53 protein-coding genes, 1 tRNA gene and 1 other RNA gene (2 of these 55 cut by a window edge) are annotated in these 57671 nt (G+C 57.0%); 46 read left to right on the top strand and 9 right to left on the bottom strand.

The window, feature by feature from the left end; translation table 11 throughout:
* The 10 genes from HMPREF2891_RS06270 to HMPREF2891_RS06225 form a co-directional block, all read left to right on the top strand.
* Positions 1-1186: the 3' portion of a bifunctional folylpolyglutamate synthase/dihydrofolate synthase gene (locus HMPREF2891_RS06270; RefSeq protein WP_070664507.1), read on the top strand. Its footprint begins 374 nt before the window's first position; the window shows 1186 of its 1560 coding nt (coding positions 375-1560); the start codon falls outside the window, past its left edge; it ends in the stop codon at positions 1184-1186.
* A 103-nt stretch (positions 1187-1289) separates the two neighbouring features.
* Complete coding sequence (gene dhaK, locus HMPREF2891_RS06265; RefSeq protein ID WP_070664505.1) at positions 1290-2291, top strand: dihydroxyacetone kinase subunit DhaK; 1002 nt, start codon at positions 1290-1292, stop codon at positions 2289-2291.
* 4 nt (positions 2292-2295) lie between these two features.
* Entirely contained in the window at positions 2296-2931 is a 636-nt protein-coding gene (gene dhaL / locus HMPREF2891_RS06260; protein WP_070664503.1) for a dihydroxyacetone kinase subunit DhaL, read from the top strand.
* On the top strand, positions 2921-3592 hold the full coding sequence (dhaM, locus tag HMPREF2891_RS06255; protein ID WP_070664501.1) for a dihydroxyacetone kinase phosphoryl donor subunit DhaM: 672 nt from the start codon (positions 2921-2923) through the stop codon (positions 3590-3592). Before dhaL ends, dhaM begins: the two co-directional genes overlap by 11 nt.
* Positions 3593-3703: 111 nt before the next feature.
* Entirely contained in the window at positions 3704-4162 is a 459-nt protein-coding gene (gene ndk / locus HMPREF2891_RS06250; RefSeq protein ID WP_034500621.1) for a nucleoside-diphosphate kinase, read from the top strand.
* A gap of 34 nt (positions 4163-4196) precedes the next feature.
* Positions 4197-7685: a chromosome segregation protein SMC gene (smc, locus tag HMPREF2891_RS06245; protein ID WP_070664499.1), complete on the top strand. Its 3489-nt coding sequence runs from the start codon at positions 4197-4199 to the stop codon at positions 7683-7685.
* Between the two features lie 96 nt (positions 7686-7781).
* Entirely contained in the window at positions 7782-8081 is a 300-nt protein-coding gene (locus tag HMPREF2891_RS06240) for a hypothetical protein (protein WP_070664497.1), read from the top strand.
* Positions 8082-8160: 79 nt separating this feature from the next.
* Complete coding sequence (gene ftsY / locus HMPREF2891_RS06235; RefSeq protein ID WP_070664495.1) at positions 8161-9405, top strand: signal recognition particle-docking protein FtsY; 1245 nt, start codon at positions 8161-8163, stop codon at positions 9403-9405.
* A gap of 55 nt (positions 9406-9460) precedes the next feature.
* The gene (ffh, locus tag HMPREF2891_RS06230) at positions 9461-11035 is read left to right on the top strand and encodes a signal recognition particle protein (RefSeq protein WP_070664493.1); all 1575 of its coding nucleotides are present in this window, start codon (positions 9461-9463) and stop codon (positions 11033-11035) included.
* Entirely contained in the window at positions 11035-12219 is a 1185-nt protein-coding gene (locus tag HMPREF2891_RS06225) for an amidohydrolase family protein (protein ID WP_070664491.1), read from the top strand. The genes ffh and HMPREF2891_RS06225 overlap by 1 nt, the downstream gene beginning before the upstream one ends.
* Here the strand turns inward: HMPREF2891_RS06225 and HMPREF2891_RS06220 are convergent.
* The gene (locus tag HMPREF2891_RS06220; RefSeq protein ID WP_070620548.1) at positions 12216-13217 is read right to left on the bottom strand and encodes an inositol monophosphatase family protein; all 1002 of its coding nucleotides are present in this window, start codon (positions 13215-13217) and stop codon (positions 12216-12218) included. The genes HMPREF2891_RS06225 and HMPREF2891_RS06220 overlap by 4 nt on opposite strands.
* Before the next feature lie 294 nt (positions 13218-13511).
* On the opposite strand from HMPREF2891_RS06220, the gene rpsP reads away from it, so the two are divergent.
* The 12 genes from rpsP to HMPREF2891_RS06160 all read left to right on the top strand — a co-directional run bounded on the left by rpsP (position 13512) and on the right by HMPREF2891_RS06160 (position 23668).
* A complete protein-coding gene (gene rpsP / locus HMPREF2891_RS06215) occupies positions 13512-14018 on the top strand; it encodes a 30S ribosomal protein S16 (protein WP_070620546.1) in 507 nt (168 codons plus the stop codon).
* Entirely contained in the window at positions 14018-14257 is a 240-nt protein-coding gene (locus HMPREF2891_RS06210; protein ID WP_034510729.1) for an RNA-binding protein, read from the top strand. The genes rpsP and HMPREF2891_RS06210 overlap by 1 nt, the downstream gene beginning before the upstream one ends.
* 77 nt (positions 14258-14334) lie before the next feature.
* A complete protein-coding gene (gene rimM, locus HMPREF2891_RS06205; protein ID WP_070664489.1) occupies positions 14335-14835 on the top strand; it encodes a ribosome maturation factor RimM in 501 nt (166 codons plus the stop codon).
* Positions 14836-14840: 5 nt separating this feature from the next.
* Complete coding sequence (gene trmD / locus HMPREF2891_RS06200) at positions 14841-16229, top strand: tRNA (guanosine(37)-N1)-methyltransferase TrmD (RefSeq protein WP_070664570.1); 1389 nt, start codon at positions 14841-14843, stop codon at positions 16227-16229.
* 281 nt (positions 16230-16510) lie between these two features.
* On the top strand, positions 16511-16858 hold the full coding sequence (rplS, locus tag HMPREF2891_RS06195; protein ID WP_034510726.1) for a 50S ribosomal protein L19: 348 nt from the start codon (positions 16511-16513) through the stop codon (positions 16856-16858).
* Positions 16859-16999: 141 nt separating this feature from the next.
* On the top strand, positions 17000-17770 hold the full coding sequence (gene lepB, locus HMPREF2891_RS06190) for a signal peptidase I (RefSeq protein WP_070664487.1): 771 nt from the start codon (positions 17000-17002) through the stop codon (positions 17768-17770).
* 6 nt (positions 17771-17776) lie between these two features.
* The gene (locus HMPREF2891_RS06185) at positions 17777-18433 is read left to right on the top strand and encodes a ribonuclease HII (RefSeq protein ID WP_148131732.1); all 657 of its coding nucleotides are present in this window, start codon (positions 17777-17779) and stop codon (positions 18431-18433) included.
* A gap of 24 nt (positions 18434-18457) precedes the next feature.
* Positions 18458-18757 (top strand): DUF2469 domain-containing protein, encoded by a 300-nt coding sequence (locus HMPREF2891_RS06180; RefSeq protein WP_034510720.1) that lies wholly within the window; start codon positions 18458-18460, stop codon positions 18755-18757.
* Between the two features lie 885 nt (positions 18758-19642).
* Entirely contained in the window at positions 19643-19996 is a 354-nt protein-coding gene (locus HMPREF2891_RS06175) for a YraN family protein (protein ID WP_070664485.1), read from the top strand.
* On the top strand, positions 19993-21552 hold the full coding sequence (locus HMPREF2891_RS06170; RefSeq protein WP_070664483.1) for a YifB family Mg chelatase-like AAA ATPase: 1560 nt from the start codon (positions 19993-19995) through the stop codon (positions 21550-21552). Before HMPREF2891_RS06175 ends, HMPREF2891_RS06170 begins: the two co-directional genes overlap by 4 nt.
* Positions 21539-22675: a DNA-processing protein DprA gene (gene dprA / locus HMPREF2891_RS06165; protein WP_070664481.1), complete on the top strand. Its 1137-nt coding sequence runs from the start codon at positions 21539-21541 to the stop codon at positions 22673-22675. The genes HMPREF2891_RS06170 and dprA overlap by 14 nt, the downstream gene beginning before the upstream one ends.
* Positions 22676-22753: 78 nt before the next feature.
* The gene (locus HMPREF2891_RS06160) at positions 22754-23668 is read left to right on the top strand and encodes a tyrosine recombinase XerC (protein WP_070664479.1); all 915 of its coding nucleotides are present in this window, start codon (positions 22754-22756) and stop codon (positions 23666-23668) included.
* A 37-nt stretch (positions 23669-23705) separates the two neighbouring features.
* Here HMPREF2891_RS06160 and HMPREF2891_RS09405 read toward each other — a convergent pair whose 3' ends face one another.
* Positions 23706-24353 (bottom strand): M23 family metallopeptidase, encoded by a 648-nt coding sequence (locus tag HMPREF2891_RS09405; RefSeq protein WP_186822305.1) that lies wholly within the window; start codon positions 24351-24353, stop codon positions 23706-23708.
* A gap of 353 nt (positions 24354-24706) precedes the next feature.
* On the opposite strand from HMPREF2891_RS09405, the gene rpsB reads away from it, so the two are divergent.
* The 19 genes from rpsB to pulA all read left to right on the top strand — a co-directional run bounded on the left by rpsB (position 24707) and on the right by pulA (position 45870).
* Positions 24707-25570 carry a 30S ribosomal protein S2 gene (gene rpsB, locus HMPREF2891_RS06150; protein WP_070620513.1) on the top strand — a complete coding sequence of 288 codons (864 nt, stop codon included), beginning with the start codon at positions 24707-24709 and terminating at the stop codon, positions 25568-25570.
* Positions 25571-25620: 50 nt separating this feature from the next.
* On the top strand, positions 25621-26451 hold the full coding sequence (gene tsf, locus HMPREF2891_RS06145; protein WP_070664477.1) for a translation elongation factor Ts: 831 nt from the start codon (positions 25621-25623) through the stop codon (positions 26449-26451).
* 117 nt (positions 26452-26568) lie between these two features.
* Positions 26569-27312: a UMP kinase gene (gene pyrH, locus HMPREF2891_RS06140; RefSeq protein ID WP_070620507.1), complete on the top strand. Its 744-nt coding sequence runs from the start codon at positions 26569-26571 to the stop codon at positions 27310-27312.
* 3 nt (positions 27313-27315) lie between these two features.
* Positions 27316-27873, top strand: a complete 558-nt coding sequence (gene frr, locus HMPREF2891_RS06135; RefSeq protein ID WP_070664475.1) for a ribosome recycling factor — start codon at positions 27316-27318, stop codon at positions 27871-27873.
* Positions 27874-27892: 19 nt separating this feature from the next.
* Positions 27893-28762, top strand: coding sequence for a phosphatidate cytidylyltransferase (locus HMPREF2891_RS06130; RefSeq protein WP_396334842.1), 870 nt, complete (start codon positions 27893-27895; stop codon positions 28760-28762).
* A 29-nt stretch (positions 28763-28791) separates the two neighbouring features.
* Entirely contained in the window at positions 28792-29958 is a 1167-nt protein-coding gene (gene rlmN / locus HMPREF2891_RS06125) for a dual-specificity RNA methyltransferase RlmN (protein ID WP_070664564.1), read from the top strand.
* Positions 29958-30512 carry a DivIVA domain-containing protein gene (locus HMPREF2891_RS06120; RefSeq protein WP_070664473.1) on the top strand — a complete coding sequence of 185 codons (555 nt, stop codon included), beginning with the start codon at positions 29958-29960 and terminating at the stop codon, positions 30510-30512. Before rlmN ends, HMPREF2891_RS06120 begins: the two co-directional genes overlap by 1 nt.
* A 2-nt stretch (positions 30513-30514) precedes the next feature.
* Positions 30515-31717 carry a 1-deoxy-D-xylulose-5-phosphate reductoisomerase gene (dxr, locus tag HMPREF2891_RS06115; protein ID WP_070664471.1) on the top strand — a complete coding sequence of 401 codons (1203 nt, stop codon included), beginning with the start codon at positions 30515-30517 and terminating at the stop codon, positions 31715-31717.
* Positions 31714-32949 carry a M50 family metallopeptidase gene (locus HMPREF2891_RS06110; protein ID WP_083311280.1) on the top strand — a complete coding sequence of 412 codons (1236 nt, stop codon included), beginning with the start codon at positions 31714-31716 and terminating at the stop codon, positions 32947-32949. The genes dxr and HMPREF2891_RS06110 overlap by 4 nt, the downstream gene beginning before the upstream one ends.
* A 77-nt stretch (positions 32950-33026) precedes the next feature.
* Complete coding sequence (gene ispG / locus HMPREF2891_RS06105) at positions 33027-34154, top strand: flavodoxin-dependent (E)-4-hydroxy-3-methylbut-2-enyl-diphosphate synthase (protein WP_070664560.1); 1128 nt, start codon at positions 33027-33029, stop codon at positions 34152-34154.
* A gap of 83 nt (positions 34155-34237) precedes the next feature.
* Positions 34238-36049, top strand: a complete 1812-nt coding sequence (locus HMPREF2891_RS06100; RefSeq protein ID WP_070664469.1) for a proline--tRNA ligase — start codon at positions 34238-34240, stop codon at positions 36047-36049.
* On the top strand, positions 36046-36534 hold the full coding sequence (gene def / locus HMPREF2891_RS06095; protein WP_034510676.1) for a peptide deformylase: 489 nt from the start codon (positions 36046-36048) through the stop codon (positions 36532-36534). Before HMPREF2891_RS06100 ends, def begins: the two co-directional genes overlap by 4 nt.
* A gap of 219 nt (positions 36535-36753) precedes the next feature.
* Positions 36754-37251, top strand: a complete 498-nt coding sequence (locus HMPREF2891_RS06090) for a DUF3145 domain-containing protein (RefSeq protein WP_070620488.1) — start codon at positions 36754-36756, stop codon at positions 37249-37251.
* Positions 37252-37263: 12 nt separating this feature from the next.
* Positions 37264-37593, top strand: a complete 330-nt coding sequence (locus HMPREF2891_RS06085; protein ID WP_070620484.1) for an acyl carrier protein — start codon at positions 37264-37266, stop codon at positions 37591-37593.
* 108 nt (positions 37594-37701) lie between these two features.
* Complete coding sequence (locus HMPREF2891_RS06080; protein WP_070664467.1) at positions 37702-38409, top strand: succinate dehydrogenase cytochrome b subunit; 708 nt, start codon at positions 37702-37704, stop codon at positions 38407-38409.
* Complete coding sequence (locus HMPREF2891_RS06075; RefSeq protein ID WP_070620477.1) at positions 38409-40349, top strand: fumarate reductase/succinate dehydrogenase flavoprotein subunit; 1941 nt, start codon at positions 38409-38411, stop codon at positions 40347-40349. Before HMPREF2891_RS06080 ends, HMPREF2891_RS06075 begins: the two co-directional genes overlap by 1 nt.
* Entirely contained in the window at positions 40346-41080 is a 735-nt protein-coding gene (locus tag HMPREF2891_RS06070) for a succinate dehydrogenase/fumarate reductase iron-sulfur subunit (protein WP_070664465.1), read from the top strand. The genes HMPREF2891_RS06075 and HMPREF2891_RS06070 overlap by 4 nt, the downstream gene beginning before the upstream one ends.
* A gap of 72 nt (positions 41081-41152) precedes the next feature.
* Positions 41153-42613, top strand: coding sequence for an aspartate ammonia-lyase (aspA, locus tag HMPREF2891_RS06065; RefSeq protein WP_070664463.1), 1461 nt, complete (start codon positions 41153-41155; stop codon positions 42611-42613).
* Positions 42614-42846: 233 nt separating this feature from the next.
* The gene (gene pulA, locus HMPREF2891_RS06060) at positions 42847-45870 is read left to right on the top strand and encodes a type I pullulanase (RefSeq protein ID WP_186822304.1); all 3024 of its coding nucleotides are present in this window, start codon (positions 42847-42849) and stop codon (positions 45868-45870) included.
* Between the two features lie 74 nt (positions 45871-45944).
* On the opposite strand, the gene aceE is transcribed toward pulA, so the two are convergent.
* Positions 45945-48650, bottom strand: coding sequence for a pyruvate dehydrogenase (acetyl-transferring), homodimeric type (gene aceE / locus HMPREF2891_RS06055; RefSeq protein WP_070664557.1), 2706 nt, complete (start codon positions 48648-48650; stop codon positions 45945-45947).
* A gap of 261 nt (positions 48651-48911) precedes the next feature.
* Here aceE and HMPREF2891_RS06050 point away from each other — a divergent pair, with 261 nt between their 5' ends.
* The 4 genes from HMPREF2891_RS06050 (at position 48912) to HMPREF2891_RS06035 (ending at position 51308) form a co-directional block, all read left to right on the top strand.
* Positions 48912-49346 carry a DUF3052 domain-containing protein gene (locus HMPREF2891_RS06050; RefSeq protein ID WP_232219420.1) on the top strand — a complete coding sequence of 145 codons (435 nt, stop codon included), beginning with the start codon at positions 48912-48914 and terminating at the stop codon, positions 49344-49346.
* 99 nt (positions 49347-49445) lie between these two features.
* A tRNA-Val gene (locus HMPREF2891_RS06045) sits at positions 49446-49519 on the top strand.
* A gap of 144 nt (positions 49520-49663) precedes the next feature.
* Positions 49664-50503: a Nif3-like dinuclear metal center hexameric protein gene (locus HMPREF2891_RS06040; protein WP_070664459.1), complete on the top strand. Its 840-nt coding sequence runs from the start codon at positions 49664-49666 to the stop codon at positions 50501-50503.
* A gap of 76 nt (positions 50504-50579) precedes the next feature.
* Positions 50580-51308 (top strand): zinc ribbon domain-containing protein, encoded by a 729-nt coding sequence (locus tag HMPREF2891_RS06035; protein ID WP_070664457.1) that lies wholly within the window; start codon positions 50580-50582, stop codon positions 51306-51308.
* A 3-nt stretch (positions 51309-51311) separates the two neighbouring features.
* Here the strand turns inward: HMPREF2891_RS06035 and HMPREF2891_RS06030 are convergent, their stop codons facing one another.
* Positions 51312-52094 carry a YaaA family protein gene (locus HMPREF2891_RS06030; RefSeq protein WP_070664455.1) on the bottom strand — a complete coding sequence of 261 codons (783 nt, stop codon included), beginning with the start codon at positions 52092-52094 and terminating at the stop codon, positions 51312-51314.
* A gap of 31 nt (positions 52095-52125) precedes the next feature.
* Between HMPREF2891_RS06030 and rnpB the strand changes: the two genes are divergently transcribed.
* Positions 52126-52469, top strand: an RNA gene (rnpB, locus tag HMPREF2891_RS06025) — RNase P RNA component class A.
* A 58-nt stretch (positions 52470-52527) separates the two neighbouring features.
* On the opposite strand, the gene HMPREF2891_RS06020 is transcribed toward rnpB, so the two are convergent.
* The 5 genes from HMPREF2891_RS06020 to HMPREF2891_RS06000 form a co-directional block, all read right to left on the bottom strand.
* Positions 52528-53568: a tyrosine-type recombinase/integrase gene (locus HMPREF2891_RS06020; RefSeq protein WP_070664453.1), complete on the bottom strand. Its 1041-nt coding sequence runs from the start codon at positions 53566-53568 to the stop codon at positions 52528-52530.
* A gap of 132 nt (positions 53569-53700) precedes the next feature.
* A complete protein-coding gene (locus HMPREF2891_RS06015) occupies positions 53701-54024 on the bottom strand; it encodes a hypothetical protein (protein WP_070664451.1) in 324 nt (107 codons plus the stop codon).
* A 172-nt stretch (positions 54025-54196) separates the two neighbouring features.
* Positions 54197-54505 carry a hypothetical protein gene (locus tag HMPREF2891_RS06010; RefSeq protein WP_070664449.1) on the bottom strand — a complete coding sequence of 103 codons (309 nt, stop codon included), beginning with the start codon at positions 54503-54505 and terminating at the stop codon, positions 54197-54199.
* A gap of 29 nt (positions 54506-54534) precedes the next feature.
* Positions 54535-56892 carry a hypothetical protein gene (locus HMPREF2891_RS06005; protein WP_070664447.1) on the bottom strand — a complete coding sequence of 786 codons (2358 nt, stop codon included), beginning with the start codon at positions 56890-56892 and terminating at the stop codon, positions 54535-54537.
* Positions 56889-57671 carry the 3' portion of a hypothetical protein gene (locus tag HMPREF2891_RS06000; RefSeq protein WP_148131731.1) on the bottom strand. The gene runs 240 nt beyond the window's last position, so 783 of the gene's 1023 nt are visible here — the last part of the coding sequence; its start codon lies beyond the right edge, outside the window; the stop codon is at positions 56889-56891. Before HMPREF2891_RS06000 ends, HMPREF2891_RS06005 begins: the two co-directional genes overlap by 4 nt.

Here is a 57671-nt window from a genome sequence, read left to right as displayed (position 1 = left end):
CACAAACGGAAAGACATCCACGGCGCGCATGATCAGTGCGTTGTTGCGCGCGTCGGGCCGAAAGGTGGGGCGGTTCACCAGCCCGCATCTAACCACAATGCGGGAGCGAATCAGTGTAAATGACGAGCCGATTTCACAGGCTCAGTTTGTTGCGGCGTATGAGGACGTCGCTCCTTACCTCGCAATGGTGGATGAGCACTCGAAGCGTAGCGGTGGCCCCGCGATGTCGTTTTTTGAAGTGCTGACCGTCATGATGCTGGCCGCGTTTGCGGATGTGCCGGTTGATGCCGCAGTGATCGAGGTTGGTATGGGCGGCAAGTGGGATGCAACGAACGTGATCAACGCGGACGTTGCCGTCATCACGCCCATTGCCCACGACCACGAAAAGTGGCTCGGCTCTACGCTAGCCGAAATAGCAACCGAAAAGGCGGGCATCATCAAGCCCGGTTCATTCGTCATTTCGGCGAAGCAAACCCCTCAGGTCCTTGAGATTTTGCGCGATCGCGCGAACGAGGTTGGGGCGGTGCTACGCGTTGTCGGTGAGGATCTACATCTGGTTTCTTCCCAGCTCGGAGTGGGCGGGCAGGTGGTGTCCATCCAGACGCCAGCAGCTCTCTACAACGACATTTTCATCCCACTTTTTGGCAAGCATCAGGGTGAGAATGCAGTGCTGGCTCTTGCGGCGTTCGAAGCATTCAACGGTGGCCGCGAAGTGGAGCCGGGCATCGTTGAAGAGGGGTTTAGGATGGCTACGTCCCCCGGGCGCCTCGAGGTTGTGCGATCTTCTCCCTCGATTGTGGTGGATGCGGCGCATAACCCACACGGCGCGCGTGCATTGGCTCAGGCCCTCACTGAGTCGTTTGACTACACGAACATTGCAGCGGTTTACTCCGCGATGGCGGATAAGAACGTCGAGGCCACCCTGGCTGAACTCGAGCCCGTGGTGGGGGATATTGTGATTACCTCGATGGACACACCGCGTGCAATGGATACGGAAGAAATCGCGCAGATCGCGAGGGACGTGTTTGGCGAGGACCGCGTGTTTGTGGAGCCGTCGCTACTTGATGCGGTTGACCTTGCGGTGGAACGCGCTGAGTTGAATCCTGATCCGGCAGGTTCTAACGGTGTGGTTATTACGGGTTCTGTGGTGCTCGCAGGAGCGGCTCGAGACCTGATCAAGCACTAAACGTTAAACGAAAGCGACCTGCACGCCAATTCTGTGGTGCAGGTCGCTTTTCGTATGTAAGAATTGGAGAGACCTGAATCTAACCGACGTGCTTGGAGGAAGTATGAAAAAGCTTGTAAACGACGTGCATGAAGTGGTTCGCGAGTCTCTGGAAGGCTTCCAGCTGGCGCACTCCGATCTGGTTGATGTGCACTTCGACCCAGACTATATTTTGCGTGCACAGCCAAAGGAGGAGGGCAAGGTCGCTCTCGTTTCTGGCGGAGGATCCGGACACGAGCCGTTGCACGGTGGTTTTGTTGGCCACGGAATGTTGGACGCGGCGGTGCCCGGCGCTGTGTTCACCTCGCCAACTCCAGACCCGATCGAGGCGGCTACTCGCGCGGTGGATCGCGGGGCCGGCGTGCTTTACATCGTGAAGAACTACACGGGCGATGTCTTGAATTTTGAAACCGCTGCTGAACTTTGCGAAATGGACGATATCGAGGTTCGCACCGTGATTATCAACGATGACGTTGCGGTGGAAGACTCTTTGTACACGGCGGGTAGGCGCGGCGTGGCGGGCACCATGCTGGTTGAGAAGATCGCAGGAGCCGCGGCAGAACGCGGCGACAACCTGGACGAGGTAACGCGAATCGCCAACGAAGTGAATGACAACATGCGCTCCATGGGCCTGGCTCTTGGGCCCTGCACGGTTCCGCACGCGGGTAAGCCATCCTTTGACCTTGGCGATACCGAGGTGGAAATGGGTATCGGTATTCACGGCGAGCCCGGATACCGTCGTACCGAGATGAAGACCGCGGACGAGCTCACCGCAGAGCTGTACGAGAAGGTACGTGCGGACCTGCCGTTTGCGCAAGGAGATCGCGTAATCGTCCTCGTAAATGGGATGGGCGCCACGCCACTGTCTGAGCTATACATCGTGAACCGCAAGGTCCACGAGCTTCTCAAGGCTGATGGCATTGTTGCTGAGCGTACGCTGGTTGGAGACTACGTGACCAGCCTGGACATGCCCGGCGCTTCACTTACGCTACTGCGCGTAAATGATGAAATGCTAGAGCTGTTTGACGCGCCCGCGCTAACAGCGGGATACCGAGAAGGGATGTAAGCAAGTGAGCTTAGATGTGAACTGGGCTTTGGCCTGGATCCAAAAGAGCGCCGAGGCGATTGCTGGGGCGCGTCTTGAACTGATTGACCTGGATCGCCAGATTGGCGACGGCGACCACGGTGAAAATATGGATCGAGGTTTTAGCGCGGTTGAAAAAGCGCTCGCCGCTACAGATACGGAAGACATTCAGTCGGTGTTGAAACTAGTTGCCAAAACCTTGATGTCTACCGTTGGAGGAGCTGCCGGGCCCCTGTATGGAACCGCGTTCCTTCGTGCGGCCAAGGCGGCAACCGGCGAGCAGGATCTAGACGCGATTGCTGTTGCAAACCTCCTCGAGGCGGCTTTGCTGGGTGTTCAGACCCGAGGTAAGGCGCAAGAGGGCGAAAAGACCATGGTTGATGCCTGGGCGCCGGCGGCTAAGGCGGCGCGCGCGGTTGCTACCGCGGGCGGGGATGGCGTTGAAGCTCTCCGAGCAGCCGCGTTGGCTGCGCGAGAAGGCGCTGAAGCTACGAAGCCATTGAAGGCAACGAAGGGACGCGCCTCATACCTGGGGGAGCGCTCCATTGGGCACCTTGATCCAGGTGCGATATCGTCTGCGATCATCCTTGAACAGGCCGTGGCGGCGATCGATGTCTACTAAGGTCAGCCTTGTAATCGTTTCGCACTCGGACAAACTTGCGCAGGGCGTCGCTGAAGTTGCGGCACAGATGGCTCCGGACATCGTAATCCGTGCGGCAGGGGGGCTTCAAGATGGGAACATCGGAACCTCCTTCGACAAGGTAGATGCCGCGGTTCAAGAACTCGTAGCCGATGGTCCCGTAGTATTACTCACCGACCTCGGCTCGGCAACGCTCACGGTTGAGTCGGTGCTCGACTTTCTTGACGACGAGCCGGCATATTTTGCCGACGGCCCACTGGTTGAAGGTGCGGTAGCGGGGGCGGTTGCAGCCCAGCAGGGCGCCGACGCCGAGGGGGTTGTTAAGGCTGTTCGTGACGCTGCTAAAACGTGGGGTACTTTCACTGAGTCGGAGACAAAACCCTTGGGGGAGGACGTGTGTGAGGCCGAGGTAGCAATAGCAGACCCGGATGGACTGCATGCCCGCCCAGCTGCCCTCGTCGCACGTTTTGTTAGCGACTACGATGCGGAGGTCACCATCGATGGGGCAGACGCAGCTTCAGTCATGTCGCTCATGGCACTGGGCGTTCGACAGGGGCAGACCGTAACCGTGCGCGCTAGCGGCGCTGACGCCCAGAGGGCTGTAAGCGACCTCGTGCAAAAACTTGAGTCAATGCCGGAGTGAAACACCGACAAACAGGCCGAGGAACTGCGGTAACAACCCGGTTTCTCTTTACGTCAAGATAAATTGTCGTAGAATCGATTTTGACACGGAAGTCAATGGAAAGGAAGGCAAATGCCTAGTCCGGAACAGCTCGATGCAAATAAAGAGCACACCCTCGTCCTTGTGAAGCCGGATGGTTTCAGGCGCGGCCTCACCGGCGAGGTGATTCGCCGCATCGAAGCTAAGGGATACCAACTAAAGGGTTTGAAGATCAAGCACGCTTCCGAAGAGCTCTTGCAAGATCACTACTTCGAGCATAAGGAAAAGCACTTCTTCAAGGATCTACTGGAGTACATGCAGTCTGATCTCGTTGTTGCGATGGTCGTTGAAGGCGATCGCGTGATTGAAGGCATGCGTAACCTCATGGGTAACACCAACCCGACGCTCGCAGCGCCCGGCACCATCCGCGGTGATCTCGGTCGAGATTGGGGTACCGGTAACGTGGAGAACATTGTTCACGGCTCTGACTCGCCGGCATCCGCAGACCGTGAAATCGCACTGTGGTTCCCCGAACTTGTTTGGAAAGAATAACGTTTTCGCTCATTTTTCGCCTAAACTTTGAGGCGTGCATCTAAAAACTCTTACCATTCGTGGATTCAAGTCGTTTGCCTCGACAACGACCATGAATCTTGAGCCCGGCATCACCTGTGTGGTCGGGCCTAACGGCTCTGGTAAGTCAAACGTTGTAGATGCCCTCGCCTGGGTTATGGGCGAGCAGGGAGCTAAAAACCTTCGCGGCGGTCAGATGGCAGATGTTATCTTCGCCGGAACTTCTGAGCGCGCCCCACTGGGGCGCGCTCAGGTGTCTCTAACTATCGATAACACCGATGGCGCCCTTCCGATCGACTACTCCGAAGTCACCATTTCGCGAACGCTGTTTAGAGGCGGTGGGTCCGAGTATTCGATCAACGGTACTCAAGTGCGTTTGCTAGACATTCAAGAGCTCCTGTCCGACACCGGCATGGGGCGGCAGATGCACGTGATTGTGGGTCAGGGCCAGCTGGATGCGATTTTAGGAGCCGGGCCCGAGGAGAGGCGCGGTTTCATTGAAGAGGCCGCGGGCGTGCTCAAGCATCGCAAGCGCAAAGAGCGGGCGCTGCGCAAGCTGGAGTCGATGGAGGGCAACCTCGTTCGTGTTCGTGATCTTACTAATGAGATTCACCGTCAGTTGCGTCCCCTAGCCAAACAGGCTGAAACTGCCCGTAAGGCCGGTGTGATCCAGGCCGAGGCGCGCGACGCGCAGGCCCGACTATTGGCCGATGACCTCGCGAGTTTGAAAGAACGGCTCGACGCGGGGCGAGCCAGCGAAGAGGCAACGAACGCCCGCAAGAAGGTGCTTAACGAGCAGTTGGATGCCGCTAAAGCACGTCTAAATGAGGCGGAGCAATTGGCTCGCCTCGGTACCCCTCGCACCCAGGAACTCACGCGGTTGTGGCAAGAGCTATCCACCACGCACGCCTCGCTAATGACACTGTCATCGGTCTCTAACGAACGCATGCGAGGCGTTGCGCAGCCGCTACCCGCACCAAACTTCGACCTCGTGGATCTTGATCAAAAATCAGCAAAGGCAAATGAAGAGGACGCGGACCTGCTCGAACAGGTGCAGGCGTCTGGACAGAAGCTTGCCGATATAATCAAAGCCCGAGAAGAGGCCGAAGCCGCCGCGCGCACCGCGCTCGACGAGGTGCGTCATTTGGAAGCCGAGCAGTCGAACCGACGCGAGCATATTGCAAGGCTGATTGGCGACGTGAATGCGGCAAAACAGGCGCTGGCATCACGCGCTGGCGAAGTTGAACGGATGAAAAATGCGGTTGCGGATGCCGCGGAGCGAACGAAGCTCGCAAGCGCCGAAATGGAAGGCCTTGAAGAGGTTCAGGCTGACGACCAGATGGCAAACGCGCATGAGGACGCAGTGCGGGCCCGAGATGAGGCGCGCGACCTAGTTGATCGTTTGCTCACGCAGGAGCGAGAAGCCCAGTCCGAGCGCGCCACTTGGACGGCTCGGCGCGACACATTGGCACAGTCCCTGCAGCCGGCGGACGAGACCGCGGAGCTACTGGATGCTGAGCATCCGGAGGTCCTCGGATCTTTGGCCAGTTTTATCTCTACCAGTGCGGGTTGGGAAAATGCGATTACCGCACTATTGGATCCATTTACCGATGCCGCGGTGATCACAGACCTGGGTCTTTCTCTACAGTTTGTGGACTCGGGCGGACGCCGCCGAATGGTCGCGGCCTTGGAACAGAGCGTGGAGCCCGTAACCATCGAGGGCTGGACCAGGGCTGTTGACGTGGTTCAGGGTGAGCGCGTGCAAGGTCTCATTAACACGCTGCTAGCCGGAGCGGTGGTGTGCGAGGACGGGAGGGAGGCCATTCGCGCCCTTGAAAATCCGCTGGTGACAAAGGTTGCCACTCGAACGGGAGATGTTTTCACCCCGGTTTCGGTACTTACTTCGGGTTCCGACCACGCGTCGGTTTTGGCCCGCCACGCCGACTACGAGGATGCGAGCCGGCGCGCCGATGCCGCAAGCGAACAGCTGGAGGTTGTCTCGCAAAAACTGAAGGAGGCGCGCGAGCGTTACGACGCTTCGCTCAAGGTTGCAAACGAGCAGTTGCAGGCTCTGCGCAAGGCCGACTCAGAGCGGGCGAAGGCTATGGAGGTGCGGGCGCGTGCCAGTTCTCGTTTGCGGGCTGCGCAGGGGGAACAAGAACGCCTTGCCACCACTTTGAAAAAGATCGAAGAGGGCGTGGAACGAGCCCGTGAGCGCCTCGTTGAAGCCGAAGCTAAGCAGGCGGGGGCGCAGGCGCTCCCACAGGTTGCGGATCCCGCACAGGCTCGGGAAGAAGCAGAACAGCTAGAAGAAGCAGCGCGCGAAGCGCGTGCCAAAGAAACTGCGACCCGCCTCGACATTCGAACACTCGAAGAAACGACGCGCCGAGTGCGTGATCGTGCCCGCTCCCTGCGCCAGCAAGTTGCGAAAGCCCGTTCCGACCTCACTGAATATGAACGACGCGAAGCTGCGCGCAAACGCGAATATCAGCGCCTGAGTGACATTTGTGATCGGATCGCGGCTCCGATCCGCGTTGCCGAAGCCGCACTAGAAGAGGCCAGTCAGCAGCTTCGCGCAGCGGAGAGCGAACGCACCGAAGCATCCGAGGCGGCAGCAAGCGCTCGTCATGAGGTGGACGAGATTCGTGCCAGTCTGCTCGAAATCACGGACGCTGCGCACCGCGATGAGATCGCGCTACAGGAAGTTGCCTTGCGGTACGAGCACACGGTCACGCGAGCACGCGACGAGCTCGCACTTGAGGCCGAGCAACTTATTGACGAGTTCGGCCCGCACAACCTTGTGGTTGCAGAAGATCCTTACCCGTACGTGCGCGTCGAGCAAGAAAAACGTCTGCGCAGCGCTAAACGCGAATTGGATCGGCTGGGCAAAATCAATCCACTAGCCCTCGAAGAACACGAGGCTCTCTCTAAACGCCACCAGTTCCTAGTTGACCAGCTACGTGATCTTACGGAATCCAAGAACGACCTGCTGGGCATCGTTGACGAAGTGGACCAGCGAGTTGAAGAGGTATTCACCCAGGCTTTCCTCGACACCCAAGAGGCGTTTACGCACGTGTTCGCAACCCTCTTTCCCGGAGGGTCGGGCAAACTCGTCCTCACGGACCCACAGAACATGCTGGAGACAGGCGTTGAGATCGAAGCGCGCCCCGCGGGCAAGAAAATTACGCGCCTATCCCTGCTGTCTGGTGGAGAACGTTCGCTTGCCGCGCTCGCCCTCCTCGTCGCCATTTTCAAGGCGCGTCCGTCCCCGTTCTACGTGCTAGATGAGGTTGAAGCCGCCCTTGATGACGTGAATTTGTCACGCTTGATCACGATCTTCAAGGAATTGCAGCAGGATTCGCAGCTGATTATCATCACGCACCAAAAGAGGACCATGAAGATCGCAGACGCGCTTTACGGTGTGACTATGCGTGCGGGTATGACGCAGGTGGTTTCATCCAAGCTTGCAGACACGAAGCAGGCGCAAGCAGAGTCAAACGGCTAAGTGGTCGTTACCGACCGCTGGTAGTGTGTTGGTCACAACTGCGTAATAATTCGTGTTTTCTATTGCGTATCTGCTTGGATCTGGCACCCTAGAAGAGTGCTACAACCGGCCTTCTTCATTTTTGTCACGCTGACCGTTATCCTTGCGCTTGCGGTGGGCGTCCTTGTGGTACTTCTGGTTACTCGCAGATCTGTTTCAGACTGGCAGGTTCACCTCGAGAAGACAACGAGTGAGTGGAAGCAGGCTGATAATGAAGGGCAAAAGCCAGATCCGGTGACGCCGCGTAAGTCCTCGCTTGAAGCTGTGATTAAGAAAGAGGGGCGTGAGGGGTCCGCTTATCTGCGGGCAGAGGAACTGCCAAGCCTTGAACAGCGGCCCACTCCCTCTGACGACTAGGTCACTTTTACGTAGCCACGACGGTATTTTGTGGCGCTTATTATTGGTGAACGGCGCTCCGGTGCGTAATCATTAATGCATGGACGCATTTCTAGATTTTCTCGGATCCAACATGTATTTGGTGTGGATCCTCGTTGGACTCCTGGCTGTTGGTGGCGCAGTAGCGGTATCACGTTCGCGCAATAAAGAACTGCCACCAGCGCCACGCAAGCCGCAGATTGAGGCAAAGCCCGAAGCCGAAACTGACCGGGTAGAGACGGAACAACTTGAAAGTGAGGTCCCCGCAGGTCCGCAAACCCAGGGCGAGCCGGAGACTGTTGAGAGCGAACCAGCGGATGCCGCCTCCACGTTGGAACAGGAGCCTGCTCCAGCAGGCGAACTTGATCAACCTGAGTCGGCCCCCAGCCGCATGCATCGCCTGCGCTCACGTCTTGCCGGTTCGGGACGCATCGGTTCTGCCCTCCTCGGTATTCTTTCGCGCGGTGATCTGTCCGAGGAAGACTGGGAGGAACTTGAAGACACGCTCCTCATGGCTGATCTTGGCCTCGACACTACGGATCAGATCATGCAGGGCCTGCGCCAAAAGGTGAAGGTTGAGGACACGTCCGATCCGGAGCGTGTGCGCACGCTACTGCGCGAGGAGCTTCTTGCCGCCGTGGATCCGAGCATGGACCGCTCTTTGAATCTCGCGCCCGTTCAGACTGAGACGGGTACGCACCCGGCCGTGGTGCTCGTGGTTGGTGTTAATGGCACTGGGAAAACCACAACCGTGGGTAAGTTGGCCCGCCTCCTCGTCGCAGAGGATAAGTCCGTCCTCCTCGGTGCGGCCGACACCTTCCGTGCAGCGGCTGCTGAACAGCTCACCACTTGGGGCGAGCGCGTGGGCGTGGGGACTGTTCGCTCTGAACTTGAGGGGGCAGATCCCTCCTCGGTCGCATTTGACGCGATAAAGACCGGACGTGAGGACGCGGTGGACGTGGTTTTGGTGGACACCGCGGGGCGTTTGCAAAATAAGTCCACGTTGATGGACGAGCTCGGCAAGGTGAAGCGAGTCATGGAAAAACAGGGGCCAATCGCTGAAACGCTACTGGTTCTAGACGCCACCACTGGGCAGAACGGTTTGCGCCAGGCGGAGATTTTCGCCCAAGTTGTTGACGTGAGCGGTGTGGTTCTTACCAAGCTGGACGGGTCAGCTAAGGGCGGCATTGTCGTTTCGGTGCAGAAGGCGCTTGGAGTGCCGGTGAAGCTTGTGGGCTTGGGCGAAGGTGCGGACGACCTGGCCCCATTCAGCCCCGAAGATTTCGTGGATGCAATCGTTGGCTAAGCTCCTCATCGGTTAAGGTAGGATGCAGTAACTTTTCGAAAACAGGATCAATAACGTGTTTCAAAACCTCTCTGATCGTCTAACAGATTCTTTCCGCAAACTTCGCGGCAAAGGCGTGATCACCGATGCGGATATTGATGCAACCGCGTCAGAGATTCGCCGCGCCCTTCTTGACGCGGACGTCGCACTGCCCGTAGTTCGCGAGTTCACTAAGAAGGTTCGTGAGGAAGCTCGCGGCATCACCGTGACGAAGGGACTGAATCCGGGCCAGCAGGTTGTGCGCGTTGTTCACGACCAGCTTGTGGAGGTCTTGGGTGGTGAAACGCGTGAGCTTCACTTTGCTCAGCGCGGCCCCACGGTGTTCATGCTCGCTGGTTTGCAGGGTGCTGGTAAAACCACGCTGGCTGGCAAGCTAGGCCACTGGATGAAGGAGGAAGGCAAGCGCGTCCTCCTCGTGGCCTCGGACTTACAGCGTCCAAACGCTGTCACCCAACTTGAGGTTATTGGTAAGCGTGCCGGTGTTGAAGTGTGGGCCCCGGAGCCGGGTAATGGAGTGGGCAACCCTGTGCAGGTTGCTCGTTCGGGCCTCAACTATGCGATTGAGAATGGATTCGACCTCGTAATCGTCGATACGGCGGGCCGCCTGGGCGTTGACGAAGAGATGATGCAGCAGGCGCGCGATATTCGTAACGCCGTGAATCCGCACGAGATCCTGTTCGTTCTGGATGCCATGGTCGGTCAGGATGCGGTACAAACTTCGGTTGCGTTCCGTGACGGTGTTGGATTTACGGGTGTCGTTCTGTCCAAGCTTGATGGCGATGCGCGCGGTGGTGCAGCGCTGTCGGTGCGTGGCGTTACCGGTCAGCCGATCCTATTCGCATCCACTGGCGAAGGGTTGGAGGACTTCGAGCGTTTCCACCCGGACCGCATGGCCGGGCGAATCCTCGATATGGGTGACATTCTCACCCTTATCGAACAGGCTGAGAAGAAGATCGACCAGCGTGAGGCCGAGGATGTTGCTGCCAAGGCAATGTCGGGTGAGCTGACGCTGGATGACTTCCTGAACCAGTTACAGCAGGTGCGCAAACTCGGTTCGATGAAGAAGCTCCTTGGAATGATGCCGGGAGCGGGGCAGATGCGTGAGCAGCTGGAGAACTTTGACGAGCGGGAAGTGTCACGCATTGAAGCGATCGTGAGGTCGATGACGCCTGCTGAGCGTAACAACGTCAAGGTGCTCGATGGTTCTCGCAGGCGTCGCATCGCGGCTGGTTCGGGCACCACAGTTGCGGAAGTCAATTCGTTGGTTAAGCGCTTTGAGGCCGCACGCGAAATGATGAAGCGCATGGGGGCCGGCGGTGGAATGCCCGGTATGGGTGGCTTCCCCGGTATGGGGAACCTGCCGGGTGCGGGCAAGCGGGCCGGCGCTCGTCAGCCAAAGAAGTCTAAGAAGCGCTCGAAGTCTGGAGTATCGGGCAATCCGGCGAAGCGTCGCCAGCAGGAACTGAAGGCGATGCTTCCAAAGGAACAGCGTCAGGGGTCCGCGTTTGGCGTGCAGCAGGAAGCACCTCGTCCCACAATGGATGATCTACCGGATGACGTTAAGCGCATGCTGGGCGGATTTGGCGGCTAATGAGGTTTTCTGGCCACGTGCTTTGGCAAAACTCCCCGAAGGTCGGGGAGTTTTCCCTTACGCCCGGCGAGGCGGCATGTTTCGAGCGTGAGATGAGTTCAACCGCTGGCCCTCACGAGTGGGTTAGCGGCACGTTTGAGGTGCGAGATGGGAAGATTCACCGCCTCGGTGGTGAGTTCAGCCGGGCGGGCGTGGCTAATGATTTTGATGACGTATGGGTAACTCCCGGCCTGGTGGATGTTCACTGTCATATTGGGATAGGGCCGCAGGGGCAGACCACGGGCGAGCAGATGCTTGCTCAGGCTCACGCCAACCGCGATGCGGGCGTGCTCCTGGTGCGCGATTGCGGCGTGATTGGTGACAACTCGTGGATCAATGGGCGGCTTGATGCTCTCACCATCTTGCGGGCGGGCAGGCATATCGCTAAGCACAAGCGTTACATTCGCGGGTATGCGATCGAGACCTCGGATGCGCAGTTACCGTCCGTGATGGAGGCCCAGGCGCGGGCGGGTACTGGCTGGGTGAAGGTAGTCGCCGACTGGATCGACCGATCAAACGGGGCGGACTCAGATCTAGATCCGTTGTGGTATGCGCAGGCGCTAAAGGAAGGCGTGTTAGCCGCACATGAGGTAGGGGCGCGGGTAACGGTCCATTCGTTTAGTGAAAAGGCAATTGATGGCCTTCTCGAAGCCGGGGTGGACTGTATTGAACATGGCACTGGAATGAGGCCCGAACATGTGCAGGAGGCCTCCCGAATGGGAATCGCGGTTACGCCCACGCTGATGCAGGTGGCGTTGTTCCCGCAGTTCGCACGAGCAGGGAGCAAGAAATACCCGGTGTACGCGCAAACTATGACGGATTTGTGGGAGCGCCATGAGGCTACTCTGGGGAGTTTTATCGATGCTGGAGTGCAGTTGCTTCCCGGCACGGATGCGGGTGGGTATCAGGCGCACGGCGAGGTAGCAAAAGAGGTTGCGATGTGGCGCACGATGGGCCTTGCCCCGTCACAAATTGTCGATTTAGTAACGTGGAAGGCCCGCGAGTACCTTGGCGCGGCTGGACTGCATGAGGGCGCCGACGCTGACCTCGTAATGTTTGATGCTGACCCGGGTCAAAACGTTGAGGTCTTGCAACGACCAACACATGTGTTTTATCGAGGCGTAGAGCGCGTCGAGAGCCTCTAATACTGGGATTGCACTTGATCCAGTAGGTTCGCAAGCATCTCAGATTTGAGACCCGCGGACGTAGCGGCAATGGCCGGTTGCGTGCCCGTTGCTTCGTTTCCGAGGTCACGTTGGTCCACGTGTCCGCCACTTACTCGCACCAGATGGACGCCCGCTGCAATGTCCCACAGTTTGATTCGCGTGGCGAAGACGGCTCCTGCGCGACCAGCGGCAACTTGGGCGAGGTCAAGGGCGCACGCTCCCGGGCGGCGTATGGCGCGGAAGGTGGATAGCAGATCGGTTAGTCCCTGCGCTGCTAGGTTCGGGAACTGTTTCACCTCAGATACGGTGGGGAAGTAGGTGAGGAGCAGCGCTTCGCTCTCGGCCGTAATGGTCTTGCTGCCTTCAATGTTGCCGGACTTTAGCGCGTAGAAGTCATCTCCGCGTTCAATCCAGCCTTCAGTTTCGTTGGCCCAGAACACTTCGTTGTTGTAGGGAACGGTAATGGCTCCGGCTACGATTTCGCCGTCGAGGGAGGCTGCGACGGATGTGCCAAAGTAGGGGAATCCAGCGGCGAAGTTCGCGGTGCCATCAATGGGATCAATTATCCATTTCACGCGCGAGGCCAGTGACCGTGCGTCCACGTGAAAATCAGGCTCTACGATAGGGATCTCATCGGGGAAGTCACTGGGGGTACCGCCGGGCAGGATTTCTTCACCGTGCTCTTCACCGAGCTTGAGCGAGCCGGGGATGAAGCTGCCCAGGAGGGCACTGATCGCGGTCTCGGCAGCTTTGTCGTAAGGCGTGACTGGATCGTGAAAGTTCGCTTTGGTTTCGGTGGTTGCAGCGTCGAGTTTAACCCTTGAAGCCAGCAGGTATGGTCCCACTGCGGTTGCTGCAACTCGGCACATAAGTGCAAGTTCGTGGGTTAGATCGCCCCGCTGCAGGCTTCGCGTGGTTTCAGGGTCGAGGCCGACGATTCTTGGCGGATTGTCCAACCGGTATTGTTCAGTGCTCATGATGTCCTTTCGCTCATACCCATGCTCTCACTATTTTGGGAAGAGTTCCCTGCGCTATGCGTTGCGACGTAGCTTGCGAGGGAGTGCCGTGACCAATCGCACGATAAATCCTGCCTACTTAGGTCAAATACACTTCCCTTTTTGGCTCGTTTTCTGGCACAATGGAGCGTTGTACTCGAAGTCTGCGGACCCCTCTCTACCGTAGTTCTTCGCGTCCAGGATTCTAACCACTGTTTGTGTAACCCCCGATAGCGGTTTGGGTCCACCCTAATAAATCAAGGAGTGACCACTAAAGTGGCAGTTCGTATTCGACTAAAGCGCATGGGCAAGGTCCACGCACCGTTCTACCGTGTAGTTGTCGTTGATCAGCGCAAGAAGCGCGATGGTCGCGTGATTGAAGAGATCGGCACCTACGATCCGACGCGTACGCCGTCGCACATTTCGATTAAGGGCGAGCGTGCTCAGTACTGGCTCGGTGTCGGTGCTCAGCCGTCCAACCAGGTTCGCAACCTGCTCCGTTTGACCGGTGATCTCGCTGCACACAAGGGTGTTAAGAACCCGGTTTCGCGCGTGAAGTACGCTTCTGCGGATGAAGAGGCCGCCGCGAAGGCTATTAAGGCTGCGGAGGAAGAAGCGATCAAGCGTAAGGCAGCTATTGCTGAAGCGAAGCAGAAGGCAGAGGCCGAGGCCGCTGCTGCTAAGAAGGCTGAGGAAGAAGCGGCCGCTGAGGCAGCTGCAGCGGAAGCTGCGGAAGAGGCTCCGGCAGAAGCTGAAGCCGCTGCTGAGGCAGAGGACGCCTAATGCTAGCTGATGCCCTAGAACATCTTGTCAGTGGGATTGTTGATAATCCTGATGATGTCGAGGTGAGCTCGAGGTCTATGCGACGCGGACAGCTTTTGGAGGTTCGCGTTAATCCGGATGATCTGGGTCGCGTCATTGGTAGAAATGGGCGGACGGCTCGCGCACTTCGTGCGGTCATGTCGGCTCTGTCTACTAAGGGCCCGGTCCGGGTTGATGTCATAGATACTGATCGGGATTAGTTATTTCGATTTTGGGGCGGTGTGGCGCTTGTCCACACCGCCCCAAGTCATATTTTGAGCTGAAGCGGTGGGTGTTCATGGAACTTTTGGTTGCGGTTGTAGGGCCGGCGCATTCTCTTAAGGGAGAAGTTGCGCTGGATTTGCGTACGGATTCTCCGCAGGAGCGCTTTTTTGAAGGCGCACAGTTTGACACGGCCTCGCATGGGGTTCTAACGGTGGAGTCGATTCGCGTTCACAAGGGCCGTATGCTGGTCAAGTTTGAAGAGGTGCAGGACAGAACGGGCGCGGAAGCGCTTCGTGGCGCTCGATTATTGATTGACGCTGGTGATGTGCTGGACGAGGATGATGCGTGGTATCCCCACGAGCTGACGGGTTTGAAGGTGCGCACGGTTGGGGGAGAGCCTCGCGGTGTTGTCTCTCGATTTGTGCCCCGAGCCGCGCAGGACCTGCTGGTGGTGGATTACGGTGGCCGCGAGGTTTTGGTGCCATTTGTGAGGCAGATCGTGCCTGAGGTACTGCTAGACGAGAGCACTATCGTGGTTGATCCGCCGGGCGGCCTATTTGATGATGAGGAGTGAGCACCGTGCGGTTTGATTTGGTTTCTATTTTCCCGCAGTTCTTTGATGCCCTGGATCTGTCACTGATGGGCAAAGCGAAGGATTCGGGTGCGGTACAGATTGTTGCTCACGATTTGCGAGATTGGACGCAGGATCGCCATCGCACGGTTGATGATTCGCCGTATGGTGGCGGTGCGGGCATGGTGATGCGCGCCGATATTTGGGGGAGGGCGCTGGATGAAATCCTCCAGACCGGCGTAGCAGATGCCGCTGGTGATTTGCCTTTAGACAGTTCCGCCGGCGTAAGTGACAGTGAGGATAATCCGCGCGCAGCACGCCGAGTTTTGGCAGTTCCGACCCCCTCGGGAAAACCTTTGACACAGCGGGATGTGGAGAGCCTGTGCTCCGCCGATCAAATTGTGGTTGCCTGTGGTCGTTATGAGGGTATTGATCAGCGCGTCGTCGATTATTACGCGGGCACGCCAGGCGTGGAGGTGTTTGAGTACTCCATTGGTGATTACGTTCTGAATGGCGGCGAGGTGGCCGCGATCGTGCTCGTGGAGGCGGTAGCGCGTCTACTCGATGGGTTCATGGGTAATCCGAAATCTTTGGACGAAGAGTCGTTCGAAGGAAACGTTCTCGAATATCCCTCTTATACCAGGCCTCAAGAGTGGCGCGGACTCGAAGTGCCGAACGTACTGATGGGCGGTAACCATGCACAAATAGAGTCGTGGAGGAGGGAGAAGTCTCTCGCTAAGACAGTGCGGGTGCGGCCCGACCTCATCGATAAAACGAATCCACAAACCCTTTCGGTGGAGGATCGCGAGGTTTTGACTCGGTTTGGATGGATCGCGCCGCGTGACGGTTCAGCGTGGCAGAGGGTGATGATTCGCTCCGCTGTAGCCTCGGAGGCTGATGAGATCGCGAGGGTTGCAGCCGCCACGTTCCCGGATGCGTGCCCGGCATACATCACTGAGCAGGCTCAGGCTGAGCATATCGCGAATAATTTATCGAGTGAGGTCGTTGCCTCGTGGCTGGCGGACCCGCATTGTCGTGTTTTAGTGGCTGTAATAGACGGGCGGATAGAGGCGTACACCCTGGTCATCATGTACGAGGATGGCGACTATCCAAGCGATATTCCTGCTGACCAGATAGAGCCTGCACCCACTTACATTTCCAAGCTTTACGTGACGAAGAAGTGGCGAGGCTCGGGGCTTGCAGGCGGAATTTTTGAGGCCGCGATTGAGGATGCGAAGCCGCTTGTAAAGGGCACTGAGTTCGTGCTGGGCACGGCCAAGGAGAACAAACGGGCGCGGAAGTTTTACCGCAGGCACGGATTCGTTACTTCGGGTAAGCGCGTGTTCATGGTCGGGGATATTCGTAACGTTGACGTGGTAATGACCCGAGCCGTGTAGAGCGTCTCGCTGGATTTAGTGGCCTAGTAGGAGGAGATGGGTTGCCTGCACGGTTGCTCCTCTGCGCCCTTATCTGGGGCGGTGAGATTGGTAACTACCGGCGGCTTCGAGAGAATACAGTGTCGACTGCGTCCTCGTTATATGGCACAATGGAGCGGTTGGAAAATGGCGGTGAAACCTGCCGCAGGGGGACACCGAGGCCAGATTCCACAAATGTAGTCGGCGGCTAGGCCGCTAAATGATCAGGTCTGACCTGCGGCAGTTTTGATCGGGAGATTAACATGCAGAAGCTAGATTTCGTTGACGAGCCTTCGCTACGTAGCGATATTCCGGAATTCAAGGCCGGCGACACCGTCAAGGTGAACGTAAAGGTTACGGAGGGCAACCGTACTCGTATCCAGGTTTTCCAGGGTATTGTCATTGCTCGTCAGGGCGAGGGCATTCGTGAGACGTTTACCGTTCGTAAGATTTCGTTCGGTGTTGGCGTTGAGCGTACGTTCCCGTTGCACGCTCCGACCATTGAGTCCATTGAGGTTGTGACTGTTGGTCGCGTTCGTCGCGCTAAGCTGTACTACCTGCGTGACCGTCACGGCAAGGCCGCTAAGGTCCGTGAGAAGCGCGCTAACTAATTTTAGTGCTTGTGCATGCCCCGGCATTTGCCGGGGCATGACTTTTATTGGGCCTACTCTTGCGTAAGCGTTTGGTGTAGGCACATTGGGCCGGATGTTTTAAGCTAATGCATTGGGAATGGTCTGAGATTTAGGAGAGTTATGCAGGACTTTGATGCGATCGTCCGGCGCGAGGAGCGCTCTTCTGAATCGGAGGCTACATATCAGCCTCGTCATGTGCATCCGGATTCAGAGAATCAGGGTAAGTCTGCCAAGAAGACTACTGTGCGGGGACGTGTGGGCGAGGTATTGTTAATCCTTGTTCTTGCGGTGATCTTGTCCTCGTTATTGCGAGTTTTTTTGGTCCAGGCTTTTTGGATCCCGTCCAGTTCAATGGAGGATACGTTACAGATTGGCGATAACGTCCTCGTGTCTAGACTTACGCCGGGTGTGTTCGAGCTTGAACGTGGTGACGTGGTGGTTTTCCGAGATGCCAATGAATGGCTGCCGCCCGTTGCAGAGCCAGGTGGGGTATCCGGGGCGATTGAGAAAGCGCTGGTATATACGGGTTTGCGGCCGGCCTCGGGCGATCAGCATCTGGTGAAGCGTGTGATCGGTATGGGCGGAGACACGGTTGAGTGCTGTGATGATGGCGGCCGTCTGCTGGTAAATGGTCAGGCGATTTCGGAACCGTATTTGAAGTCGGGTTCGGATAATTCTGTCCAGCCATTTAGAGTGACGGTTCCGCAGGGACACCTTTGGGTGATGGGGGATAATCGCAATAATTCTGCGGATTCGCGCGCACACATGACAATTCCAGACCTTGCTTTTGTTGACGTAAATGACGTGGTGGGCAAGGTGTTTTGGGTTAGTTGGCCTTTGGGGCATTGGTCGAATCCCACGGATAATTCACCTTTTGAGAACGTGCGGTGAGCAGACTTGAAGCTTGCAAGCACACGTGTTGAGCGTGATCTGTCCAGGTTTGGCACTGTTGTTGGCATGGACGAGGTTGGGCGCGGCGCTCTAGCTGGTCCGGTTGCGGTGGGAGTTGCGGTTTCTCCTGGAGTTGAACCAGAAACTGCTTTGGCAGATTCGAAGTTTTTGTCACCGGCCGCTCGGGAGCGCCTGGTTTTGGAGGCCGCAAGGTGGGCGGGGCCTACGGCTGTGGGGATGGCGTCGGCTGCTGAGGTTGATGAGTTGGGCATCACCGCGGCGTTGAGGAGGGCCGGGCTTCGCGCTCTTGGAACGTTGGCATCTGCCGGGGTGCGGCCGGGCGTGGTGCTACTGGATGGGTCACATGATTGGCTGACTCCAACGGAGGATTTGTTTGGTGCCTGTGAGGGCCGGGACGCGTTTGTTGCTGTTGGTGAGCCTAGGGTACAGACCTTGGTAAAGGCCGATGCGTCGTGTTCGGTAGTGGCGGCGGCCTCGATTGTGGCGAAGGTTGTGCGCGACCATTTGATGGTGTCTTTGCCGGATCCTGGGTATGGTTGGTCGGCGAATAAGGGTTATGCGTCGGCGGCGCATCGGGAGGCATTGGCTAAGATTGGCGTGAGCGCTTATCACCGGCAGTCGTGGCGGCTTTTGAAGGATTAGTTCGGGCAGGAAAGGGCTTTGGGGATGAATCCTGAGATTGAGAATTACGAGAACAACTTGGAGCTGGATCTGTTCCGCGAGTATCGCGATGTGATCAGCTTGTTTAAATATGTGGTTGAGTCAGAGCGCCGTTTTTACTTGTGTAACCAGGTGGATTTGCAGGTGCATCCGGTGGGCAATGACGTGTTTTTTGAGTTGCGGCTTGAGGACGCGTGGGTTTGGGATATTTACCGTTCGTCGCGGTTTGTGAAGTCTGTGCGTGTGCTGACGTTTAAGGATGTGAATATCGAGGAGCTCTCCAAGTCGGAGCTAGAGCTCCCATAGCTTGCGAGGGCGGTGTGAATTCCTTTGGGCGGCGTGCTTTCCCCTTTCTGGGCACGCCGTTTTGCGCTCTCTTTGGGCGTAACCTTTTGGCTTAACTAGATGAGGAGCTTTGGTCTGACTGCGTGTAGCGCTGCGTCCGGCCCTTGAATGTGCCCGACCTAAATTGCCCTCCGTGCATTCCCGTCCCAAACTGCCATCCCCACTTTTCCGCCCCAAACTCCCATATCCGTGTTCCCGACCTAAACAGCCGTATCCGCATTTCAGACTTAAAGGGTCGAATCAGGCAGCTCTTTCGGGTAGTTCCCCTCATGGTGGTGTTCTGGCCTGGTGATGAAACAGCGATTCAGACCCAAAGTGCCGAATTAGCAGGCCGTTTTGGTTATTTCCCCTCACGGTTGCGACAGCTGCGGGCTTGTAGTTATCGATTCCGACCCAAAATGCCTGAATGAAGGCTGTTTTGTGCCGTTTTAGGTCTCATTCGTGTTCGAGGCCTGATGCGCGCTCGGTTTTGTGAGGGGAAGTGTCGGTTTGAGTAGCTGTTTTTGTCGGTTTCCCTCACGGTTGTGTTCTGGCCTGGTGATGAAACAGCGATTCAGACCCAAAGTGCCCATTTAGGCAGCAGTTATAGTCAGTTCCCCTCACGGTCGTGGTGTTTGCGTTGTGCCGCGTCGGTATTCCGACGGGAAATGGCAAAAAGAGGCCCATATTTTGTCGCTTTCCCTCACGGTCATGGTTTACGCCTGCCCATCGTCCCCTCAGGGGGAGCGTCCCGCGCCCCGCACCGGCTTTTCCCCAGCGTTACTGTTCCCGGGTCCGTCCACACCCGCACCCGGTTAGTGGCGAGCTTATTTACGCGAGGCAGCAGGATGATGCGCGGGAGGTGTTATGGCTAGGACACATAGGTTGGGCCAGGTTGGTGAGGATTTGGTGGCGGAGTACCTCACCGGCTTGGGCTGGCAGATTTTGGACAGGAATTACAGGAGGCGGGGAGTTGAGCTGGACATCGTGGCGCGGGATCCGAAGCGGGGAATCGTGTTTGTGGAGGTGAAGACTCGTTCGGCTCGAGGGGCGGCAACTGCGTGGGAGTCGATTACGGAACAGAAGATGCGGTTTTTGCGCCGCGGGGCAGCTGTTTGGTTGTCGGAACATGAGCGGAGCGGCTCCGTGTGCATGGATGCGGTGGTCGTGAAGGTGAGGGGAAGTTTGGCTGATATTGAGCATCGGAAAGGAGTGTTATGAGGCCTATTTTGGTGCGCACGCACGCGGTTGCGTGGTCAGGTATTACGGCGCACATTATTGCGGTTGAGACGCACGTAGGTTCGGGCCTGGTGTCGTTCAACTTGGTAGGTATGCCGGATGCGTCGGTGCGGGAGTCGCGCGATCGTGTGCGGGCGGCCCTCCAGTCGTGCGGTGTCGATTGGTTCGAGCATCGGGTAACGGTAAATCTGTCGCCGGCAGGGATTCCGAAGGCTGGATCCGCGTTTGATTTGGCGATAGCGGTGGGACTGTTGGCTGCGCGGGGAGTGGTTTCGCCTAAGGCCGTTGATGGAGCAGTGTTTATGGCGGAGCTCGGTTTGGACGGTTCGCTGCGTCCGATCCGAGGAGTGCTACCGGCGGTGGTTGGGGCGCGCCGTGAGGGGATGGCGCAGGTTGTAGTGGCGGAGGATTCGCTCGCGGAGGCGAGGCTGCTACCCGGAGGGGAGGTTCTTGGTTTCGCTCATTTGCGTGATCTTGTTGCTCATTTCGGAGGCCGTTTGCCCGAGGGGTTGCCAGCTCTTTCCGCGCGCGAGGCCCCAGCTGTGCAGCCGGAGGTTTCGCATGCGCATGATGAGGTTGATTTAGCTGATGTGCGGGGCCAGGCGTTCGCGGCGGAGGGGCTGGTTTTGGCAGCGGCGGGTGGTCACCACTTGCTGTTGGTTGGAGAGCCGGGCGCGGGCAAGACGATGCTTGCTAAGCGTTTACCCACTATTTTGCCGCCCCTTGATGATGAGGATGCGATTGAGGTGACTGCAATCCATTCGATTTGTGGCACGTTCGATCCGTCGTGTGGGTTGATGAGGACTCCGCCAATCGAAACTCCGCATCATAGTGCGACGATGGCAGCGATTATTGGTGGAGGAACCGGGGTTCCGCGGCCGGGAGCGATTTCGCGGGCGCATGCGGGTGTTTTGGTGCTGGATGAGGCAGCTGAGTTTTCGCCCCAGGTGTTGGACGCGATGCGCCAGCCCTTGGAATCGGGGGTTGTGAATTTGCATAGGGCGCGCCATCACGTGGAGTATCCCGCCCGTTTCCAATTGGTTCTAGCTTCTAATCCGTGTCCTTGTGGGCATGCGATTAGCCGGCGTAAGTCGTGTATGTGTTCGTCGTTGCAGCGTCGCCGCTACATGAGCCGGTTGTCGGGTCCGTTGCTGGATCGGATGGATATTCAGATCCCGATGATGACACCGTCGCCAGCTGAGTTGTCGGATCCACCGGCGTATACGTCTGCGGATGCGCGCAAGCTCGTTGCGCAAGCGCGTGAGCGGGCACGCGAGCGGTGGCGTGGCACGCCTTGGACTATGAATGCACATGTTCCTTCGCGGCTCCTTCATGACCCGAAGTACGGGATTGAGCCGGCGGTGTATAGGGGTGTGGAGCGCGCGATTGAGGACGGCACTTTGAGTTTGCGCGGTGCGGATCGAGTGTTGCGTCTTGCACTGACGATCGCGGATGTGCGCGGCGCGCGCAAGGTCGGCCTGTCGGAGCTCGTTAGTTCTTTGAAGTTTAGAAATGGGGTTGATAATGCGAATTCCTGATTTGGCTAGCGAAAAAGAGGTTGCGTGCGCGTGGAGTGCCATCGTGGAGCCAGGCGACGTGGCTGCGGGGGTGTTGCGCGAGCAGATGGGTAGCGCCGCAGCGCTGGAGTGGCTACTAACCCAACCGGACGTAGAGAAGCTTTCGCCGCAGGTTTTATTTGACGAGGAGGGCCGCGAGCGCCCGTGGGTGAAGGCACTGAAGAGGTGGTTGCCTCGTGTGGAGGATTTGGATGTTCAGCGCGATTTGGATGCGTTGGCTCGGGTGGAGGGAACGGTGCTCTGGCCGGAGCATCCTGCTTGGCCCGAGGGGCTTAATGATCTGGGATTGGAGGCTCCGGCTGCGCTTTGGGTGCGTGGGGAGCTGAAGGCGATGCCGCGGGTAGCGATTGTGGGGGCGAGGGCATCAAGTTCGCACGGTAATTCGATTGCGCGTGATGTTGCGTTTGAGCTTGCTCGCAAGGGTGTGTGCGTGGTGTCGGGTGGAGCGTTCGGTATTGATGCGGCTGCTCACGTGGGTGCGTTGAAGGTGGGGCAGACGGTGGCGGTGATGGCCGGAGGAGTGTCGTACCTTTACCCGGCTTCTCACGCGGGTCTGTTTGAGCAGATCGAGCTGTCGGGTGCGATTGTGGCTGAATGCCCGCCGGATTGGCGGCCAGCGCGGTGGCGTTTTTTGAGTCGGAACCGACTGATCGCGGCGTTATCGCAGGCGAGTGTGGTGGTGGAAGCGTCGGCGAGGTCAGGGGCTCTGGTGACTATTCGCCGCGCCCGGGAGATGGGTAGGCCGGTGGGGGCGTTTCCCGGTTCGGTGTCGTCGCAAATGTCAGCGGGTTGCAATGAGGCGATCCGTGAGGGCGTGACTTTGGTGACTGGCGTTGATGACATTTTGGAGTTGATGTCCGGCATCGGTGATTTCTTGTTTGATATGCCCGAGGGGAAGAAGCCGCGCCTAGATGCTGATGTGCAGCGTGTTTTCGATGCGCTTCCAGCGAAGGGATCTGCAACGGTTCGTTGGGTAGCTCGAGCTGCTGGTTTGGGCGTGGATGAGGTGGAGCAGGGGATGACTACACTACTGTTGAAGAAGTTGGTTACGTGCGAGGGCGATGCTTTCGCGCGTTGCAGGTAGCGCACATACGAGGCGCGCCAGGCAGGACTGAAGTTGCGTTGTCCGTAGACGTAGCAGATGCATAGATTTGGGAGGAACATGGAGTTGCACGAGTCAACGCTCGATGTTCTGGCCAGATTTGAGCGCTATATGGCGCATAGTCGAGGCATGGCAGACCTTTCGGTGCACGCGTACATGAGCGATGTGTCCTCTGCTCTTGATTTTTGCCTGGGTGCGAGGCCATTTGATTCGGCTGAACTGACGCCGCGGGCGTTTCGTGCATGGGTTGCAACCAAGGTCCGCGAGGGGGGTTCGAGGGCATCTGTAGCGCGGTACGTGGCAAGTGTTCGCTTGTTTGGGCGATGGATGAAGCGTGAGGGAATCGCTCAGGTTGATCCAACTTTGAAGTTGAGGGCTGCGCGAGTGGATGAAACGCTCCCGCAGACGCTAACGGTCGATCAGGCCCGGTCTTTGTTTAACTATTTGCGCCAGCAAACAGAAGGTGGTGATCCGTGCGCTATTCGCGACTGGGCAATGGTTGAGGTCATGTATTCGTGCGGTATTCGTGTTGCGGAACTGACCGGCTTAAACCTGTCGCATTTGAACGCTGCCGAACGCACTTTGCGAGTTCTGGGCAAGGGCGACAAGGAGCGCGTGGTGCCGTACGGCAAGCCAGCTCATGATGCGCTGCGCGTTTGGATTGAAACGGGCCGCCCTGCCCTCGTTACTGATAGCGGCGAGCAGGCGTTGTTCTTAGGCGCTCGCGGTGGGCGCATTAGTCAACGCATTGTCCGAGGACGCCTGGAGTCCGCATGCGCCAGTGCCGGTGTTCCGGTGATTTCCCCGCATGGTTTGCGTCATAGCGCGGCAACTCACATGTTGGAAGGTGGCGCTGATTTGCGCGCGGTGCAGGATTTGCTGGGGCACTCGTCGCTACAAACTACGCAGCGATACACGCATGTGGATGCGCACCGTTTGAGCGCGATTATGAACCAGGCTCATCCTCGGGCGTGAGTGGGGGGGCATGATCGATCGCCAACGGTCCCAGTAGTTATTTGTCCAAGGGCTTGAGTATGGGCTCTCCGAAGATGAGGGCGAGGGGGTTTAAGTACAGGTATTTGTTAACTTTGGCTCCCCAGTGCAGGCAATCTGAATCGTGACCGGCTTCAAGGTGACCAACCACGTCGCCGGCTTGTACAAACGAGTTTTTCGCGACTGCAGGAGAGACCGGCTCAAACGTGGAGTGCACGCCGTTGGCGTGTCTAATAGAAACTAAGTTCCGGTTGAAGAATTCTCCGCCGTAAACCACTATGCCGTCGGCAGGAGCGTGAATTGTGGCTCCCACACCAGGGCAGATGTCCACCCCGCGATGTCCCGATGTCCAGGGACTATTCGGCGGGTCAAATAGGCGTCCAACAAGTATGGGAGGTGCTACCGGCAGTTGCCAGGAGATCACCACGGAGGGGTCGTATCCACCATGCGAGGGGGAAAGAGTGGGGCTATGCGAGGCTTCGGACACGCTACTGGTCCAAGAATACGTGCCATCCACAGTTTGAAAATGTGTACTTCCCACCCAAGCAGAAGAACTGTAGCCTTCGACGAATGTCTCACCCCGGGCAGGTGCGCCAACCATGCCGAGTAACGCACTGCCCGCCCCAAGGGCGGCCAGCAGGGTTACAAATCGATGCGCTAAGTCCATGCGGGTTAGGCTACGAACAACGGTTATCGGCAGCGATTTCGAAGCAGAAAGATTGTGGATATGCCGGGTTTGTGCTCCCTGTGGAAACACGTATGGGGGCGCGTTGTGTGAGCCGTGAAACATGTGGGCGTAAAAGGAGCCTTCGAAGTTCCTAAACTCCCAGATTTTAGCTAGAATCAACGCGGCACCTGCTTGCAGGTGACTATCGCGCGTCCAAATCCGCGTAAGCGGCGTGGCCAGCTTCGGTCCCTTCGGGGTGTTGGTTCGTGGACGCTAGGGCCTTAGGGCAGTAACTGTAATTTTGAGTGGCTAACGCTGCTCGTGAATGGTGCTTTGCACCGAGAGGAAGAGACATGGCTGTTGTAACCATGCGTCAGCTTCTGGAAAGTGGTGTCCACTTTGGTCACCAGACCCGTCGCTGGAATCCGAAGATGAAGCGCTTCATCCTGACTGAGCGTAACGGCATCTACATCATTGACCTGCAGAAGACCGTCGAGGACATCGACAAGGCTTACGAGTTCGTGAAGGAAATGGTTGCTCACGGTGGCAACATCCTGTTTGTTGGCACGAAGAAGCAGGCTCAGGAAGCTATTGAAGAGCAGGCTGAGCGCGTTGGTATGCCTTACGTGAACCACCGTTGGCTGGGCGGTATGCTGACGAACTTCTCCACGGTTTCTAAGCGTCTTCAGCGCATGAAGGAGCTTGAGGAGATCGATTTTGCGGATGTTGCCGGTTCGGGCCACACCAAGAAGGAACTTCTCATGATGGAGCGTGAGAAGAACAAGCTCCAGCGTTCGCTGGGCGGTATTCGTGACATGGCTAAGCTTCCTTCGGCTATTTGGGTTGTTGACACCAACAAGGAGCACCTTGCGATTGCTGAGGCTCGCAAGCTGAATATCCCGGTTGTGGCTGTGCTTGATACCAACTGTGATCCGGATGAGGTCGATTACGGCATCCCGGGTAACGATGATGCTATTCGCGCTGTTGCGCTTTTGACCCGCGTGGTAGCAGACGCCTGTGCTGCGGGCTTGATGGCTCGTTCGGAGCGTCGTCAGAAGTCGGGCGCTGAGGACGCCAGCGCAGAGCCGATGGCCGAGTGGGAGCGCGAGCTTCTTGAGAGCGCCGAAGGCGAGCAGAAGGCTGAAGACGCCGATAAGGCTGAAGAGGCCGGCAAGGCTGAGGTGGCTGCTGAAGAGCAGGCACCGGAGGCTGAGTAATCGAAGGCTGAGTAAGCCTTTCCACTAATACTTGAAGAGGAAAGATTTTCATGGCGAATTACACTGCTGCCGATGTGAAGGCTCTGCGCGAGCAGACCGGCGCGGGCATGATGGATGTTAAGAAGGCGCTTGACGAGGCCAACGGCGACAAGGAAAAGGCGATGGAGATCATCCGTCTTGCTGGTCTGAAGTCGCTGTCTAAGCGTGAAGATCGTACGGCTGCCGCCGGCCTTATTGCTGGCGAGGTTGTTGATGGCAAGGTCGGCGTTATGGTTGAGGCGAATGCTGAGACCGACTTCGTGGTGAAGAATGAGAAGTTCATTGACTTCGCTTCGAAGGTTTTGGCCGCGGCTGTTAAGAGCGGCGCTACGTCTACGCAGGATCTGCTTGAGCAGCCTGCTGAGGATGGCACGGTTAAGGACCTGGTTGACGGTCTTGGCGCTGTTATTGGCGAGAAGATTGAGGTTGGCAAGGTTGCGCGCATGGAGGGCGAGAACGTTGAGCTGTACCTCCACCACTCGTCGGCTGACCTGCCGGCGCAAGTTGGCGTGCTGGTAGCAACCGATGCGGCTGGTGCTGAGGTTGCACGCGACATCGCGATGCATATTGCTGCGTTCTCCCCGCTCTACTTGGATCGCACGACGGTTCCGGCTGACGTTCTGGAGAAGGAGAAGGAAACCCTCACGAAGCTCACGCTCCAGGAGGGTAAGCCCGAGCACATCGTTCCGAAGATCGTTGAGGGCCGTCTGAACGCGTTCTACGCGGAGAATTGCCTTGTTGATCAGGATTTCGCTCGCGATCCTTCGAAGAAGGTCGGCGACGTCCTAAAGGAGCACGGCGCTAAGGTTACGGATTTCGTTCGTTTCCACGTGGGTGCCTAGTAAGTTCCCGATTGTAGCCCCGACCCTTGTTTGCAAGGGCGGGGCTACGGTCATATATCCGTTAAACTATGTGTTGAGTTAGTGCACTGCGGTTTTTTTGTGGAGGGGTTGCAGCTGATGGCTGAGCAGTCTGGCGCCGGGCGGCGCGTTCTTTTGAAGTTGTCCGGCGAGGTTTTCGGCGGCGGAGAGATCGGTCTTGACCCGTCGGTGGTGAACATGATTGCCGCGCAGATTGCGCAGGCGGTCCGCGAGGGCGTCCAGGTTGCTGTGGTTGTGGGTGGAGGCAATTTCTTCCGCGGCGCTGAGCTCTCTCGACATGGCCTTGATAGGGCTCGGGCTGACTACATGGGCATGCTCGGCACGGTGATGAACGCGCTTGCGCTTCAGGATTTCTTGGAGCAGCAGGGCGTATCTACACGCGTGCAGTCCGCGATTTCGATGAGGCAGGTTGCTGAGCCTTACATTCCGCTCCGCGCGATCCGTCATTTGGAAAAGGGGCGTGTCGTGGTGTTTGGCGCGGGCGCGGGGTTGCCGTATTTCTCAACGGACACGGTGTCGGCGCAGAGGGCGCTGGAGACGCGCTGTTCGGAGCTGTTAGTGGCAAAGAACGGTGTGGATGGAATTTATACTGCTGATCCTCGAGTGGAACCTGATGCGCAACGTCTCGATTATGTGACGTATTCGGAGGCACTCGCGCGTGGGTTGAAGGTAGTTGATGCGGCGGCGTTCTCACTGTGTCAGGAAAACAGTCTTAACATGCGCGTGTTTGGCATGAATGAGCCGGGCAATGTTACCGACGCGCTACTTGGGAAGAAGATCGGTACGTTGGTAACTAATGAAGATTGTGAGAAGGAGAACTAAGAAATGATTGAAGATGCTCTACTTGAGGCCGAAGATGGCATGGAGCGTGCTGTCGCAGCTACAAAGAAGGATTTCGGAAATATTCGTACGGGCCGCGCTAATCCGGAGATGTTTAACTCCATTCTCGTGGAGTACTACGGTGCGATGACGCCGTTGCAACAGCTTGCTTCGGTGCAGATTCCGGAGGCTCGTATGGTGCTGGTAAGCCCGTATGACCGCGGTTCGGTGCAGGCCATTATTCAGGCGATTCGCGATGCGGATTTGGGTATTAATCCAACGGACGACGGCAATCTGATTCGTTGCACGTTGCCGGCGCTCACTGAGGAACGTCGTCGCGATTACGTGAAGCAGGCTCGTACCCGTGCGGAGGAGGGACGCATTTCGATCCGTAATGAGCGTCGCCGCGCGAAGGAAGAACTTGAGCGGATTAAGAAGGACGGCGAAGCCGGCGAGGACGAAGTTGAGCGCGGCGAGAAGCAGCTTGAGGATCTGACGAAGAAGTTCGTGGCTCTTGTTGATAGCGAGCTGGAGGCCAAGGAAAAGGATCTGATGACCGTTTAATACGGTAAGTAGGATGTCTGTGGATTTACGACGTATTACCCATCCGGGGCCAACTGAAAACCATAAGCCGTTACCATCGTCGGGGCGGGCAGGGCGTAACCTTCCCGCCGCGATTGGTGTGGGGGTTGGTTTAGCGGCGCTGTTCCTCGCAGTCTTGTTTATTTCGAACGAGGCGTTTGTGGTGCTGGTGTCAGCTGCTGTGGTGCTGGCCCTGTGGGAGCTCGCAGGAGCTTTTGCACGGAAGAATCGTGAGATCGTGCTACCGCTAGCCTGGGTTGGTGGCGTTGGCATGGTTGTGTGCGCCCATTTTTTAGGCTTGGAGGCCGTGCTGGGCGCGCTGACGGTAACTGTGTTTGCCGTGGCGGTGTGGAAGCTGTTGGATGGGCGTAGTCCGCAGGCGGTGCTAGACATCATGGTGACAACGTTTGCGCTGATTTACGTGGCGTTGTTGGCGTCGTTCGTGGTGTTGATTTTGGATTCTCCGGGTGCGCAGGCCGGTGTGATCACCTGGGTTTTGCTGTGCGTGGCTAACGATACGGGCGGTTGGGCGTTTGGAATCATGTGGGGCAAACACCCAATGGCTCCGAAGATTTCGCCGAAAAAGTCTTGGGAAGGCTTCGCCGGTTCGCTCGTGTTCTCAATCGCTGCTGGTATTGGTGGAATGGTTTGGCTCGGCGGGGCCTGGTGGCTAGGTATCCCGCTGGCGTTACTGACTACGGTTGCCGGAACGTTTGGTGATTTGATCGAGTCGCTGATCAAGCGTGATGTTGGCTTGAAAGACATGTCTAACATGCTGCCGGGTCACGGTGGTTTGATGGATCGGCTCGATTCACTGTTGATGACGGCCCCAGTGGTCTATTTCTTCTTGAAGGTGGCTTTGCAGTGGTAGAAGCGAGCAAGCGTTCGTGCCGCCAGGTGATGCCGACGGATCAGGCTCCGGAGGGTGCGAAAACTCCCGATGCGAAGCCGGTCTTGTCGTTTGCGCCGCGCAGGCGGGGAAAGCCACTGGCACATTTGGCAGATTTGGATTTCGAGGAGCGCGGCCACGTCCTCGTGGAGCAGGGATTACCTAAGTTCCGGGCGGATCAGTTGTCGCGCCACTACTTCCAGCGTCACATAGCGGATCCTGCGTTAATGAGTGACCTGCCAAAGAACATGGCGGAGCAGGTTAAAAAGTCGCTCATGCCGAGGTTGATCAAGAAGGTTCACACTCTTGCAACGGATGACGGGATGACGCTGAAGCATCTGTGGGAGCTTTACGATGGGGCGCGGGTAGAGTCGGTGCTCATGCGCTATCCGGGCCGCACAACGCTGTGTATTTCGAGCCAGGCTGGTTGCGGTATGGCGTGCCCATTTTGCGCAACCGGTCAGATGGGGCTGACACGTAACCTTTCCACCGCGGAGATCATCGAGCAGGTGCGCATGGCGCATGTGGCGTGTGAGAGTGGAGAACTTGAGGGCGGCCCAACCCACCTGTCGAACGTGGTGTTTATGGGGATGGGAGAGCCGCTCGCGAACTACCGTTCCATTGTGCAGGCACTGAGGCGGATGACTGATGAACCGCCGCGTGGGTTTGGCATGTCGGCACGAGGAATAACGGTGTCCACGGTTGGCTTGGTGCCCGGAATCGATAAGCTTGCACAGCTGGGGCTTCCCGTAACGCTCGCAGTTTCGTTGCACGCGCCTGATGACGAGCTGCGCGATGAGCTGATTCCGATTAACTCGCGTTGGAAGGTTGGCGAGTTGCTGGATGCGGCGCGACGCTATTTCGTGAAGACGGGAAGGCGCGTGTCGATCGAGTACGCGCTAATTAAAGACATGAATGATCACGCGTGGCGTGCGAAGCTCCTGGCCGACGAGTTGAATAAGCGCGGACACGGCTGGGCGCATGTGAATCCGATCCCGCTAAATCCAACGCCGGGCTCGATTTGGACTGCCTCCACCCCGCACGTGATGAAGGAATTCGTTGAAACACTGCGTGATAACGGAATCGCAACTACCATTCGTGATACACGTGGATCAGATATTGACGGGGCTTGTGGCCAGTTGGCTACCTCGGTGAAGAATAAAGAGGGGCGTCAGTAATGAGTAACTTTTTCCCAACAGTGGGATTTTTCCGCAAGGGTTATAACAAGGACGAGGTAGATGCGTTCTTCAAACAGGCACGCGCGGTTTATGAGGGTGATCGTGCAAGTTTGGGAATAACATCCGAACAGGTTCGCCGTACGGTGTTCGCTTTGAAGAGGCGCGGTTACGATCCGGCCGTGGTTGATGCGGCGCTGGATCGTTTGGAGTCGGCTTTTATCTCTAGCGAGCGCGCGAATCACGTGGCGGTTAATGGCGAGGACGTCTGGTTGGATCACGTGGCCGACCGTGCAACGACGCTGTACCCGCGTTTGGTTCGCCCGCTGGGTAACCGTTTTGCGCATCCGGAGGCAAAGGAGCGCGGATACCGGGTTGAAGAGGTGGACGCGTTCCTGGATCGAATTGCTCGTTTCTTTGATGATGAAGAAAAGCTCACCGCTGATGAGATCCGCCAGGTAACGTTTCCGAGTGCGAAGGGCGGCGACGCTTACCTCGAGGGGCCCGTGGACGCGTACCTGTCACGCGCAATCGATATTCTCTTGTCGATCGAGTAGTCATGTCTCGTCCACTTTCACTTCTTGGTTCTACCGGTTCTATCGGAACGCAGGCACTTGATGTTGTGCGCGCTAATCCTTCGATTGTCCAGGTCGTGGCTCTGGCTGCGGGCGGGTCTAATATTGACCTGCTTCTCAAGCAGGCGCAGGAGTTTCAGCCTCGGGTAATCGCGGTTGCTTCAGGGGACGAGGCCGCTATTGCTAGCGCGATGAGGCAGCGAGGTATTGAAGCGGAGCTGTGGGTTGGCGCGGACGCGATAGTGAGCGCCGCCGGCATGCTAGATGAGGACGGCATCGTACTGAACGGCGTGACGGGCGGCGTAGGGTTGCAGCCTACCCTTGCAGCGCTTGGCTCGGGTGCCCGTTTGGCGCTTGCAAACAAAGAGTCGCTGGTGGTGGGCGCAGCCCTGGTTCGGGCAGCTATGCAAAGGCCTGGTCAGATCCTCCCGGTCGATTCGGAGCACTCTGCGATTTTCCAGTGTTTGGTTCCGGGCCGCCACGAAAAGGGGCTGACGTCTGAGGTTGTCACGGGTAGGTCGGAGGTAGATCAACTGGTGCTCACGGCGTCGGGAGGTCCGTTCCGCGGTAAGAAGCGCGACGATTTGCAAAATGTTAGCCCCGCGCAGGCTCTTAATCACCCAACTTGGGATATGGGCCCGGTGGTGACGATAAATTCGTCCACGCTGATGAATAAGGGCCTGGAACTGATTGAAGCGCACGTCTTGTTTGATATCGATCCGGGCGACATTGAGGCCGTGGTTCACCCACAGTCAATTGTGCATTCTATGGTGACGTTTAAGGATGGAGCTACGATTGCGCAGGCTTCGCCTCCCGATATGCGTTTGCCGATTGCTCTGTCCCTCTCGTGGCCGCAACGTTTGGATCATGTGCAGCAGCCGGTGAGGTGGAATGAGCGTGCGAGCTGGACGTTCGAACCCGTGGATAACGATACTTTCCCAGCGCTCAACTTGGCTCGGGCCGCAGTTAGCGCCTCGCCGACTCATCCGAGCGTCATGAACGCTTCCAACGAGGTGTGTGTGGACGCTTTCATTCACGGTAATCTTCCCTATCTTGACATCGTGGACACGGTTGCGAAGGTAACCGAGGCGCACGAGGGCATTGCCGAGCCTGATCTTGACGATATTTTGAACGCTGAGGCGTGGGCGCGCGAAAAAACGAAGGAACTTATTGGAGGCCGCGTTTGAGTTACGCGATCGGCATTTTGCTCGCGATTGTGGCGCTGATGATCTCGGTTGCCTTGCACGAGCTTGGCCACATGATTCCGGCTAAAAAGTTCGGTGTCTACGTGCCGCAGTACATGGTGGGATTTGGTCCAACTTTGTATTCGAAGCAGGTCGGGGACACCGAATATGGCGTGAAGGCGATTCTGCTTGGCGGCTACGTGCGTTTGGCGGGAATGTATGCTCCGCCGCGCGAGGGAGTGAAGCTGACCAACCGCAAGGGGCAGATGACTCTTGCGCAGGAGGCTCGTTTATCCTCGGCAGAGGAGTTGCCTGAGGGACGCGAATCTCAAGCGTTCTACAACCTGTCGGTCCCAAAGAAGCTCATAGTAATGCTGGGTGGGCCGGTAACTAACCTGTTACTCGCAGTGGTTCTTTTTGCGGTAATCGTGCTTGGTTTTGGTTTTAATGTGGCCACAACTACGCTGGACCAGGTTCCCCAGTGTATTGGCACTACTTCGCAAACTTGCACTGAGGAGAATCCGAAGTCTCCGGCGTATGAGGCAGGTTTGCGAGCCGGCGATAAGATCGTATCTTGGGGGCCGGTGCAGGCAAGTGCGTGGGCTGACGTTGTGAGTGCTATTGAGCATCAGGACGGCGCGGCAAAGGTAGTTGTGGAACGCGATGGTGCGTTGCAAGAGTTTGATGTGACACCGGTTCAGGTGGGTGAGCGCAAGGTTGCTGGCATCATTTCCAAGGTGGAACGTGAGCGCGGCACCGCCCGCGACGTCGGTGATATTACGTGGCAGACCTTCGAGGGAACGGCCTCTATCGTGGCTGTTTTGCCTCGCGCCGTGTGGGACGTTGGAGTGCAACTGTTTACGGATGCTCCTCGAGATCCGAATTCTGTGCTGTCAGTGGTGGGCGTTGGCCGGATTGCAGGTGAGGTTTCCGCAGAGCAGGGCGTGGGGATTGCAGACCGGGCAATGCTTTTGCTGAGCCTGTGGGCGTCCTTGAACATGGCGCTGTTCGTGTTTAACTTGATCCCGCTACCGCCGCTTGATGGCGGACACGTGGCAGGCGCTCTCTGGGAGGGCCTGCGCCGGACTTTCAACCGCGTCACGGGAAGGCCGGATCCAGGGCCGGCGGATACGGCCCGCATGGTGCCGGTGTCTTATGTGATTTTTGTTTTGCTGATGGCCATGACGGTGCTACTCGTTGTAGCCGATATTATTAAGCCGATTAGCCTAGTCTAGGAACTGTTAATAGTTTGCCAGGAATCACCTGGCGCTGATTTTTGGGAGATGTCATCGTGACCGAGATTGCCCTGGGAATGCCAAAGGTGAACGGAGCCCCGTTCCCGCGTAAGAAGACGCGTCTGATACACGTGGGGGATGTTCCAGTGGGCGGTGGTTCACCGATTTCGGTGCAGTCGATGACCACTACGAAGACCACTGATATTGGTGCAACTTTGCAGCAGATTGCAGAGCTCACCGCCGCCGGTTGCGACATCGTGCGGGTCGCGGTGCCATCGGCTGATGATGCGGAGGCGTTGCCCATTATTGCGAAGCAGTCCACGATCCCCGTGATTGCCGACATTCACTTCCAGCCGCGTTACGTTTTCAAAGCGATTGAGGCGGGTTGTGCGGCGGTACGCGTAAATCCGGGCAACATTCGTAAGTTTGATGACCAGGTTAAAGACATCACGAAGGCTGCGACGGACGCGGGGGTGTCTTTGCGCATTGGAGTGAATGCAGGGTCACTCGATCCGCGCTTGCTAAAGAAGTATGGCAAAGCCACGCCGGAGGCCCTCGCGGAGTCGGCGATGTGGGAGGCGTCTTTGTTTGAGGAGCACGACTTCCACGACTTCAAGATTTCAGTTAAGCACCACGATCCGGTGACGATGATCCGGGCTTACGAGATTCTGTCAGAAAGCGGCGACTGGCCGCTACACCTTGGTGTGACAGAGGCGGGGCCCGAGTTCCAGGGAACGATCAAGTCCGCAACGGCGTTCGGCGCCCTCTTGCGCCAGGGGATTGGCGACACGATTCGCGTTTCGCTGTCCGCTCCTCCGGTTGAGGAGGTCAAGGTGGGTATCGAAATCCTGCAGTCGCTTGGCCTACGCGAACGTACCCTCGAAATCGTTTCTTGTCCGTCTTGCGGTCGTGCGCAGGTGGACGTTTACACGCTCGCAAATGAAGTGAACGAGGGGTTGAAGGACCTCACGGTTCCTTTGCGCGTGGCAGTAATGGGCTGTGTTGTGAATGGCCCCGGTGAGGCTCGCGAGGCCGATCTTGGCGTGGCATCGGGCAACGGCAAGGGCCAGATTTTCATCAAGGGCCAGGTGGTTGACACCGTGCCCGAGGCCGAGATTGTGCCTGCCCTTTTGAAGCATGCGAATGAGATCGCGCAAACGATGGGCCTTGAAGAGGGTTCCGGCAGCGTTGACGTGATCAGCTGATTTTGCGCCCTCCAATATCTTGTTAATTCGATGAGAGATGCCGCCGTTTTCTCTCATCACGCTTTGCAGTTAGGCTGGTAATCGTGCTTACTAACATGTCTGAATTTTTCCTGCGGACGCTTCGTGAAGATCCCGCAGATGCGGAAGTTGCAAGCCACAAGCTGATGGTGCGCGCCGGCTACATTCGTCGTGTGGCTCCGGGCATCTACACGTGGTTGCCTCTTGGTTTGAAGGTTTTGCGTAACATCGAGCAGGTTGTGCGCGAAGAGATGGCTGCGATTGGGGCCCAGGAAGTCCACTTCCCGGCGCTACTGCCGCGCGAGCCGTATGAGAAAACCAACCGGTGGGAAGAATACGGGCCAAACCTCTTCCGGTTGAAGGACCGCAAGGATGGCGATTACTTGCTTGCGCCAACGCATGAAGAGATGTTTACGCTCGCGGTTAAGGACATGTACTCCTCGTATAAGGATTTGCCGCTTTCGCTGTATCAGATTCAAACAAAGTATCGCGATGAGGCGCGTCCTCGTGCGGGCGTGATTCGCGGCCGCGAGTTCGTGATGAAGGACTCTTACAGCTTCGATATTGATGATGAGGGGCTTGCTAAGTCTTATGAGTTGCACCGGAAGGCGTACCAGCGTGTATTTGAGCGCCTCGGTTTGCCGTTTGTGATTGTGGCCGCGCAGTCGGGTGCCATGGGTGGTTCACGTTCAGAGGAGTTCCTCTATCCGAATCCCATGGGTGAGGACACGTTTGTGCGTTCTCCTCGTGGTTACGCAGCGAATGCGGAGGCGGTTGTAACCCCGGTTCCAGATCCCGTGGATTACTCGAATACGCCGGCTAAGGAATTGCGTCATACGCCGGACGCGAAGACCATATCCGCACTTGTCGATCTTTCAAATGAGCTTTACCCGCGTGAGGATCGCCCGTGGGAAGCGGGGGACATGCTGAAGTCGTATGTCGTGACGCTGACGCATCCCGATGGCACGCGCGAGGTTGTAAACATTGGTATCCCGGGTGACCGGGAGGTGGATGAGAAGCGCCTTGAGGCTGCTTTTGCGCCCGCCGAAGTAGAACAGGCAACGCCCGAGGACCTTGCGAAACATCCGGAGTTGGTGGCCGGTTATTTGGGGCCCGAGGTAGTGGGGCCAAACTCGTCGAACCGAACGACTGACGAGGACGGCAACCCGACGGGCTCGGTGCGCTTCTTCGTTGACCCGCGGGTTGTGGAGGGCACGGCTTGGATCGCTGGGGGTAATAAGCCTGATTACCACGTGTACAACCTGGTGATGGGCCGCGACTTCACGGCCGATGGCACGGTTGAGGTTGCTGAGGTGAAGGAGGGAGATCCGGCCCCGGATGGTTCCGGTCCGCTTGAGCTTGCACGCGGTATCGAGGTAGCGCACATCTTCCAGCTCGGTCGCAAGTACGCAAAGGCGTTGGACCTTTCGGTGCTGGATCAAAATGGCAAGTCGCAGGTGGTTACCATGGGCTCGTACGGCCTGGGTATCTCCCGCGTGGTTGCAGCCATGGCGGAGAGCCACCACGATGATCTTGGCTTGTCTTGGCCAATGGTTGTGGCGCCGTTCCACCTGCAGGTGCTTGCGGCGGGTAAGGGCGAACAGATCGCTGATACCGCGGCTGACATTTCTCAGGCTGTGTCGGATGCTGGTTTCGACGTGCTTTACGATGATCGTCCGAAGGTATCGGCGGGCGTGAAGTTTGCTGATGCTGAACTGCTGGGCATGCCGTATGTCCTTGTTGTCGGGCGCGGCTTGAAGAACGGTGTGGTTGAGTTCCGCGACCGTCGCGGCGGTGTCTCAAAGGAGATTCCGGTTGAAGAAGCAAAGCAGATTATTATTGCCGAGCTTGAAGCGAATAGGGGGTCAGCCAAGTGACATACCGTGAGATTAGGGTTATTGGCGACCCGGTTTTGCGCACGCCATGTGAGTGGATCACTGACATTGACGATTCGGTGAAGAGCCTCGTTGAGGACTTGCTAGAGAACGTCGATGAGGAGGGACGCGCAGGTCTTGCTGCCCCTCAAATCGGCGTTGGGTTGCGGGCCTTTTCTTGGAATATCGATGGCGAGATCGGTTATGTGCTCAATCCGAAACTGGTTGAAGTTTCAAAGGACGAGTACCAGGACGGTGACGAGGGGTGCCTCTCGGTTCCCGGCTTGTGGTTCCCAACAAAACGCGCGTGGTATGCCCGTGTTGAGGGGATTGACCTCGATGGTAAGAAGATTACGGTCGAGGGCGAAGAACTAATGGGACGTTGCCTGCAACACGAAACGGACCACCTGGAGGGAATGCTGTACCTAGATCGCTTGGATCGTGCAACGCGCAAGAAGGCATTGCGCAAGGTTCGTGAAATCATGTAATGATGCGCTAGTTGGTAGAAAGCCCCGCTTTGGCGGGGCTTTTGCCATGATTTAGCGAAGTTTTATGCTCTGACGCGTGCTGGCATTGCACTGCGTTGGAGACGCAGACTAGCGTGAGAGAGATTTTTAGGACACAATGGGGAAAGCACCGCTGGATCGGTTAGCCTTTGACGCTTGAGGACGTAGGGGAAGACGAACCTCAAGGAAAAGGGAGGCATCATGTCCGGAAGTTACACCCGCGGTGTTCTTTTCGTACACTCATGTCCGCCAGCACTATGCCCACACGTTGAGTGGAACGTTGCGTCGGTGCTGGATCAGGACGTGCGTTTGGAATGGACCCAGCAGGGCGCTGTGCCCGGCCTTATGCGCGCTGAGTTTTCTTGGGTTGGCCCCGTGGGAACGGGGGCGCAGTTAGCTTCTGCACTTAGAGGTTGGGACGATCTGCGCTACGAGATCACCGAGGAAGCCGTGCGGGGTTCGGACGGTGCAAGGTGGTGTCACACGCCTGATCTTGGTATTTTCCATGCTCCAATGGATGCTTCGGGGAACATGATGGTCCCTGAGGATCGTATTCGCTCGGCGATGGAGGCAACGGATCCAGCAGAGTTGCGCGAGCGCCTTAATCTTGCATTGGGCGCGGCGTGGGATGAAGAGTTGGAGCCGTTTAGGTACGCGGGCGATGGTGTGTCCGTGCGCTGGCTTCACCGAGTTGGTTAGTGAGGATTATCCGTGGGAATCTCGATTGCCGAAATGCTCGGCTATGACCTGTCGGATGAGCAACCCGAAGAATCAAGTAGCGAGTCTGTAAGTGAGAACTCAGACGCGGATGAGGTCGAGGCGGCAGTGGTTGCCGCTCTCCTCGATGAATCAACGGTTGAGGCACAGGATTTTCGCTCCGATATGAGCCTTGCTGATGATTTTGATCTTGATGAGATCGGCCTTTACGCGGTGATTGCGGCTGTAGAGCAAGACCTCAAGATCAGCTTGAAAGATACTGACGTGGCGCAGTTGCAGACCCTGGAAGATCTCGTTGCCCTAGCCCGTGAAACCAGGGGTTGAATCGCCGAAGAAGCTTTGTACTCTATGTGAAGCGTGCCCCTCGATCCACTAAAAACGTGAACTAAGTTACATAGACTGGACTGTAAGTTCAACCGTTAGGGGTGAGCAATGACGGTCTATGGAAGGGTTTGGCGCCCGCTTGAGAAGGCGCAGGTTTTCCCCACTTGGGCGGCGAAGCTTGCGATGTCGATTACCGGGCTTGTGATGCTCGCGTTTGTATTCGTACACATGCTCGGCAATTTGAAAATTTTTGCATCGCACGAAGACTACAACGCATATTCGAAGTGGCTACGCGAGGCGTTTACTCCGCTCTTGCCATACGAGGGATTGCTGTGGATTGCTCGCATTGTGCTCGGCGCCTGCCTGCTCATCCACGTGTTATGTGCGCTACTCGTGTGGAAGAGGTCCCGGGCTAATACTGCAAACGCGCGGCCGAAGGGTTTGAGCGGCTATTTCGCTAAGATGATGCTCCCTACGGGGATCGTGCTTCTGGCTTTCGTGTTTGTGCACATCTTGGATCTGACGGTTGGAGCGCTGGTGCAGCCGGCTTCATTCCAGCACCCAGACGAGCAGTTTTATGCGGCAACCAACATGATCGCCTCGTTGGATCGGCCGGTTATGGCCGTCTTTTACCTGATCGTGCTGCTCGCTCTTGCCATTCATTTGGCGCACGGTTTTGAGCTTGCGATTAATGACCTCGGCGTAACTTCGAGTTCTTGGTGCAAGTGGATGCGGGCAATCGGGATTCTGCTTGCCATATTGATTTTGGTGGGGGACGCGGCCGTGGTTTTGAGCGCGAATCTAGGAGCGGTGTGATGACTATTTTGAAAGGAAACGTTCTGGATGGGAACGTTCCACAGGCAGATGAGCCGGCGTCGCGCTGGGATGAACACAAACAGCGCATGCGCCTGGTTTCCCCATCAAATCGGCGAAAGTTCCGCGTGCTCGTGGTTGGAACTGGGCTCGCGGGAGCGGGCGCGGCGTCCACGCTCGCGGAGCTTGGATACAACGTTACGGCAGTTACCTATCACGATTCGCCAAGGAGGGCGCACTCGGTTGCCGCTCAAGGTGGAATTAATGCGGCGCGGGGTAAGCGCGTGGATGGTGATGGCTTGCTCCGGTTCGTGACGGACACGATAAAAGGCGGTGACTTTCGAGCACGAGAGGCCGAGGCCTGGAGGCTTGCGCAGGAGTCCAACCGGGTGATCGATCACCTCTGCGCACACGGGGTGCCGTTTGCGCGAGAGTACGACGGGGCGTTGTCGAACCGCTCATTCGGTGGCGTGCAGGTGTCGCGCACGTTTTATTCGCGGGGGCAGACGGGACAGCAGTTGCAGATTGCGGCTCATCAGTCGCTATTGCGACAGGTGGCAGCTGGGCGCGTCGAGTTGTGGATTCGCCACGAAATGTTGGATTTGATTGTCGAGGACGGCCGAGCCGTGGGCGCGGTGGTGCGCAGTCTTATCACGGGTGAACTCACCTGCCTCATGGCTGATGCGGTTGTACTTGCTACGGGCGGGTACGGCAACGTGTACAAGTATTCGACGCTAGCTAAGAACTCGAATGCGACTGCCGCGTGGAGGGCGCATCGGCGTGGGGCTGCGATAGCGAATACGTCTTTCATCCAGTTCCACCCAACCGCGCTACCAGTGGAGAATGAATGGCAGTCAAAAACCACCCTAATGAGTGAGTCTTTGCGGAACGACGGCCGTATTTGGGTGCCGAGCCGGGCTGGCGATGATCGGCCTGCCAATGAGATTCCTCAGGCCGAGCGAGACTACTACTTGGAGCGGAAGTATCCGGCATTCGGTAACCTCACTCCGCGTGATGTGGCTTCGCGGGCGGCGCGTGAGCAGATCATTTCTGGCCACGGGGTAGGCCCGAAGAAGAACGCGGTCAACCTGGACTTTTCCGACGCGATCGCACGGCTAGGCAAAGGCGTGTTGAACGAGCGTTACAGCAACCTGTTCGACATGTACTTTGATGTGACGGGGGAGGACCCGCGGGAAACTCCGATGCGTATCGCTCCGGGCGCACACTTCACCATGGGTGGGCTATGGGTGGACTACAACCTGATGTCTACGATTCCGGGTCTGTTTGTTGCCGGCGAGGCATCTTATGCCTACCACGGGGCAAACCGGCTGGGCGCAAACTCGTTGCTCTCAGCGTGCGTGGATGGCTTCTTCGTTATTCCAAACGTGGTGCCCAACTACTTGGCTACGCTATTGGGCACGAAGCGTCCAGATGCTGGCAGTGCGGCCGCCCTGTTCACACTTTCAGAGGTGAAGAGCCGAATACTGAAGTTGAGGGCCGCAACGGGAACCACCCCCGCAATAGATATCCACGCGGAGCTGGGCAACATCATGTACGAACACTGCGGGGTTTCGCGCTCAAAGGAGGGGCTGGAGAAGGGCATAGAGAAGGTAGATTACCTGCGGCGAAACTACTTGAACAACCTTCGGGTCACTGGCTCGCAACTCAAACTGAATCAGGATCTAGAACAGGCTCTGCGCGTGCAAGACTACCTGGAGCTTGCCCAAACCATGTGCGTTGATGCTTGGCACCGCGAAGAATCCTGCGGCGCGCATTTCCGTGAAGAATACAGTTTCGAGGGCGAGGCCGTTAGGAATGACAATCAGTGGATGCACACTACGGCTTGGCGAACTAAGGATTGGGACTCAGATCCGGTATTCATTGAAGACCGCGAGCCCCTGCATTTTGAAGCGGTTCAGCCGACAACGAGGAGCTACAAATGATTAAGCTAAAAGTTTGGCGCCAAGACCGTCCGGGCACTCGCGGCCAGTTTAAAACGTATGAGGTCGAAGCTGACCCCAATATGTCGTGGCTGGAGCTACTCGATTATTTGAACGCTCAACGTTTGCGCGAGGGGAAAGATCCGATCGCGTTTGACTCTGATTGTCGCGAAGGCATTTGCGGCTCCTGCGGGTTGCTAGTAAATGGGCGCCCGCACGGAGACGCAAAGAATTTGCCCGCATGCCACCAGCGGGTAGGCGAGCGCAAGGAGGGTGAGGTTGTCACTCTCGAACCACTGCGCGCCAAGCAGTTCCCGGTGATCAAAGACCTAGTGGTGGATCGCTCGGCTTTGGATGAAATTTTGATGGCTGGAGCGTACTCGCATACGGATGCGGGGACGGCTCCCGATGCGGACGAGGCATTTAACACGCACGAGGTTGCCGAACAGGCGTTGGATATGGCTGCTTGCATCGGGTGTGGGGCGTGCGTTGCGGCATGCCCAAACGGGGCGGCAAACTTGTTTACTGGCGCCAAACTTGCGCATCTAGCTGCGCTGGAGGTGCCGGGGCGTGCCCGGCGTAAGCGCTCCAAAAATATGACGGCCGTTATGGAGGCAAACTTCGGCCCCTGCTCTCTATACGGCGAATGCGAAGCGGTGTGCCCGGCGGGGATCCCGCTACGGGCAGTGGCTACCGTTATGCGCGAGCGAGCGTTTGCGCCGGCTCCGAAATAGGCAGTCACAAAGCGCGGCCTCGAATATGAATCATATATATGCTTGTGGTGGTCGAACTGAAAGGGGCATTGGATGCAAACGCGCACAGAAGTGGATCTGCTTGGTGAACGGGAAGTTCCAGCCGACGTGTATTGGGGTATCCATACCCTTCGCGCCATAGAAAACTTTCAGATTTCGGGTACGCGCCTAGAAAGCTATCCGCATTTCATCATCGCGATGGTGCAGGTGAAGAAGGCGGTGGCTCGGGCGAATAGGCGTCTTAAGGTGCTTCCGGAGGATAAAGCGCGTGCGATTGAGGCGGCTTGCGACAAAATCTTGGGAAGTGAAGATTTTTACGATCAGTGGCCACTCGATTTGTTCCAAGGCGGTGCGGGAACGTCCGTAAACATGAACACTAATGAGGTGATCGCAAACGTAGCCCTCGAGATGCTGGGCTTCGAAAAGGGGCGTTACGACATTATTCACCCCAATGACGATGTGAATAAGTCGCAGTCCACCAATGACTCGTACCCAACGGGCTTCCACCTGGCGGTGTACCGCGAGCTCGTAGACTTGCGTCTGTCGGCCTCGCGCCTCATGGATGCGTTGGATGAGAAGGCCCACGAGTTCGCTGACGTGCTGAAGATGGGGCGTACCCAGCTTCAAGATGCTGTGCCGATGACTTTAGGGCAGGAGTTTGAGGCGTTCACCGTCTCGCTGCGTGAAGAGTTGCGTGTGATTGATCAGGCGGCAGACCTACTGCTGTCAATCAATCTTGGCGCCACTGCGATTGGCACGGGGCTGAACACGCCGGAGGGATACCCGCAGGTAGCGGTAGAAGAACTGTCCAAGGTGACGGGGCTACCTTTCCGCAGGGCCGCAAACCTGATCGATGCGACATCTGATACTGGCGCTTTCGTGTCGGTGCACGGGGCGCTGAAGCGTTTTGCGGTGAAGCTTTCGAAGATTTGTAATGATCTGAGGCTTTTGTCATCTGGGCCTACGGCGGGTTTGCAGGAGATTAACCTGCCGCCCATGCAGGCTGGGTCGTCTATCATGCCAGCCAAGGTGAACCCGGTGATTCCAGAGGTTGTGAACCAGGTTTGTTTCAAAGTGGTGGGCAACGACATGACCGTCACGATGGCAGCCGAGGCTGCTCAGTTGCAGCTCAATGTGATGGAGCCGGTCATTGCCCAGGTGCTGTTTGAGTCAATGCGTTTGCTGGAGAACGCTACGGTAACACTCGCCGAGCGTTGCATAACGGGCATCACGGCAAACCGGGAGCATTTGCATGAACAGGTGATGGGCTCAATCGGCATTGTTACTTACTTCAATGAGCTGATTGGACACCAAAACGGCGACATGATCGGTAAGGAAGCCGCGCGCACGGGTCGGCGGGTTTCCGACCTAATAGTTGAGCAGGGTTTGTTGCCGCGCGAGGAGGTTGAGGCAATCTTGACTGCGCAAAACCTCGTGTCGCCCGAGTATGAAGGAAAGATTTGGGAGGCCGGCGAGCGAGGTCTGCCTACCGATGCTAAGAAGTTGAGTTCTTAAATATGCAGGCCGCCTACGCGGCTTACAGCAACGAGGGGTTGGGCATTAGTTATGCCTGACCCCTCGTTGCAACGTGTTGAAATGTTTTGCAAGGCTTTGGTGAAATGCGCTTAAGGCCGGTAGTTTGCCCCAAAAGCTGGACAAGCCAGGTTGGAAGATGCTGTAATGGTTTGAAATAGTTGCAACCTTTTGCAGCATATGTGACTTTTTACAACTCGATGATGAGGAGAATAATGAGAGTCAAGAGTTTGTGGGCTGGATTATTAAGCCTAGTCTTGCTATTTGCCGGCTTGGTGGCAGTGCCAATCCAAGCGAATGCTACTGAAACATCTGTAGACGTAAAGGTAAAACCGCTCGCCAGCGTTTCTGAAAGTGATTACGGGAACTACTCGGTGTGGCTTTGGTACTCGGGTGAGGATGGAAAGTCCGTGCCTTTACACGTGGGAGCAGATGGCGAGCTTCAAGCAGCGTTTTCGATCCCTGAAGGTGCTACGAATGCGGGTATGCTCGTTCGTCGTGCGCAGGATGGAAACGAGTGGGCTCACCAGTCACAGGATGTGACATTAGAGGTGGGAAAGAACCTCCAGGTGAGCGTAGTCGAAACCGAGCAGTCAAAGAACTGGCAGATTGACGTAACCGAACAGGCAGCGCCAAGCCCAGAACCGGGCGAGAATCCGGACCCTTCCTCGTATACCGCGGAGCTCACCGTTCACTACGTGCGTTACACCGGCAACTATGATGGCTGGAACATCTGGACATGGCTACCGAATCAGGATGGTCAAAGCGTTGCATTGACGGAAGGGACGGCAACTTGGAGCGTAGAGTCTGACCAGCCGATTACCCGGGTCGGTGTGATATTGCGTCGCTCCACGCCGGACAACGAGTGGGCAGAGAAGAACACGTCCGATGATCTGTTCATTACCGATTTTAAGGACGGCAAAGCCGAGGTGTGGATAGCGCAGGGTGATCCGAACGTCTACTACTCGCAGGACGATGTTCCAGCTACCCCGGACTTGTCCTGCCACGAACTATATTCCAAGGAGTTTAACGACAAGTATTTCTACGACGGTGAACTGGGAGCCCTGTACACCCCGGCCTCCACGACGTTCCGGTTGTGGGCGCCGACGGCCGCCTCAGTTAGCCTCGTAAATTATTCCAACAGCGGTGAAGTCCTGCCTATGACCAAGGGAGAACGCGGAACCTGGGAGTACGTTTTCGAGGGCGATGCGAACATGATGGAATACCGCTATCGCATCGAGTTTGAAGATGGCAAGGTCGATGAATCGCCGGATCCGTATGCGCGTTCGTCAACGGCAAACTCTACACGTTCGGTCGTTATTGATGTTGCAAATGTAAACCCGCAGGGCTGGGACGGCGCGCGTATGAAGCCGTTTAGTGGGATCGAGGACGCGACTATTTACGAGGCGCATGTTCGCGATATGACGATTGCTCCAAACAACGGCATTTCGAACAAGGGGAAGTTCCTGGGGCTTACTGAGACCGGTACGAAGACTGAGAAGGGTAACGTTTCGGGGCTGGACTACATCAAGTCGCTTGGCGTAACACACGTTCAGTTCCTGCCTATGTACGACTTTTACACGGTAGATGAGACGGGCGATCTTGGTTATGACAAGCAGTACAACTGGGGTTACGACCCGGTGAACTACAATGTGCCGGAAGGCTCGTACGCTTCTGATCCCACAGACCCTGCATCGCGCGTGCGCGACATGAAGGCCATGATCGATGCGGTTCATGATGCTGGCATGTATGTGGTGATGGATGTTGTGTATAACCACGTGTATGACACGCAACTGTCGCCGCTTCAGCGTACTGTTCCGGGCTATTACTTCCGGTATACGGATGGATGTGCTTTGCAAAACGGCACGGGTGTGGGCAACGAGACCGCTTCGGAGCAGCCTATGATGCGCAAGTACATGATCGATTCGCTCAAGTTCTGGGCGCAGGAGTATTCGATTGACGGTTTCCGATTCGACCTCATGGGTATTCATGATGTTGAAACGATGAATGAGATTCGTTCTGAGCTAAACAAGATTGACAAGAGCATCGTCATGCTTGGCGAAGGCTGGAACATGGGCAATCATCCTGAGGGAGTTAAGGGAGCGAACCAGGATAATGCGACGCTGATGCCGGGTATCTCGTTCTTTAACGACAAGTTCCGTGACACGATGAAGGGAACTCACAACACGCAGGCCGGAACTGGCTATGTGTCTGGAGGTGGCGCAGACAACGTCGCGTGGGACGTGTTCAACCTGATAAAGGGAGCCAACCATGTTCGTAACTACGCGGATGCGTCGCAGTCTGTGAACTATAACGAGGCGCATGACAATCTGACGATGTACGACAAGCTTAGGGGCTCGCTCCCTGGTGCTTCGGAGGAAGACATAGTGCGCAGACATGCGTTTGCAACACAGGTTCAGTTCCTCTCAAATGGCGCCAATTTTGTCCACGCCGGTCAGGAGGCGCTACGAACTAAGGGAGGGGAGGAGAACTCCTATAAGTCGCCTGATAGTGTCAACGCATTTGATTACGATCGTGCCGCAGATTTTGAGGACTCAGTTGCTTACTTCCGTGAGCTCGCGAATTTCCGTGCTGAAAACAGCTGGGTGCGCCTAGTGGACTATTCGAAGATTGAGCAAGCATATGAGGGAGTGTCGATTAAGGACGGTGACAAGCGGTTCTCCTACAAAGTGACGCTTGCGGATCAGCCTGAGCGCATCGTGTTCGTGAACCCAACGGATGCGGACTGGAATGTCACGCTCCCGGAAGGCAATTGGAAGCTGCTCCTGTCTGGTCTGAATGATGCGCCAATGGCCCGCATGTCAGACGGTGATACCAGTTTCAGCGGTGACGTTGCGATCGGTCACGTGTCAGCTGTTGTCTTTGAGAAGGCGCCGGATAAACCCGCCGAAACGGAGCCAACGACCGAAACGGAGGCCACAACCGAGACAGAAGCCACGACGGAAACGGAGGCCACGACCGAGACGGAAGCTACGACCGAAACGGAGCCCAGCACGAAGGGGACGGAAGTGCCGGCGGATAACGACAAACCCACGGTGACACAGAGTCCCAGCGGTTCGCGGGTTCCTTCGGTAACTTCTCAGCCCACCTATTCGCATGGGCGGGGCGAGTCGAAACCGTTGGCGAAAACGGGTGCGGAAGCCGGACTCCTTGCGTTCTTCGCGTTGGCGTTAGCAGGAGCTGGTGTCCTTGCAATGCAAACATCACGAAGGCACTAACGTGTTGTGACAGTAAAAATGATCCCGACGGCAATTGAAATGGCCGTCGGGATCATTTTTGTGTTCCGAGAGATTTAGGCGTCGCCGCCCTCACCGCCGGAGTGGCCCGCATTCGGGTTGAACAGGTCATACTTGTCAATCGCCTGCTGAAGTACGGAGCGGTCCATCTTACCTTCCTCGACAAGGCCCTGGAGAGCGCGGATTACAACCGACTCAGCGTCTATCTTCAGGTAGCGACGTGCCGCTGCGCGAGTGTCGGAGAATCCAAAACCGTCCGCGCCAAGCGGGTAGTACTTGCCGGGCACCCAGCGAGCGATCTGGTCATGAACGAGGTGCTCGAAGTCAGAAGTCGCAATGGTTGGGCCTTCAGCCTGCTCCAAAACGGAGGTGACGTAAGGCTTGCGAGCCTCCTCGTTCGGGTGTTCGAAGTTGTACTTGTCTACCGCGATCGCTTCGCGGCGTAGCTCGGTCCAAGAGGTCACCGAGTAGACAGCTGCGTCGACGCCCCAGTCTTCGCGCAAAATCTTTCGCGCCTCGCGAACCCACGGCACGCCCACGCCAGAGGCCAGGAGCTTAACCTTCGGGCCGTTGCCCTCGAAATTGTCAAGCATGTACATGCCCTTGATCAAGCCGTCAACATCAAGGTTTTCCGGCTCTGCGGGCTGGTGGATCGGCTCGTTGTATACCGTGAGATAGTACATGACGTTGCGGTCACGGCCAGACTCGTTCGGGCCGTACATGCGCTCGATTCCGTCCCTCACGATGTGGCGAATCTCGTAAGCGTAGCCCGGATCGTAGGTGACCACAGCGGGGTTCGTGGAGGCAATGACTGGCGAGTGGCCGTCCATGTGCTGCAAGCCTTCACCGGCAAGCGTGGTCTTACCCGCAGTAGCGCCAATAATGAATCCGCGCGAGAGCTGGTCGCCCGCAGCCCAGAACTGGTCTGCCGTCCGTTGGAAACCGAACATCGAGTAGAAGATGTAAACGGGAACCATCGGGAAGTTGTGGGTGGCGTAAGAGGTACCCACAACCTGTAGCGCAGCCGCAGAACCGGCCTCGTTAATGCCCGTGTGAAGAACCTGACCTTCCTTTGCTTCCTTGTAGGAGAGCATCATTGAGGCATCCACGGCCGTGTAGTTCTGCCCGTGCGTGTTGAAGATCTTTGCGGACGGGAAGATCGCGTCCAGGCCGAAGGTACGGGCCTCGTCGGGAATGATCGGCACAATGTACTTGCCGAACTCCTTGTCCCTAATCAGGTCTTTCAAAAGACGCACGAACGCCATGGTGGTGGCAACCTGTTGGGCGCCCGATCCCTTGGCAAGGGCGTTGAAAGGCTTGTCTGCCGGCATTGGCAGGGCCTTGTCATCCCGGTGGCGCGAGGGGAGGAAACCGCCAAGCTTAGCGCGACGCTCAAGCATGTACTGCAATACCGGATCGTCATCGGCCGGCTTGTAGTACGGAGGCAGGTACGGGTTCTTCTCGAGCTCCTCATCCGAAATTGGAATGCGTAGGAGGTCGCGAAGGCCCTTCAGGTCATCAACCGTGAGCTTCTTCATCTGGTGGGTTGCGTTGCGGCCAGCGAAGTGCGGGCCCAGCGCGTAGCCCTTAATGGTGTGCGCCAGAATGACGGTGGGCTGGCCGGTGTGCTCGACAGCGGCCTTGTAGGCGGCGTATACCTTGCGGTAGTCGTGGCCGCCGCGGCGCAGATCCCAGATCTCGTCGTCGGTCCAGTCCTTAACCATTTCCTTGGTGCGCGGGTCGCGGCCAAAGAAGTGCTCGCGCACGTATGCACCATCGTTTGCCTTGAAGGTCTGGTAGTCGCCGTCAAGGGTTTCGTTCATGATGTTTACGAGGGCGTGGTCCTGGTCGGCTTCTAGCAGACGGTCCCAGCCTCGTCCCCACACAACCTTGATTACATTCCATCCGGCGCCGCGGAAGAACGATTCGAGTTCCTGAATGATCTTGCCGTTACCGCGGACCGGGCCGTCGAGGCGCTGCAGGTTGCAGTTAACAACGAACGTGAGGTTGTCCAGGCCCTGCTGCGCTGCAAGCTGAAGCATGCCGCGTGATTCGGGCTCGTCCATTTCACCGTCACCAAGGAACGCCCACGTGTGCTGCTGCGAAGTGTCTTTGAGGCCGCGCAGTTCTAGGTACTTGTCAAACCAAGCCTGGTAGATCGCCTCGGCGGGGCCAAGACCCATGGACACCGTGGGGTACTCCCAGAAGTCGGGTAGCTGACGCGGGTGCGGGTAGGAGGGGATGCCGTGCTCGGTGGAGACCTGCTGGCGGAATCCGTCCATCTGCTCTTCGGTGAGCCGGCCTTCGAGGAAGGCTCGCGCATAAACGCCGGGGGAGGAGTGGCCTTGGAAGAACACGTGGTCACCGCCGCCTGGGTGATTCTTCCCGCGGAAGAAGTGGTTGAAGCCCACCTCGTACAGGGTCGCTACCGACGCGTAAGAAGAGAGGTGTCCGCCAACGCCAACGCCGGGCCTCTGGGCGCGCATGACCTGAACGGCAGCGTTCCAGCGCATCCAGCGGCGGTACTGACGCTCGGTCGCCTCATCGCCGGGGAAATATGGTTCTTGATCAACGGGAATGGTGTTGATGTAGGGAGTGGTGAGTTCTAGAGGAATCTGAACGTCTTTGCGACGAGCTTCTGCAAGCATGTGAAGCAGGATATAGCGGGTGCGTGGCCCGCCTTTTGCTTCATAAAGGCTTCTTAGAGATTCCAGCCATTCCTCGGTTTCGTGCGGGTCATTGTCCGGCACTTGACTCAGCATGCCATTGACTACTGGGCGGTGATCTGCTTCAGCCACGAATCCTCTTTCTCTCGAAACGTATCCACTAGTGGATCGTATAGTTTTCTTTGGTTCTAATCATCCCCGGTTTTGGTAGTTTTTGCACTTGGTACCGGCTTGATTTTTGTCCACGTGTGCCTGAAAACACAGGAAGTGTAAAACAGGATGAGGACGTGGAGCCTGCTTGGCTCATATGTGGACTATTTGGCATGCGTGTGCCTGAAACTTAGGTAGACTGAGCGCGTGATATCAAAATCTGATTCCCGAAAGGTGGATCCGACGGCTCTTTCGAGTCTCGGTTATAAAAGCGGCCAGATTGTTCAAGAGTTTTATTGGGACGAAGATACCGATGATTCTTTGCGCGCCGCAGTTGAAGATGCAACGGGCAACGAGCTCGTAGACGTTGATTATTCAGACGTTGTAGATGGCGTGATTGTTTGGTGGCGTCTGGAGGATTCGGAGGAGGACGACCTGGCAGATGTCCTGCTGGATGCCTCTGCGAATATGGACAATGGTGGGGTTGTCTGGGTGCTTACTCCAAAGTCGGGCACGCCAAATCACGTTCCGCCCGAGGTAGTGGCCGACGCTGCACAGGTTGCGGGCATGAGCGCCACGTCTGCAGCCATGGTCTGCGAGGACTGGTCGGGAATGCGTTTAATCGCTCAGGCTCGCCAGTAGACTGAGACTATTGCCACTGTTTTATGAAATAGTGGTTTGTAAGATGAAATTTGCTCCCGGAGTTGGGTATGATCTTTGACGTTCCACTCCGTTGGAGTTGGGCCTATAGCTCAGTTGGCTAGAGCGCCACGTTTACACCGTGGATGTCGGGGGTTCGAGTCCCTCTGGGCCCACAGGCAGATGCCCGGCGAAAGCCGGGCATCAGTTGTATCTACAGCTCTCGATCGAATGGTCGTGACCTTCTGTGCGATTGTCCGGCCTGAGAGGCCGGCTGCAGACCCGGTAATTTGGTTTGGTTCGTGCGGTAGTCTCGAGGCATGTGGACTGTTTCTGATGTTATGGAAATTATGGAGGCCCGCTATCCGCAGCGCCTCCAAGAGTCGTGGGATAAGAACGGCCTAATCGTAGGAGATCCTGGGCAGAAGGTAAGCAAGATCCTCCTGGCTGTTGATCCCGTTGCTGAAACGGTCGCGCAGGCGATTGAGGACGGCTACGACATGCTAATTACGCACCATCCTCTCTACCTTCGCGGTACCAGCTTCGTGTCGCGCTTGGATTACAAGGGCAGGATTGTGCACGATCTCATCAAATCTGACGTGGCCCTTATGAACGCACACACCAACGCTGATTCGGCGGCACGCGGCGTGGCCTGGGCGCTGGCGCAGGCGGTCGGTATCGAAGGTGAACCGTTTGATCCCATCGACGAGGACGAGGCGGGAACCGCTCGCGGTTTGGGCCGCATCGGCAAGCTCGAAGCGCCGCAAACGCTACGGGAGTTCGCTGATCGCGTGGCAAGAGCGCTCCCCGCTGGTCCGCACGGTATTTTCGTGGGCGCGCCCGGCGGCGATCTTGATGCGCCGGTCAGAACTGTTGCCGTGTCAGGAGGGTCTGGCGACTCCTTCCTCGCGCGCGCCCGCGAGCTTGGGGCCGATGTATACGTCACCGCGGACCTGCGTCACCATCCGGCCAGTGAACACCTCGAAGAAGGTGGCCCGGCCCTCATCTGCGGTTCGCATTGGGCAACTGAATGGCTATGGCTACCACACTTGGCAGATGATCTTGAAGAAGCCGCCGCGGATGCGGGCGTGCAACTACAGGTGGATGTTTCGCGATTTGTTACCGAACCGTGGAACCTGCACCTGGAAACCCTTGGATAAACTATTGGGGTGGGCGCGTCAGCCTAATACACTTTGATTAGAACTAAAAGCACTACCGAGTGAAAGAGCGGGCATAGTGAAAGCTTCAAAAGCGGACCAGGTGAAACTTCTTGAACTACAACAGGTTGACACGCGGATCTTGCAGTTGCGCGCGGCCCGCAGTAAACACCCGGCGGTCAAAGTGCTCGACGCCCTTGAGGGGCGAAAAGCTGACCTGGAGCGCGCAAAAGTAACCGCACGCTCCGCAGCAACGGACGCAAACCGTGAAGTGAAGCGGGTTGAGAATGATTTGGAGCGCCTCACCTCCCGTCAAGATGTGATGAGCGAGCGCCTCGCGGCAGGCGAAGGATCCCACAAGGACCTCACTGCCATGCAGCACGAGCTGAACCAGATGGCTCAGCGCCGCAACGTCCTCGAAAATGAACTGATCGACGTTATGGCTTCGTTCGAGGCCGCGCAGGAAACCGTTTCGGAACTAGACCGTCAGACCGAAGCCGTTGGAACCGATGAGCAGGCCGCCATCGCGCAGCTTCAAGACGCGATGGGCGAGGTCGAAGCTGAGCTCAACGAAAAGCTTGCAAAACGTGACGAACTTGCAGGCGAAATCGACTCTGAGTTGCTGGATGAATACGAGTACTACCGCGAGCGCACCGGTGGCATCGGCGTGTACGAGGCGAAGGGCCGCCAAATCGTGGGCATGGTTGTGGATCTTCCTGAATCGGAATGGCATGACATCACGATGCTTGCTGAGGATGAAGTGCTCATGTCCGACGAGCTTGAAGCAATAATCGTCAAAACCGAGTAGGCGCTAGCTCGTCACAATCACGAGCTCGAGAAAATCGCGGCGTTGTCTAACTTCGATGCCCGTAAAATCGGCGCCGGTTAGTGAACGCGCGGTATCGAGCACAAAATCGATGGACCCGTCAGCCTCGCTCGCGTGCTCCAATAGAGCGCCAGCGAGGATTCCGCGGTATTTCTTCGCATTGTGTGAAACCACGGTGCGTTTCCCGTCGCGTTCGCGCACCGCATTCACTCGGATGAGGTCGCATTCGGCGGAAGTTCCCGGCCAGGCTTTTTGGTACGCGCCAGAGCGGGCGTCAACCACCACGCGATGGTAGGCGCGCTGTTCCATGAGGGTTTCGAGGTGTTTCTTCCACCAGGGGGCAAGGTTGCCTAGACCCGGTAGTTTCGTATCCATTGACAGGCGATAGGGCGGGATGGGGGAAGCCAAGTCCACCACTCCTAACAGAGCAGATTGTACCCAAATCTCGAAGTTCGAGTTCGCCTTGTACCCCGCACCGATCTCGCCAAATCGACCAGCTTCGTAAAGTACGCCAGAATAAACTTGCCAAGCGGGGCCAGCCTGCGCTGACCGCAGGTGTTTGTTCGCTTCAACCTCGTCGGCAATGGTCTTGCCTACTTTTAGGATTTCCAGGGCGTCGCGTCGCGCAGAAGTTTCAATCAAGCAATCGAGCACGCTCTGGCGTGCATCTGCGAGCTGCGTGGAAAACGGGGCGATCGCGTCGGCATCAAAATTGACGGTCGAGGCGGGAAGGGTCTTGCCTTCGGATGGAGGGAAAAGTACAAGCATGCGTCCAACTCTAGTAGACTTGAGCGGCGGAGAAGATGGCTGGATGGCCGCGACATTGTCGAGGAACGTCCGGACTCCACAGGACACGGTGGTGGCTAACGGCCACCCGGGGTGACTCGCGGGATAGTGCCACAGAAAACAAACCGCCCGTTTTTGGGTAAGGGTGCAAAGGTGGTGTAAGAGACCACCGCGGCCCAGGTGACTGGGCTGGCAGGGTAAACCCCACCGGGAGCAAAACCAAGCAGCGTGCCGGGCTGTCCGTCCAAAGCGCGCGGGTAGGTTGCTAGAGGCCGCTGGTAACAACGGCCCGAGATAGATGGCCATCGAAGGGGCTTCGCCCTGGAACAGAATCCGGCTTATAGGCCGTCTTCTCCGCACTTAAACCCTTAATATCAGGGATAAGTGGCCGCCTTCACCGTTAGCCGTGACTAGGCTATGACAACCCAAAGCCTTCCGACACTGCGTCCCGTATCGAATCGAAACCATCGTGCCACATATGGGAATACGTCTCGAGCGTCATTGCAGCAGACGAATGCCCCAACGCCCTCTGAACTGTGATCACAGACGCTCCTTGGCTAATCAGAAGTGAAGCGTAAAAGTGCCGGAGGTCGTGAAACGTGTAATCAGTAATCCCAACTCTCTTCAGCGCATTATGCCAGTGGGTGAATAATCTCTTACGATTCCACAACAAGCCGCGAGGCGTTTTGAACACGAACCCCTCTCCCTCTCCGATCAGCTCAAGCACCATGTCGACCGCAGGGATAGAACGGTACGACGCGTCCGTCTTTAATTCGGTGAACGTCAACTCGCCGTTGCGTGGCTGTAGCTGACGATCCACTGTGATCGTTTTGCTTGACGGATTAACACGATCGTAAGTCAACCCAAATAACTCACCTTGTCTCAAACCGGTTAACGCCCCAGTTAAAACGAGCCTTCGCCATTCGGGCGCTCCCGCGTCCGCGATCTCATAAACCTGTTCGACCGTAAGCGGTATGATACTCCGTCTTGGTTCTCGCAAGCGCTGAAGATCTGCAGAAGGGTCCCTAGCGATAAGACCATCTTGAAGCGCCTGCCCCATGATGGTCTTAAAATAGCTCAGCGCGATGTTGACGCGCCCTGCCGACATGCCTGAACTCTTTAAGTCGTTAAACCAAACCTGCGCTGCTTGCTTGCTAATCTCGTTGACCCGCAACCCATGCAACGGCTCCATGTACCCGTAGTAATAATCGTGCTGCGTTTTACTCGGCTCTCTAACATCTCTACCGTCGAAGTACTGCTTCGCATATGCTCCGAAACGTTGATTACCGGCTTCGCGGTTACTTAGCTCAGGAGTCAAATACTTCTCTGCTTCGCGGAGATCTAACCATTCCTTAGCCTGCCTACGCTTTGGAAAAGATTTAGACCGCTGCTTCCCTGGAGACCCCACGTACCGCGCCCGCCACTTACCTGACGGGAGCTTGTCAATGCTACCCATAGGCCGATTATAAGCATGAAAAAAGGCCCCGTTCTGTCAACCGCGTGGGGCCAAACGCGTTGTGCAGGAAAAACAACAACGGCATCCAAGACAAAAGTCCGAAAGGATGGATGCCATCAAAACCTGCAACACTCATAGCATACCATCGGGCTCCAGATGGCGCACGATTTCACGATTCGTGTCTTCTGCCCAGCGAAGTATGCGAAAGTAATCCCACAAGGCTACGCGGCCAACCTCGAAATCAGGATCCGGCAATATGCCACGCGATTTCCACATCGTGACCGCGTTGGAATCCTTATCAAATCCGAACATGAATTTTAGATCATCGGTTCCTACAAGAAACGGCTTAGGCCGAAAGTGTCGCTCCCAAGCAATCTTACGTATGAACCAGGCTTCCAAAGCGGCTGCAGGGTCGTCAGGGTTCTCGTCAATGATTCTCTGAATTTCCTCACGCATGGTTCTAGAATATCCTCACCAAGGCTGGCGGGGTACAAGATGACACGAAACACCTCACTGCTCTTCTATCCTGACCCACGCTGGTGTCCCACCTGTCGGGTGGAAGCAATTATTTGGAATGGTCGACCTCCAACGCCTCCCTTCACTATCAGTCACGATGTCGTCATCGGTTTTATGCGGGCCGCCACGCGCCCGGCGTGTCAGGCGCGAAAACGTTAAAACTAATCAAACTCTCAAACCGGTTGCCGTCATACGTGACAATGTCGCCCGCCGCGTACCACGTCTCATATTTTGCGGGGTCTGGCTCACGCCACCTAGCACCCTCCACCTTCGCCGCGTCTTTCAAAGTCACATACTGTGACTGGTAAACGCCGATAAGCTGTGCAAATTGTGCGACGTACTCCAAGTCGCTTTTACGCTCTTGAGCCGCCCGGATAAGCCCATCAAGCTCACTAATCGTAAGCCCTGAAATATCAATCATCACGCGCCCCCATAATTCGTTTTCCTTTCTTACTGGTAGGTGACTGTGCACCGGAAGCTTCCGGCGTTGTACTCGTTGTAAGCGGGCGCGCCATTATTCAGCTGGAAACTGAGATATCCGTTACGCGACAAATACGATCCCGCCGTGGGGCCATACCAAATATCAACCGCGCCGTAGTCGTAAATCTTTTGCGACCGGTTTTCGCCGCCTAAATGGAATGAGAAATCCCGTCCGCTTCCGCCGTCCATGAAATCGAAGTTGCACCGGCCCGTAAGGCGAATGCTGATAACTTTTTTGCCCTTAGCCCCCGGAATATGGAAGGTGCCGCCAGACGTGTATGAGCCAGACTGAGCAAACGTCGAGCCATACGCATACCGAATGCCTGACAGTCCCGCGCTTGCGGTGACGATTTTAGGCGCGGGAGGTGCGGACGGCGAGGACTGATTATGCAATGTGTGCGTCAGCTCCAACGCGGGGTTAAGCCGCTCCACTTTGAAAAGGCTCGGCCATGCGTCTAGCTTCCACTTCTGATACGAATGCAAACCCAGCGAGAACCGATACTGTTTACCCGCCTTGGCCTCGAATACTTCACTAGGGTGCGACGAGGCGTATGCTCCGGTTGGCCAAAGGTCGTGCCAACTAGGCGCTTGCGTATTGCCAGTTAGGAACTTCCCGTCAGTAATGGAGCTCCCGCCCTCGGGCCGTGACTGATACATCAAGTATGCGCCGCCCGCGTCTCTGCCTGATCCTGTTGGGTAAAACCGAAAGGCCACTTTCCACGAAATGGCGTACAAGCCGGGCGGAAATGATTGCCATCCCGTTTGTGCAACAATGATTGTATTTAACCCTGCCGGATGCAATACGTCCGGGATCACACTGTAAGCGGCGAGCGACGAGTTCAAGCTAATAACCTCTTGTAAATCAAGGCCGCCCACTTTAAGCGAATCGACCGCCGCCGCCCCCGTAATCGTCAGTTCACGGCCAGACACTTCACCCTGCGGGCTCATGTACGCGGTCACCGTGCCCGCCTCGTCAGCCACAGAAATAAAACGCGCCCCGTCCGACGTGAGGTTAAGCGCCGTGGCCCGCTTGTCCCAATCCGTGGGTTTGATACCCGCCTGTTTCTGCTCTGGCGTGAGTGGGTGGTAAATCGTGAGCCCGCTAGACGTCCACCTGGCGTTATCGCCCGGAATCAGAATATCCACCGAGGCTGTGCCCGCTTTAATCCGCATGCCACTGAGCTCGCCAACCGTGGCCTTGTTAATGTCGATCGCGCTAACCACGCCATCGCCCGGCTGAACACTACGCCAAACCTTGCCATCAAAAAGTTTAGGCACACTACCCGGCTTAAACCAGATAATCTTCTGGCCCGAAACCGTCGCGGGCTGATAATCGGAATACGCTACGAGCGCTTTACCGTCCGCGCTAGTTTGCGCTTGCTGAGCCGCCGTCATAGCGTCTTGCGCCTGCTTCGCTAACTCATCGGCTTTAGCCCGCGCCTCTTCCGCCGCAGTCTTGGCCGCCCTGGCCGCGCTATCAACCGCCAAGACTGACAGTTCAACGTGATTAGCCTTTTGCTCCGCCTGCGCCGCCGCGTTCTGCACCGCCACCATGTCGTCACGGGTCTCATTAATCGACTGTGATAACCATGTGGACGTGCTTATGAGCGAGTCGTACACGCCCCTAGCCAGATTGTTCGCGTCACTCGCCGCCTGCTTAGCCTCGTCCGTGCCCGCCTTCAAAGCCTCGTTCTCAAGCCTTTGTGCTTCCTTCGCCGCATCCAACGCCGCCTGCGTGAGCTGGGCCGCCGTCTCCGCATTCCGCGCCGCCGCCTCTGCCGCCTTGGCAGACGAATCAACCACAACAATGCTTTCGCGCGCCATCTCTAACGCTTCTTGAGTGGCCGCGGTAGACACAGATACGCCCCCCACAGGAATGTCATCGGATTCCATTCCCGCAAGATTACGGATCGCGACATAAATCTCATATCGTCCGGAAGGTACTTCAACCGTCTTTGAACCACCCGTCGGCGCGGTAATACTCCCAAGATAATCGGTGTGGTCACCAACGGTCGCGTAGATACGCAAGCTTTCAAAGTCGTTCGGCAGAGGAGTGGCTGCAGTGCCGTCCCAGGTGACGGTCAACGCGGTCCCGCCCTGTACCGTGACTCCTGTAGGGTCTGGAGGCTGAACACCATCTACCGGCTTCGGCTGCCACGACCCGTCGACCTGACGGCCAAGAACCAGGACTGTCTGACCATCTGCGTCACGCACCTCAACGCTGCCTTGATCGACGCTAGACCACGGTAGCGAAGGTGACGTCTCTAGGTCCGAGACACGCCTAGATAGGTCATCAAATAAGCGTGCCAGCTCCTTATGAGAATTCACGCCAACTCAACCTCCAAACTAACCTCTCCAGTACCTGCAGAACGGTCAATACCCAACACGCGCACCCACTGGTCGAACTCACCCAAAACCCGCAGTTCGTTACCCGGCCTGATAGACGCGACAGGCGCCAAGGGGCTATCTAAAAGCTTGACCTGCTTATAACGAGCGTCCCCATCTTGAGCTGAAAGAACTCTCCGCGCTAAACGCCCCGCAGCATCGTGAGACGTCACCTTCTTATCTGTATACCGCACGCACCTGCGCAACTTGCCAGTATCTGCCGTGACAGGTCCGGTACGCACCATTTTTGACCCTTCACCAGCACCCCACACTGTGACAGCCGAAGCGTAATCTTGCCCGTCCATAACCCATGACGGCCTGACGTGAGCATTCACGCCAACTTCAACACGCAGGTCATGACGTCTGACGTGAAAGTGGTGGTCATAGTCCAGGAACCGTGCGACGCGACCGTTCTGCCACTCGACGCGTTCTAGGAACTCGACACCAGCCTCTTCCTCCATACGATGAATCACACGAGCCAGGTCATCATCTGTGTACGGTTCCAACGTGAAGGGCTTCGCTTCATGATCTCGCTTATCAGTCTCAACCCAACTGACACGCCACTTACCGTCAGACGTCTTAACGGGCGTCCCCTTATTAAGCTTCTGTGCTGCAGCTTTCGTCGCGTAGGTTCGCGACTGGTTCCGCTTCACGGTCTCCGTCCAGGCTTTTTCACCTACTCGCACAGTCGACTTCAGGGACGATACCGATACGTGAAGATT

It is taken from the genome of Actinomyces sp. HMSC065F11 (assembly GCF_001813085.1).
GTDB lineage: Bacteria > Actinomycetota > Actinomycetes > Actinomycetales > Actinomycetaceae > Gleimia > Gleimia europaea.
The sequence above is the reverse complement of the archived record's forward strand: the minus strand, read 5'-3'. Positions and strand labels throughout refer to the sequence as shown.

Bases quoted from the DNA above. Each gene is read 5' to 3' on its own strand.
- dhaK (WP_070664505.1), top strand. From the start codon at position 1,290: ATGAAAAAGCTTGTAAACGACGTGCATGAAGTGGTTCGCGAGTCTCTG.
- dhaM (WP_070664501.1), top strand. From the start codon at position 2,921: ATGTCTACTAAGGTCAGCCTTGTAATCGTTTCGCACTCGGACAAACTT.
- ndk (WP_034500621.1), top strand. From the start codon at position 3,704: ATGCCTAGTCCGGAACAGCTCGATGCAAATAAAGAGCACACCCTCGTC.
- ftsY (WP_070664495.1), top strand. From the start codon at position 8,161: ATGGACGCATTTCTAGATTTTCTCGGATCCAACATGTATTTGGTGTGG.
- HMPREF2891_RS06225 (WP_070664491.1), top strand. From the start codon at position 11,035: ATGAGGTTTTCTGGCCACGTGCTTTGGCAAAACTCCCCGAAGGTCGGG.
- HMPREF2891_RS06220 (WP_070620548.1), bottom strand. From the start codon at position 13,217: ATGAGCACTGAACAATACCGGTTGGACAATCCGCCAAGAATCGTCGGC.
- HMPREF2891_RS06210 (WP_034510729.1), top strand. From the start codon at position 14,018: ATGCTAGCTGATGCCCTAGAACATCTTGTCAGTGGGATTGTTGATAAT.
- rimM (WP_070664489.1), top strand. From the start codon at position 14,335: ATGGAACTTTTGGTTGCGGTTGTAGGGCCGGCGCATTCTCTTAAGGGA.
- rplS (WP_034510726.1), top strand. From the start codon at position 16,511: ATGCAGAAGCTAGATTTCGTTGACGAGCCTTCGCTACGTAGCGATATT.
- lepB (WP_070664487.1), top strand. From the start codon at position 17,000: ATGCAGGACTTTGATGCGATCGTCCGGCGCGAGGAGCGCTCTTCTGAA.
- HMPREF2891_RS06180 (WP_034510720.1), top strand. From the start codon at position 18,458: ATGAATCCTGAGATTGAGAATTACGAGAACAACTTGGAGCTGGATCTG.
- HMPREF2891_RS06175 (WP_070664485.1), top strand. From the start codon at position 19,643: ATGGCTAGGACACATAGGTTGGGCCAGGTTGGTGAGGATTTGGTGGCG.
- HMPREF2891_RS06170 (WP_070664483.1), top strand. From the start codon at position 19,993: ATGAGGCCTATTTTGGTGCGCACGCACGCGGTTGCGTGGTCAGGTATT.
- dprA (WP_070664481.1), top strand. From the start codon at position 21,539: ATGCGAATTCCTGATTTGGCTAGCGAAAAAGAGGTTGCGTGCGCGTGG.
- HMPREF2891_RS06160 (WP_070664479.1), top strand. From the start codon at position 22,754: ATGGAGTTGCACGAGTCAACGCTCGATGTTCTGGCCAGATTTGAGCGC.
- HMPREF2891_RS09405 (WP_186822305.1), bottom strand. From the start codon at position 24,353: ATGGACTTAGCGCATCGATTTGTAACCCTGCTGGCCGCCCTTGGGGCG.
- rpsB (WP_070620513.1), top strand. From the start codon at position 24,707: ATGGCTGTTGTAACCATGCGTCAGCTTCTGGAAAGTGGTGTCCACTTT.
- tsf (WP_070664477.1), top strand. From the start codon at position 25,621: ATGGCGAATTACACTGCTGCCGATGTGAAGGCTCTGCGCGAGCAGACC.
- pyrH (WP_070620507.1), top strand. From the start codon at position 26,569: ATGGCTGAGCAGTCTGGCGCCGGGCGGCGCGTTCTTTTGAAGTTGTCC.
- frr (WP_070664475.1), top strand. From the start codon at position 27,316: ATGATTGAAGATGCTCTACTTGAGGCCGAAGATGGCATGGAGCGTGCT.
- rlmN (WP_070664564.1), top strand. From the start codon at position 28,792: ATGCCGACGGATCAGGCTCCGGAGGGTGCGAAAACTCCCGATGCGAAG.
- HMPREF2891_RS06120 (WP_070664473.1), top strand. From the start codon at position 29,958: ATGAGTAACTTTTTCCCAACAGTGGGATTTTTCCGCAAGGGTTATAAC.
- dxr (WP_070664471.1), top strand. From the start codon at position 30,515: ATGTCTCGTCCACTTTCACTTCTTGGTTCTACCGGTTCTATCGGAACG.
- ispG (WP_070664560.1), top strand. From the start codon at position 33,027: ATGCCAAAGGTGAACGGAGCCCCGTTCCCGCGTAAGAAGACGCGTCTG.
- HMPREF2891_RS06090 (WP_070620488.1), top strand. From the start codon at position 36,754: ATGTCCGGAAGTTACACCCGCGGTGTTCTTTTCGTACACTCATGTCCG.
- HMPREF2891_RS06080 (WP_070664467.1), top strand. From the start codon at position 37,702: ATGACGGTCTATGGAAGGGTTTGGCGCCCGCTTGAGAAGGCGCAGGTT.
- HMPREF2891_RS06075 (WP_070620477.1), top strand. From the start codon at position 38,409: ATGACTATTTTGAAAGGAAACGTTCTGGATGGGAACGTTCCACAGGCA.
- HMPREF2891_RS06070 (WP_070664465.1), top strand. From the start codon at position 40,346: ATGATTAAGCTAAAAGTTTGGCGCCAAGACCGTCCGGGCACTCGCGGC.
- aspA (WP_070664463.1), top strand. From the start codon at position 41,153: ATGCAAACGCGCACAGAAGTGGATCTGCTTGGTGAACGGGAAGTTCCA.
- pulA (WP_186822304.1), top strand. From the start codon at position 42,847: ATGAGAGTCAAGAGTTTGTGGGCTGGATTATTAAGCCTAGTCTTGCTA.
- aceE (WP_070664557.1), bottom strand. From the start codon at position 48,650: ATGCTGAGTCAAGTGCCGGACAATGACCCGCACGAAACCGAGGAATGG.
- HMPREF2891_RS06040 (WP_070664459.1), top strand. From the start codon at position 49,664: ATGTGGACTGTTTCTGATGTTATGGAAATTATGGAGGCCCGCTATCCG.
- HMPREF2891_RS06030 (WP_070664455.1), bottom strand. From the start codon at position 52,094: ATGCTTGTACTTTTCCCTCCATCCGAAGGCAAGACCCTTCCCGCCTCG.
- HMPREF2891_RS06020 (WP_070664453.1), bottom strand. From the start codon at position 53,568: ATGGGTAGCATTGACAAGCTCCCGTCAGGTAAGTGGCGGGCGCGGTAC.
- HMPREF2891_RS06015 (WP_070664451.1), bottom strand. From the start codon at position 54,024: ATGCGTGAGGAAATTCAGAGAATCATTGACGAGAACCCTGACGACCCT.
- HMPREF2891_RS06010 (WP_070664449.1), bottom strand. From the start codon at position 54,505: ATGATTGATATTTCAGGGCTTACGATTAGTGAGCTTGATGGGCTTATC.